Below are 57,671 nucleotides of genomic sequence, written 5' to 3' on the forward strand. Positions count from 1 at the left end.
AAGAAAGAGATTATGACTGCGATGCGGTCTTTGCAGCAGATGCCGTATAGGTTCCCATTTTTTGAAGAAATGTATATTATGCCCAACAAATACCATAAAATGTTCATTGAAAAATGGTATCTAATCCTTTATCAAATCAAAGATGATACTGTCTTTGTAGAATATATTTTGGACTGCCGCGAAGACTACAGGTGGTTCATTCGTTGACAACAAAAGGGATGAAATAGTAAGAGAAAGATGGATAACAATGCAAACTTATTTATGGATAGAAGATCGCAAGGGGAAGGCAGGAATTTGTTCGAACTGGTAAGCCGCAGGGTTGGGGAGCAGACCGAGCTGAGCATACAACCCTATCTGTGAATAGCGGATTTTTCCCGATAATCCTTGAGGTTCACGGCATAATTATGGTACAATGTCCTTACCCGGCGACTGGCAAGGCAAAGCCGCAGACAGAGCCGAGGTACGACAGGTGCCTAGTGCCTCTTAGCGATGGCGACGCCAGAGCTTAGAGCATATGGTACAATAAACACATCAATCTATCGAAAGGATTACCAACATATTAATGGACAAAGATAAGATTAAAGAAGGTGTACGACTGATTCTGGAAGGAATCGGCGAAGATATAAACAGAGAAGGGCTTCTCGAAACTCCGGAACGGATTGCCAAGATGTATGAGGAGCTGGCTGCCGGTTATGAGGACAGCGCAGCGGAGCATCTGTCCAAACGGTTTCATGTAGAGGACAGCGATATGATCATAGAAAAGGATATTACCTTTTATTCTTTCTGTGAGCATCATATGCTTCCGTTTTATGGACATGCTGCGGTGGCATATATTCCGAACGGAGAAGTTGTGGGATTATCGAAGATTGCCAGAACCGTGGAGGTTTTTGCCAAGCGTTTTCAGCTGCAGGAGAGACTGGCTGCACAGGTGGCCGACGCATTTATGGAAGAACTCAATCCAAAAGGCGTCATGGTGCTCATCGAGGCAGAACACATGTGCATGACTATGCGCGGCATCAAAAAGCCGGGAGCAAAGACAGTTACTGTTGTGACACGAGGCGCTTTTGAAGAGGACCAGAAGCTGCAGAACCGCTTCTTTCAGATGTTAGGACAAAGAGCATGATGGAAAGAGTGAATCGTATCATCCGTCATCCCCTTTGGAAAGGTGCACTGCAGCAGATCGAAGCGTTAGAAAAGGACAGGGACTTCTGCCGGCATGATCTCGATCATTTTCTTCACGTTGCCCGTATAGCGTATATCGAGAATCTGGAGCAGTCTCTCGACTTATCAAAAGAAACCATCTACGCAGCTGCCCTTCTCCACGATATCGGCAGAGGCCTGCAATATGAGAAGGGACTTCCTCACGAGGACGCCAGCGCTGCTTTGGCACAGGGGATTCTGACGGACTGCGGCTTTTGCGAGGGTGAAAAGAAAGTTATTGTTGATGCAATCGCTGCCCATAGAAATGCTGATGTGGCAAGGGGGTATGACCTTGCAGGCATTCTATACAAGGCGGACAAAGCTTCGCGTAACTGCTTTGTCTGCAAAGCAGAGACGGAGTGCAATTGGAGCAGAGAAAAGAAAAATACATATATAAAGGATTGAAAATGAAAATAGGCAACAAGAATTTTGATATAAAAAACAATTGTTATATTATGGGAATCCTCAACGTAACGCCGGATTCTTTTTCTGATGGCGGCAAGTGGGACGACCTGGATCGTGCTAAGAAACATGTAGAAGAGATGATCAGAGATGGTGCGGACATTATCGACGTTGGCGGTGAATCGACGAGACCTGGCCACGTGAAGATATCTGTCCAGGAAGAAATCGAAAGAGTCGTGCCATATATTCAGATGATTAAGGAAAACTTTGATATACCGGTGTCCATCGACAGCTACAAAAGCGATGTTGTGGAAGCTGCCCTCAAGGCTGGTGCTGATTTCGTCAACGATATCTGGGGGCTCAAATACGACAGCCGCGTCGGGGAACTGATTGCTGAATATGATGTGCCTTGCTGTCTGATGCATAATCGCGCCAACACCGATTATGACGATTTCATGGAGGAGATGCTGAGCGACATGAAAAAGTCCATCCGCATCGCAAAATTCGCTGGCATCAGAGACGAACAGATTATTCTCGACCCAGGTGTCGGTTTTGGTAAAACACAGGAACATAACCTGACTGTCATCCATCGTCTTGCGGAACTCTGCGCTCTCGGTTATCCCGTACTGCTGGCGACTTCCAGAAAGTCAGTCATCGGAACGACGTTGAATCTGCCGACGGATCAAAGGGTAGAAGGCACCCTGGCTACTACGGTTCTGGGCGTAATCAATGGCGCTGCCTTCGTCCGTGTTCATGACATCAAGGAAAACTATCGCGCTATCAAAATGACGGAGGCAATTTTACATGAAAAAATATGATGAAATTCGCATAGAAAACCTGCAAATCTTTGCTAATCATGGTGTGTTTCCAGAAGAGACAAAACTGGGACAGAAGTTTTTGGTTTCTATCATCATGTATGTGGATACGAAAAAGGCCGGACAGAAGGATGATTTGAATTTATCCATAGATTATGGCAGTGTCAGCCACTTCATCACCCGTTTTTTGCAAGAACATACTTATAAACTTATCGAGGCAGCGGCGGAACATTTGGCAGAGGAATTGCTGCTTACCTTCCCCCTCCTAAAAGGCGTTTCTGTGGAACTGAAAAAACCCTGGGCGCCGGTGGGACTGCCGCTGGATACCGTATCAGTGAAGATCGAGAGATTTTGGCATCAGGCATATGTTGCCCTGGGTTCTAATATTGGGGATAAAAAGGCATTTCTGGATATGGCGGTAGAAGAACTGAACAAAATGGAGGATTGTAAGGTAGAGCGGGTGTCCGACTATATTACTACAGCGCCTTATGGCGGCGTGGAGCAGGACGACTTTCTCAACGGCTGTGTACAAATTTCCACGTTGTTAACCCCGGAGGAATTGCTCTCTGCACTCCATGGAATTGAAGGAACCGCTCATCGTAAGAGGGAGGTGCACTGGGGTCCGAGAACCTTGGATTTGGATATTTTGCTATACGATGATTTGATTTATGAGAGCGAGAACCTGATGATTCCGCATGTCGAAATGCATCTGCGGGATTTTGTACTTGAACCGTTATCACAGATAGCGCCATGGGTCAGACATCCGGGGTTGGGCAAGACCGTCAAAGAATTATTAGACGACCTAAAATGAGCGTATTGCCTGAAGAAAAAATTAAAAAAGCGAATATGAGATGACAGCAGTCCGTACAATCTTACCTCTTTGTACGGACTTTTTTGTAAAAAATCTTATCCATAGATACGGGCTGGCGGCATTGACAGAAGGGGAATTATACGATATATTGGTAAATGCAAACAAATGATATGTGGAAATATTTGTATATAAGAGGAAACGTAAGGTCTTAATCATTATGGAGAAAAAAACATCAAATCAGACTGTATCTAAATTGATACAACTCATATCCTGTATTTCTGAAAGCCGCACGCCGATGCGCCTGCAAGATATTTCTGAAAGGATTGGCGTACCCACTGCTACAGCTTTTCGTTATCTGAATGCTTTGATGCAGGAAGGGCTGGTATTTCAGGATGCGGCCACTAACCGCTATGCGATGACTTGGCGCATCTGCGAATATGGAAAGCTAGTGAGAAACCACATGACCATAAGAACCCTTTCCGGAAACTTAGTCAGTGAATTGTCGGTGAAACTTTCCCTCGGTGTCTGTCTTGTTATAGAAAGAAACATGGAATGTGTATATTTAGACTGCGTATACGACCCTGACAGTATCAGCGATGGGGTCCCGCTGCAGCGCATTGGATTACAAGCACCGATTCATGCAGTTTCCTCAGGCAAAATGTTTTTGACGGAGTATACAGAAAACGACATTGATTTATTGATCAGCAAAAAAGGCTTGGCTCAACTGACAGAAAAAACTATCACTACGAAAGAAGGCCTTTTGGAAGAAATGCGCCGTACGCGAGAAAACAATTATGCCTTAGAGGATCAAGAATGTGAACCGGGGCTGCGTTGTGTTGCCGTGCCAATTTATGACTATCATAAAAAAATCGCGGCTGCGTTAAGCTGTTTTGGAAAAGTAGAGACGATGTCTTTTGAGCACATTCAGAAGGTGATTCTGCCGGATTTGAGAGCGGTAGCAAAAGAAATCTCTTTTAGGATGGGCTATGAAGATCCACACTGATAAAATATCATAAAGGACAGCATATCTGCGCTGATGTTGAATCGATACAATTCAACATCGGCGTTTTTTAATGCATAAAAATGAAAAAGCATTTCAAATAATATTGACAATTTTCAGAAAACGATTTAAAATGAAATTAGATTTCAAAATATAGTTTTACTGAAAGGAATGCGAAAATGAATGTCGAAAGAAAGAAATATTGCGTGAATGGTGAATGGCGTCAATCAAAGTCTAAAAAATACATGCCTATCACTGATTCAAGCACTGGAGAAGTCATTGCGGAGGTGCCCAGCTGTACTGCAGAAGAAGTCGAATCTGCAATTGCGGCTGCACAGGAAGCGTTTCCAGCATGGTCGAAATTATCTCTCAGTCAGAGAACACAGCTGATGTTTAAATGGAGAACGATTCTGCTTGATCATTTAGAAGAGTTGACCCTCTTGTGTGCAAAGGAGCTGGGGAAAAACCTGGCAGAAGCACGAGGTGACATCTTGAAGGCAATTGAGCCAACGGAACACGCATGTTCGCTGCCCACCTTGATGCAGGGGGACGCATCACTTCAGGTGACAAGCGGCTTTGATACGGCCACTTACCGCATGCCGCTGGGGGTTGTGGCAGGTATTGTGCCCTTCAATTTTCCAGCAATGATTCCGTGGGGCTGGATGGTGCCTTTAGCCATTGCCACTGGCAATACTGTTGTGTTAAAAGCATCCAGTGTAACTCCTCTTACAGCAATGCGTATTTTGGAACTTTTTTATGAAGAAGGGGGATTCCCAAAGGGCGTTGTCAATCTTGTAACCTGCAGCAGAAAGGAGGCTGATATTTTTCTAAGTGACGCTAGGGTAAAAGCAATTACCTTTGTTGGAACGACAGGAGTCGGTAAACAGATCTATTCTACGGCAGCTGCCCATGGAAAACGTGTACAGGCGCAGTGTGAGGCGAAAAATCATGCGTTGGTATTAGAAGATGCGGATCTGAATAGCACGGTGAATGCAATTATCAATTCTACATATGGCTGCGCAGGCATGAGATGCATGGCCCTTCCCGTTGTCGTTGTTCAAGAAAGTATAGCGGATGAATTTGTTGCCTTATTAAAAGATAAAGCGATGAAGATGCAGGTTGGCTGTGCATATGATCCTAAGACTAATTTAGGACCGGTCGTATCCGCAGAGCATAAAGCCAAGATTTGTGATTGGATTCAGAGGGGAATTGAAGAAGGTGCTGAATTAGTGCTGGACGGCCGTAACATTGTCGTTCCAAAGTTTGAAAGCGGTTTTTTTGTCGGACCGACAATTCTCGACCATGTAAAACCTGGTATGTGCGTCGGTGAGAGAGAAATCTTCGGACCTGTGACACTCATCAAGAGAGTGAAGGATTTCGAAGAAGGCATCACTTTGATGAATGCAAATCCATTTGCCAATGGCTCTGTAATCTTCACACAAAATGGATATTATGCGAGGGAGTTTGAGATTCGGACTGACGGCGGCATGGTGGGTATCAATGTTGGCATTCCCGTTCCGTCCGCCTATTTCCCATTCTCAGGAAATAAGGATTCTTTCTTTGGTGATTTGCATGTGCTGGGGAAGGACGGCGTCCGCTTCTATACCAGAGCTAAAACAGTAACGAAGCATTGGTATGAGGAGTCTGTGAGAAAAGAGGAAAAAGAACTTGATACCTGGGAAGGAACCGTTGAACGAATTTAGCAGTCGGTTTCCTGCGATATTTTCATTGATAAATTGAAATTATGAAAGGAGCACAAAATGGAAAAGAAAAAGAAAAAATTTGCGGTGCCAAATGTATTCATCATACTCTTTGGGATTATATTAGTCTGCAGTATATTATCCTATATCGTTCCTGCGGGAACTTACGAGATGATGGACTTGGACGGAAGATCAGTCGTAGATCCGGATTCTTATCACAACATCGACCAAACGCCTGTATCTGCTATGCAGATGCTGACTTCCATCACGAGAGGCCTGCAAGAGAGCGCACAAATTGTATTTTTCCTCTTCATCGTTGGCGGTGCCATGGCTGTGATTCAGTCAACTGGAGCGCTGGAGGCTGGTATTGGAAAATTAGCAAAATCCCTCAATGGAAAAGATTTGATCATCATCCCGATCGTCCTCTTCCTATTTGGCATTGGCGGTGCCATTTTTGGCATGTGTGAGGAAGCTGTGCCGCTGGTTCCGCTTTTTGTCGCATTATGTCTTGCCATGGGATATGACTCTATTGTCGGTATGGCCATCGTTATGGTCGGCGGCGCCATCGGCTGGGCAGGCGAGTTTATGAATCCGTTCTGTCTACAAGTTGCGCAAGGCATCGCGGAGCTGCCGCCTCTGTCCGGTATGGGACTAAGGATTGCACTGTTTGCGGCATTATTAATCGTAACCTCTCTGTGGATTATGCGATATGCCAGAAAAGTAAAAAAAGATCCGCAACTGTCGCCCATGTATGAACTTGATAAACATAGAGAGGATTCTTTGGACTTGGATAACTTGCCGAAGTTCGGCGGCCGCGAAAAGGCAATTTTGGTCGTGTTTCTATTGATGATTGTATTACTGGTTTACGGTGTGATTGAACTGGGATGGTATATGGATGAAATCAGCGCATTATTCCTTGGCGCTTCTATCATCTGTGCAATCATTGGCAGAATGCGTTTCAACCGCTTTGCTGAAGTGCTGGGAAAAGGCATGACCGATCTTGCTACAGGCGCTCTGATTGTTGGATTTTCTAAGGCGATTGTCGTAGTATTAACAGACGGAAACATTCTGCACGTGATTTTACATGGAGCGGCATCAGTCTTAGGTGTTTTACCACCGATTTTTTCTGCAATCGGCATGTTTATCTTCCAAAATTTGCTGAACTTAATTGTCGTATCCGGTTCTGGACAAGCTGCACTGACAATGCCTTTGATGGCGCCCTTAGCCGATTTGGTAGATGTGACAAGACAAACGTCGATTATGGCTTTATCTATTGGAAATGGACTGTCCAACGTACTGACACCGGTTTCTGGATTTTTGATGGCTGGCCTCGCCTTGGCCAAGATTCCTTGGGAGAAATGGGCGAAGTGGGTTTTACCTCTCATAGGCATTCAATTTGCAGTGGGCCTCATCTTCATCATTATCGCACAAGTCACCGAGTACGGACCATTCTAAACAGATGGATAAATTTGCATTTGTGAGACAAAAGAAAGAAGATTGCTAAAGAGCAGAAAGGGGGCTATTATGGTAGAAGAAAAAGATTTACTAAATAGCCTCTGCTCAATACGGCGAAAGGAGATCAGCCCGTGACAGACTTTTTTAGACCAAATAACTTACACGAAGCATTGGAAATTCTCAAAGAATATGGGGAAAGAGCTGCTATCGTCAACGGCGGCAGCGATATTGTCATCAGCATCAGTCAAAAGAAGATTGCGCCAGACATCATCGTTTATATAGGTAACCTGCCGGAATTACGATATATCCGTGAAGAAAAGGGCGTTATTTCTCTGGGCGGAAATGTGACTTATCGAGAAATGTCACATGACCCAATTTGCCAAAAAGCTGCAGGTTTGATGAAAGCGATTGCCAATTTAGGAAGTCCGGGGGTTCGTGCTGTAGCTACACCGGCAGGAAACATCGGGACGGCAGCACCGGCAGCAGACTGTGCTACAATGTTAATGGCCTTAGGTGCAGACGTTGTACTTGCCAACAGTAAAAGAGAACGAACAGTGTCTTTAGAAGACTTTTACGCGGGAAGAAACTGCACGGTAAAACAAGCTGATGAGATCATTCGTGAGATTCGTTTCTCTGCAATCAGACAGAGAGAGGGTACTGGATATTGCAAAGCTGCCCGCCGTAAAGCACAGGATATAGGGAAGGTACTTGCAGGTGTTCGTGTCCATTTAGAGAAAAACATTGTTAGAGAAGCAGCAATCTCTTTGGGTGCGCTTAATGCTGAAATTGTGCGTGCAGTCAGTTTAGAAGAGGCGATAAGAGGGATGAAAAAAGAAACGGCATACCAATATCTGAAAGAAAACTTCCCGGCAGAGGCAGGCCTGCGAGAATCTTACTTTAAAGAATATAAGGAATCTGTAACGAAATCTATCATTGCACAGGCATTTTCTTGCGCACTTGCAGATGCTGAGAAAGGGAGGTTTTGACATGATGCGGGTATCCTTTGTTTTAAATGGAAAATCTGTGTGCTGCGAGGCAGAAGGAGATGAACTTCTGCTCGACACCATACGCAGCCGCTTTCAGCTTACAGGTACGAAAAGAGGTTGTGGTACGGGAGACTGCGGTGCATGTACTGTTTTAGTAGATGACGTAGCAGTACGTTCCTGCACGATGCTTACCGGTATGATAGAAGGTAAAAATGTGATGACAATAGAGGGCTTAGGCACGACGGAGCATTTGCACCCAGTCCAACAGGCCTTTATAGATGTCAATGCTGTGCAATGCGGTTTCTGCATTCCGGGAATGGTATTAGCTGCATATGCACTGCTGAAGGAAAATGAAAACCCGACAGAAGAGGAAATCAGAATAGCCATTTCTGGAAACTTATGTCGATGTACGGGATATCAAAAAATTGTTGAGGCGATTCAGCTTGCTGCCAAGCGGATGCAGGAACAGGACGCATAGTTTAGAAAGAAGAGGATACGAACATGGTTCCATACATCTCGTTTTTGTATAGTGGGAGAAGAATATGATGAAAAAAGATAGCAGCCTTATCGGGCAACGAATGGTCAAACCAGATACTGCCGCCAAAGTGACTGGAGAGGCAAAGTTTACAGCTGACATTGCAGTTCACCGCACAGATTTGCTATATGCGAAGGCTTTATTCCCACCTTTTGGACATGGGAGAATCGTGTCTATAGACACGTCCGAAGCTGAGGCCGTGGAGGGGGTTGAGGCTGTTATGACTGCCAAGGATCTGCCGCCAGGAAGCAGCAACGGGTACGGGCTGGATGAGCATGACAAACCAGTTTTAGCCGCAAAGAAGGTGGTCTATGAAGGTGATGCCGTAGCGATTTTGGCCGCTCGGGACTTAAAGACGGCAGAAGAAGCAGTCTCACTGATCAAAGTGGAATATGAGCCGTTGCCTGCATATGACGATCCAAGAGAAGTATTTAAGAGGGAAGCGGGACTGATTCATGAAAAGCATCCGTACTCCGGCAACAGTAATATCTCCTATAGCGCAGAGATAGATCATGGCGATATTGAAAAGGTTTTTGCAAAAGCAGATGTGATTCTCGACAACTATTTTGAAACGCCCATGGTTGATCACGCCTATCTTGAGCCTGATGTCTGTATCGCAGAACCTGACCCAGTCCAAGGGGGAATTACCATATATAGCCCGCAACATAACGTTCAAGGAGCGAAAAAAGCCCTCTGCGGTGTCTTAGGTCTGCCGCAGAGTAAGATTCGCATAATCAGCACCATTGTCGGCGGCGCATTTGGCGGAAAGGAGGACTCCACTTTTGACGTTTCTGCCATTGCAGGTGTGCTGGCTCTGAAAACGGGAAAGCCTGTCTTTTACGAAGAGACGAGAGAAGAAGTGTTCCGCACTACAGGAAAGAGGCACGCAACATTTCTCCATCACAGACTTGCAGCCGATAAGACGGGGAGAATACTCGGCATAGACGTTTTTAATATTATAGATAAAGGCGCCTATCAGTCTGTAGATGCGATTCCAGATCGAACCTTACTATACGCAGGAGGTCCGTACAAGATCTCTTCATCTCGTGTTTCTGCCCACTCTGTTTACACCAACCACCCCTATGGCTGTGCATTCAGAGGTCTGGGCGCACCGCAGGCACATTTTGCCATAGAATGCCAGATGGATATGCTGGCGCATGAGCTGTCCATGGACCCCATTGAGCTGCGCCTCAAGAATATCGTACGTGATGGGGACGCAATCCACACAGGGCAAGTCATGTTAGGTGAAAGAGGCGTCGGTTTGGAAGAATGTCTATTGAAAGTAAGAGATGCACTGAAGTGGGATGATAAACGTGGCAGGCAAGACGGCACAAAGAAACTGGGCAAAGGTGTGGCTTGTTTCATGTATGGAATTGGAACAGGCAGTTCTCCTGATGGGGCACATTGTATCGTACAGGTGCAGCGGGATGGGTCTGTCAATATCGGCGTATCCTCTAACGAACTTGGACAAGGCCTGCTTGTTGCCATGAAACAGATTGCGGCAGAAGCACTGGGTGTTACTGCTGATAAAGTTTATGTGGATTATTCTGATACATCATCTTCCTTAGAAGCAGGGGCAACAGTATCGTCTCGTACGACGACATTAATGGGAAATGCGGTAATCGCAGGATGTAAAACGCTGAAAGAACGCTTCAGCAAGCATGCTGCCGATGAAATCTTCAAGGTCGGGACGGCATCGGTCGACATAGACGGAAATATGGTTTATGTAAAGGGGAGACCGGAATTATCAGTGCCATTGGGAACGGTCGTAACGAGTGCGTATAAGGCACAAGTTCCGCTGTCTGCAATCGGCTCCTGGTTTCCGCCGAGAGTATATCCTCGCTCTGATAATACCCACGATCAGATGCACGCCTTTACCTTTGGGGCCTGCGGCGTAGAACTTGCGGTGGATACAGAAAGCGGAGAGCTGACGATTCTGCGCTGTGTACTTGCCTGTGATGTCGGTAAAGCGATCAATCCGAGTACAGTAGAGGGGCAGATGGAAGGCGGTATGGCACAAGGCATTGGCTGGGGCATCATGGAAGAACATTTCATGGAAAACGGCAGGATGAAAAATCATACCTATCACGACTTTTTAATTCCAACTGCCTTAGATTTGCCGAACTTAGAAACCATCATCGTGGAACATCCTAATGCACTGGGACCTTATGGGGCAAAGGGAATCGGCGAACCGCCAATCGTAGGTATCGCGCCGGCAATTAGGAATGCTTTCTTTGACGCTACGGGAGTCTTCATCAACAGCATTCCACTTACGCCAGTGCGCGTGATGGCAGCGCTGAAGAAACCTCTTGAAGGGAAAGAAAGGAAGGAAGAGAGAAGTGAAGGAGAGCTTTGTTAAGCAAATCGCCGCGTTGTTTATGATCTCTGTTTTGCTGCTGGGTGTATCTGCATGCAGTAATCCAGGTGGAGAGGGGACAGACGCAAAGAATAAGGAATGGGAAAGTATCACGGTGACAGACCAGGCAGGTCGTGATGTGACCATTTCTCGATGTCCGCAAAGAATCGCAAGTGGGTACTATGTCTCAACTTCTCTGCTGCTCGCTTTAGGCTGTCAGGACCGCCTTGCAGGTATTGAAGCAAAAGCAAAGGACCGAAATATCTACGCACTAGCGGCACCAGAAATCATTGATCTGCCTAACATGGGATCTGCGAAGGATTTTAATTTAGAGGCCTGTATCGCCTTAAAACCGGATTTGGTAATTCTGCCGAAAAAATTACAGGAGCCTGCGCAGACCCTTGAAGAATTAGGCATTCCGGTATTGCTCGTCAATCCGGAAAGCGATGTGCTTCTGCAAGAGGCAATCAGTCTGATTGCCAGTGCAGTTGGAGAAGAAGCAAAGGGCAGAGCCTTGTTGGACTATTACGATGAGGCAGAGGAAAAACTGACTGCCGGCACAAAAAAGACAGATCTACCATCGGTTTATCTGGCCGGCAATAGTGACATGCTGCGTACTTGTCCCGGCGGTATGTATCAAAACACTTTGATCAGAAGTGCAGGCGGAAAAAACGTCGCTGAAGCAATCAAAGGCGATAGCTGGGTAGGGATTTCTTATGAGCAGCTCTTAGCATGGAATCCGGATTATATCATCATCGCAGCCGAAGCCAGCTACACAGCAGAGGACTTGCAGTCGGTACCAGAACTAGCCAGTTTAAAGGCTGTGACTGAGGATCATGTTTTGACGATGCCTTCAGATTTTGAAGCCTGGGATTCTCCTGTACCGTCGGGGATTCTTGGAAAGCTGTGGATTTTTGCTGCATTACATCCAGAGAATTACAGCCTGGAGACACTTCGGGAAGATGTGGCAGACTTCTATGATCGGTTTTATGGATTTACAGCAGATAAGGAGATTCTTACAGTGTCATGAATAGAAAAAGAGTAAATAAACTGATCTGTGTTTTTTGCGTACTACTGTTTTTTCTCACAGGTCTTTCGCTGCTTGTCGGAAAATATCCTATATCAATGCAAGAAATCGTAAAGATTTTCACTGGGCAAGAGGTTGACAAGGCAACCTACGATGTGTTTATGACCCTGCGGCTGCCGCGCACTTTCATGGCGGTTCTCACCGGTGTAGGGCTGAGTCTGGCAGGCTATATCTATCAGCTCTTATTTAAAAATATTCTGGCTTCCCCGGACATCATCGGTGTGGCAAGCGGTGCGAATGCCGGCGCTGCCTTGGGGATTGTCATCATGGGTGCAGGTTCCGTACTAGTGCCCATTTATGCGTTTTTCGGCGGCATCCTGGCGGTTCTGCTCGTAATGCTGTTTGCAAATAATAGCCATAGAAATTCACTGGCATCTATTGTTCTGTCAGGCATTGTCATCAGCGCCATGGCGGAAGCTGCAATTATGATTCTGAAGTTGTTTGCAGATCCAAACAGCGAATTGGCGCCGCTGGAATATTGGGCCATGGGCGGACTTTCGGCTATCACAGCCTCAAAGGTGCTTTGGGTGCTTCCTTTCTTTTTACCGGGTATGCTGGTCTTGTTTCTGGTACGATACCAAATTACCATCTTGGGCCTGTCTAATGAGGAAGCTTCTGCATTAGGCGTCAGAGTAAAGGTGATTCGCAGTGTTGTGCTGGCAGCAACAACGGTGATTGTTTCGGCGATTGTTTCGGTAACGGGTTTAGTTACCTTTATCGGTTTAGTTGCACCTCATGGGGCAAGAATGCTTACGCAAAAGAGCAATTTGCAGACTGCGGCCTTATCCTGTATCTTAGGGGGAATCTTGATGATTTTAGCAGATTGTGCCTCGCGAGGTTTTTTTGATATAGAAATACCAATCAGTATTTTAACATCCTTTATTGGCGCACCATTTTTGGTCATACTGATGATAAAAAGGAGGGGCTGGCGATTTTATTAGAAGTTGATAAACTGGAATTTGCTTATGGGAAGAAAAACGTCCTAGATGGTATGGATCTGGAAGTGAAAGAAGGGGAAATCTGCGCTCTGCTAGGTGAAAATGGATCAGGAAAGTCAACCTTACTGCGGATTATCTGCGGAATAGAGAACGCAGCAGAAGGACGCATTTTGCTCTCGGGGAAAAATATACAGAACCTTTCTGCAAAAGAACGAGCCAGATTCACAGCATATCTGCCACAGCGATTCGGCGTGTATTTTGATACCGGCGTATTAGATATCGTTCTCATGGGAGCAAATCCCAATTTAAAGTTTGGACAGACGCCGACAAGGGCACATATCCGGCGTGCCCATGAGGCCTTAAACTACTTGCACATATCGCATTTGGCGCAAGCAAACTACATGTATCTGAGCGAGGGAGAGAAGCAGATGGTGATGATTGCCAGATGTATTGTGCAAGGTGCACCCTTGCTGCTCTTTGATGAGCCGGACAGCTCTTTAGATGTGAATAACCGCTATCACCTTATGAGGATTTTGTATAGACTCGCAGCGGAAGAAAAGCTGGGCGCTTTGTTGGTGCTGCACGATCCGCAGTTGGCCTTGGCCTATTGTGATAGAGTCTACTTATTAAAGGACGGAAAAATCTGCGCAAAGATTGAAAAAGGGGTATCCTCTGCGGATGCTGTAGAGAAAAGTCTTAGGCAGGTGTTTTCGGGTATAAAAGTCTATGAAAAGGAGGGAGAATTATTTCTGGGCTATGGTCGAGAATCACTTTAAATAGATGTGGGCGGCAAATCTTCTTTTGTATCCACGTCTTTTAATTCCTGTGAGTTGGTGACGGCCAGATAGGAAATCGCCTCGGGATATTTTTTTACAAGATATTTACCGCCATGATGAGGCGGCAGCGTACGTAACTCTGCGAAAAAGCGCCGCGGAAAGATCACCGGATTTCCGCTTTCTCCCTGACATATAGGAATATGTATTTTTTCAGGTTTATTATAAAATTGCCCGGCTAATCTTCGGATGGTTGCTGTAGTGAGCCAAGGTTGATCGGAGGTGAAGAACATACAGCCGTCTTCAGAATCACTTGCCATATCAATACCAAGTGCAATCGTCTTTGCAATATCACCGGTGTTATCATCGTTGTACGCTGAGAGATAACCATATTTCTCACTCAAAGCTAGAATTTCTTCATAGATGGAGACAACGATGACTTTTTTGAATAAATCTGTCGGCATGACGGCGAACAGGTGTTCGATCATAGCGATGCCGTCAATTGGGTAGAACAGTTTATTTTCTCCGAAACGTTGACTGTGCCCAGATGCTAAAATGACGGCAGATAATTCTTTCTTACAAGCCATTGCAATTTCCTCCCCTCTTCTTTACAGTATACAATAAAAAGGAATAATATAAAACGGAATTCACTTCATTTACCTTACTGTTTTTCTATTGTAGAGAACAAGATGGAACTCTAATGATAAAAATGATATCTATCGTATGACAGAGATTGTTCTGATTTGGGAGGTATCAAATCAGAATGAATAAAGTGGAGCATGGCAACATCATTGCATTCCATCCGGTCTCAAAACGATGTATGATAGAGACTTTTTAGTAAAAATATCCGATTCAGCACCAGTATCAGAATCTCAGATTCTTCATGCAAATGTGCAATAATGACTTGCAAAAAATAGTTTTTTTGGTAAAATAACATAATAGGCTAATATTTAGACGTTGAAGAAGAGGAGTAGGCGAGAAAACCCTTTACAGAGAATAAGGTTCATAGGCTGAGAGACCTTAGAGAAACAGTATCCGTCGAAGGTTGCTTTGGAGTCTTACGATGTAAATGAGAGCCGCAAGGTTTATGCTTTGCGGAACAAAGGTGGTACCGCGGAATTTTTCGTCCTTTGTAGGAGCAATCCTACAGAGGACTTTTTTATTTAATAATGGGAGGATTACGATGAGCAAAAAAGACAATCGCTTTGAAATCAGAGAGACGTATACAAATGGACTGGCAAAGTCCTTTGAAGTCATTGTGGACAAAGAGACTGGTGTGAACTATCTGATGGTCAATACTGGTTATGGTGCCGGATTGACGCCGCTGCTTGATCGGCAGGGCAAGCCAGTGATCAGCAGCAGAGATATCTGTGCCTTTAAAGACGAGTAAGATGTTCTAAGAAAGAAGGCGTAACGATGAGACAAATTCAAAAAGTACAGATCATGACTTTGACCATACTGGTAATCACCTTGCTGATCGTGGGATTTCATATGCTCATAGTCCCTCTTTCGGACTGGATCGTGCGGATAACCGGTATCGTCATGCTGGTCAGTGCTGCAGTGTGCGCTTACAGTACAGTCAGAGTATCTCAAATAAAGAAAAAATAGTAAATAGTAATAGAAAGGAAGTAACATGGAGAAAAATTTAGCAAAGACTTATAACCCAAAGGATTTTGAAGACAGAATATATCAGATGTGGGAGGAAAACGGTGCCTTTCAGGCAGAGGTAAACCCTGACAAGAAGCCGTTCACCATCGTGATGCCGCCGCCAAACATTACAGGTCAGCTGCACATGGGGCATGCGCTGGATCAGACACTGCAGGATGTTCTGACCAGATGGAAGAGAATGCAGGGCTACAGCGCACTGTGGCTGCCAGGGTCAGACCATGCCAGCATCGCCACAGAGGTCAAGGTGGTTGAGAAAATCAGAGAAGAAGAGGGCAAGGAAAAAGAAGACCTGGGCAGAGAGGAGTTCCTGAACCGCGCCTGGGCTTGGAAAGAAGAGTACGGCGGCAGAATCACCAGACAGTGCCGCAAACTGGGAGATTCCTGCGACTGGAGCAGAGAGCGCTTTACCATGGACGAAGGCTGCAACAAAGCCGTAAAGCATTTCTTTGTACAATTATATAACAAGGGCTTGATCTACAGAGGAAACCGTTTGATCAACTGGTGCCCGCAGTGCGGTACATCCTTGTCTGACGCAGAGGTAGAACACGAGGACAAGAACGGCCTCTACTGGTACTTCCGTTATCCAGCAGCAGAAGAAGGTGGTCAGGACATGATCGTCGCTACTTCAAGACCGGAAACCATGTTCGGGGACGTGGCTATCGCCGTTCACCCCGACGATGAGAGATATAAAGGCATGGTCGGTAAGAAAGTCATCCTGCCGCTGGTAGGAAAAGAAATCCCGATCATTGCGGACCCATATCCAGATCCGGAGAAGGGTACTGGTGCCGTGAAAATCACACCAGCTCACGACCCGAACGACTTCGAAGTAGGACAGCGTGCCGGACTAGAATCACCATCCTGTATCAATCTGGATGCAACCATGAACGACTTAGCAGGTAAGTATGCAGGTATGGATCGTTACGAGTGCAGAAAACAGTGGGTCAAGGACTTAGACGAGGCTGGCTACCTGGTTAAGACGGAAGAAAAGGTCATCCCGGTAGGCGAGTGTTACAGATGTCATACCGTCATCGAACCGATGCTTTCCGATCAGTGGTTCGTCAAAATGGAAGATCTGGCAAAGCCGGCTATCGAAGCGGCAAAATCAGGTCAGCTGCAGCACATTCCGGAGAGATTTGAAAAAACCTATCTGCACTGGTTAGAGGAAATCAGAGACTGGTGCATTTCCCGTCAGCTTTGGTGGGGGCACAGAATCCCGGCCTGGTACTGTCAGGAGTGCGGCGAGCTGATCGTCAGCGAAGAAGATCCGAGCAAATGCCCTAGTTGCGGTTCTGCCAACTTGAGGCAGGATGAAGACGTATTGGATACTTGGTTCTCCTCAGCACTGTGGCCGTTCTCAACTTTAGGCTGGCCTGATAAGACCAAAGACTTGGAATACTTCTATCCGACCGACGTATTGGTAACGGGTTACGACATCATCTTCTTCTGGGTTGTCCGCATGGTATTCTCTGGCTGCGAGGCCATGGATATGCCGCCGTTCCATCACGTCTACGTTCACGGTCTGGTGAGAGATGCAGAAGGCCGCAAGATGAGCAAATCTCTGGGCAATGGCATCGATCCTTTGGAAGTCATCGACCAGTTCGGCGCCGATGCTTTGCGTTTTATGCTGACGACTGGCATCACGCCTGGTAACGACATGAGATTTAAAGAAGATAAGCTGGAATCCTCCAGAAACTTCGCCAACAAGCTGTGGAACGCATCCCGGTTTGTAATCATGAACCTGCAGGATGAGGACGGCAATTTCAGAGAACTGGCAAAATGCTGCGGTGACTGTTGCGGCATGGCTTGCGGCGACACCACTAATTTCAGCAACATCATGCTGCGCGATGAAGACAAGTGGATGATCAGCAGAGTCAATGACGCGGTAGAATACGTTACCAATGCCCTGGAAAAATACGATCTGGCTTTGGCAGGCCAGAGAGTTTATGAACTGATCTGGAACGAATACTGCGATTGGTATATTGAACTGGTGAAGAAGAGACTTTGGGGTGACGATGAAGAGGATAAGAAAGTCGTAAGGTTCGTTCTCGTCATGGTTCTGAAGAACATGCTTGAGATGCTGCACCCGTTCATGCCGTTTATCACCGAAGAGATTTGGTCCTTCCTTCCTCATTCAGAATGCGAGAGAGAAGACAATCCAAACTGTTACCTGATCAAAGCAAAGTGGCCGCAGGTTTCTGAAGAGAGACGCTTTGCAGCGGAAGAATACAGACTGGAAACTGCTATGGAAGCGATCCGCGCTATCAGAAATATCAGGGCGGAGGCAGAGGCCGTGCCGAGCAAAAAGCTGACAGCAGTTATCTATGCGGAAGGTGAAAAGCTTGCGACCATTCAAAGTGGTGAGAGATATATCAAGGACCTGGCAAACATCACCGACATTAAGTTCGTAACCGACAAAGGAGAAGTTCCTGAAGAGGTCATGTCAGCAGTCATCGAAGGTATTGAAATCTTTATTCCGCTGGATGATCTGGTTGACTTTAACGCCGAGTTTGACCGATTGACCAAAGAAAAGAAGAAGCTGGAAGGCGAAGTAAAGAGAGTTGCCGGCAAGCTTTCCAATCAGGGATTCCTCGCCAAAGCGCCGGAAAAGGTGGTCAATGAGGAAAAAGAAAAGCAGGCGAAGTACGAGGATATGCTGGCGAAAGTAGAAGCCAGACTGGAAATGGTAGCAAAGAAAGTGAACAAATAATATGGATGCAATAAACAAGATACACGAATTCTTGCGATTCGGCAGTGTCCTGGGACTGGAACGAATGAACATTCTCTTGAAAAAACTGGGAAATCCTCAGGACGACCTAAAAGTGATTCATGTGGCCGGTACCAACGGCAAAGGTTCCATCTGCAGATATGTTTACGAAGTATTACAGGCGGCCGGTTATCAAACCGGCCTCTATACTTCCCCTTATATCGAGGTATTCAATGAAAGGATCGAGTTCGATGGAGCCTATATTTCCGACGAGGATCTGAATCGCTGCAGCGAAATTGTTCTCGCCAGGGCTGAAGAAATGGTAAAAGAAGGAGATGAGTCGCCGACAGAGTTTGAAGTGGTGACGGCAATCGCCTTTCTTTATTTTAAAGAGCAGAAAGCCGATTATGTAGTGTTAGAAGTGGGCCTTGGCGGAAGAGGGGATTCTACCAATGTGGTAAAACACCCGCTGGCTTCCATCATCGCTTCAATTTCCTTGGACCACACTGATCGGCTGGGAGAAACCATTCCTGAAATCGCTTTCGAAAAAGCGGGCATTATTAAAGCGGGATGTCCGGTGATTTCTACAACAGACAGAGAGGATGCAAAAGAAGTCTTTATCAAAAGGGCAGATGAACTGAATGCGCCTTTCTTTGATGTGCAGCAGCTGGCATATAAGATTACAGACCAGACTTTAGAGGGTTATTGTTTTGAAACAGAAATCCTGGGGAAGAAATATGATATAGAAATTTCCATGTTAGGCAGGCATCAAGTGCAAAATGCTTTGGCGGCGTTATACGCCATTGCGCTTCTTGCTGAGCAGGGCAGCATCACTGTCTCTACGGAGGCGCTCAAGAAGGGGTTTAAGAAGGCAAAGCAGATTGGACGTTTTGAAATATTGAGGCGAAATCCTTCTGTCATTATCGATGGTGCGCATAACCCGGATGGATCAAAAGCGCTGCGAGAAGCGGTCAGCAGCCATTTTGAGGGGAAAAAGATTCTAATGACCATTGGAATTTTGCAGGATAAAGATGTGGACGAGGTACTGCATAACTTCCTCGCTGTCACGAAAGATTTTGTCGTCACGGAGCCGGACAATCCGAGAAAACTGCCGGCTGCTGATCTCGCAAAAATGATTACCGCAAAGGGCGGGAATTGTATTATAATAGAATCACCAAAAGCCGCGGCGGAATATGTGAAAAAGCGATATGAGGAATATGACCTGCTTCTCTTTGCAGGGTCACTATATTTAATTGGAGAGATGAGGGGGTACCTACATGAGTAAGAACGTCAAGAAAGTGATTTTGTTCTACAATCCGAGCTCGGGAAGTGGCATGTTCAAGAATAACCTGGATAATATTATCGGTCGATATCAAAATGAAGGATACCAAGTCGTGCCCATCAGGGCGGCTCACGGCCATGCCATTTTTGATTACCTGGCGGATCTGGATAAGGAGACTTACAGAGAGGAATACCGGCAGATTATCGCGGCTGGCGGAGATGGCACCATCAATATCTGTGTCAACGCTATGATTCGAAACGAAATTTATCTTCCACTGGCCATTATGCCAGCTGGCACTGCCAACGACTTTGCCTTTTATTTCAACATTCCTAACGAGATAGACAGAATGCTGGACATCGCTTTGGGGAACAATTATACTTATGCAGACGTGGGCAAGGTCAACGACCGATTCTTTATCAACGTGGCTGCCATCGGACAGGTGGTAGACGTCAGCCAGAAGACCGACCCGACACTGAAGAATACAATCGGCGTTTTGGCATATTATCTGAAGGGACTTTCTGAAGTACCGAATCTGAAGCCGATCAAAGTGACGCTGACGACGCCGGAAAGAGTCTACAAAGAGAAGATGTACTTCATGGTGGTCATGAATGGAAAATCGGCAGGCGGCTTCAAGAAGATTTCACCGGATTCAGAAATCAACGACGGATTGCTGGACGTCATGCTGTTTAGAAATATGACTTTATTGGAGATGCCGGGCGTGTTTATGAAGATTCTGCAGGGCAACCATCCGTCCAGCAAGAAGGTCCTCCATTTTCAGACCGACAAGCTGAAGATCGAGGCTGACAGCGATCTGCCGACGGATATCGACGGCGAACACGGTGAGAAGTTTCCGTTGGAGTTTCACGTATTACATAACAGATTGAAAATCTGTACTTTAGAAGATAATATGGGGGAAGAGATATAAAATGATGCGTTTAATCATGAAAGAGACAGATGAGTACGAGAGACTGGTCAAGTTTTTCGTCGAAAATGAGTTGGAGTTTGACGGCGATGAAGAGGTGGACACCGACATCGTAAAGTGCTACAAGGTGACCCACGGTGACGAAGACTTTTTGGTCGGCGGTGTGGTTCTTGCCAAGCGGGAAGGACGCTATATCATCGATGGTATCGCAGTGGACAAAATGTACCGCAAGAGCAAGGTGGGCGAGATCATGCTGAAGAAGGTGGTCGAACAAGTAAAGGAGCTGGGCGGCAAAGAACTGTATCTGGTGGCGAGAGCGCCGGGGTTCTTCAAGAAGAACGGTTTTGTGGCTGTAGATCCTGACACTGCACCAAACTTCTTTGAGTGTAAGTATTGCCCGCAGTATCAGGTGAGCTGTCATCCTGAGGTGATGAAGCTGGAGATCGCATAATGGACTTTGATAGAATTTTGCAGGGAATTCTCGATATCGGTGAGGAGATGGTGGTCTGCGGCGCCGAGGTGAACCGCGTAGAGGACAGCATCTACCGCATGTGTGAAAGTTACGGTGCTGATCGAATCAACGTCTTCATCATCACCTCCAATATTCAGGTAACCATGGAAGCGCCTGACGGCAGGATTCTCACCCATATACGGCGTATCGTCCGCTATGACGCGAACTTTGACCGGCTGGATTATCTCAACGATCTCAGCCGTTATATCTGTGCGAATCAGCCAGAGCCCGATGCCATGCAGCAGAAGTTTGACGAGGTCATGAATCGGCCAAAGCAGCATCTGGCACTGAAGTTTATCGGCGCAATTCTGGTTTCCGGCGGATTTACGGTCTTCTTCGGCGGCGGCTGGCTGGATTGCATCGCAGCTGCCATTGTGGGAGTTGTCATCGTTTTGATGGAATTGTTTCTGGCATCGCGGGAAAAAAATCAGATTGTATATAACTTCGCAGTTTCTGTGACTGCCGGTATTGCTACCCTGCTCTTGGTACAGCTGGGCGTGGGTGTCAACTCTGATAAAATCATGATCGGCGGTATCATGCTGCTGATTCCGGGCATCGCTATGACCAACGCCATCCGGGATATGCTGATTGGAGACATCGCCTCTGGCTTACTGCGGCTGGTCAACTCCATCCTGGTGGCGGCGGCCATCGCCTGTGGTTTTGCCTTTACAATTATTGCTTTGGGAGGTGTGCTATGATTACGCAACTTGCGGCAGCCTTTCTTGGCTCTCTGGGTTTTGCCCTGATTCTCAAGATCAAAGGCAGGCAGGTGCTGTACGCCGGCATTGGCGGCCTGGTCACCTGGTTTATCTACCTGATGACCTTTGCGCAGCTGCAGAGTGACTTTATCTGCAACCTGATTGCGGCGGTCTATGTGGCGGTCTATGCAGAACTGATGGCCAGGGTCAACAAAGCGCCGGCGACCATCTTTCTGACGGCGGCGGCAGTTCCGCTGATTCCCGGCGGCAGATTGTACTACACCATGTTCGGCCTGGTCAGCGAAGACGACGCCATGTTCGTAGAAAACGGCACAGCGGCTATCATCATCGCTTTGGCGATCTCCCTGGGATTCGTCTTTGTAGCGGTGGTGAACAAATATGTGAACCGGTTTCTGTACGGAAGAAGACAGAAGCGGCTTTCAGCTGAAACAGAAGAGAATAGGAATTAAATTTTGAGACAAATCGGTTGCCGTGGGCGCCGGTTTGTTTTTTTGAATTCTCATGACGGCTGCGTTAACGCATATGGTATAATAGTTCCACAATCTTACGATTTCATCGTGATGTAGGAACTATTGAATCATGACGTTCAATTCTATTTTTAATGACATCGTCATGGTATAATATAAGCAAGTTAATAGGACTCGACGTTTATAATGGGCAGATGTAGCTTTATCAGATCTTACAAAACTGTAAATATAATTTAAGTCTAAGCCATGACAGCGCCCCCTTTCTCAGCGATACCACCATAGTATCAGAGAGAAAGGGGCGTTTTCTGTATAAGATAAATTGTATTTTTTTGAATACAGTGGTATAATTATATTATACGAGGAGGTTTCGCCATGAGAATCACCGGTATCACAAATCAAGACAGATTGGAAGCCACAGAGGGAAGACGCTCAAAGCCTAGCTTTCTGCAAATGACCTCGATGCTTGCGGGATTCGGCTATTTCTTATTTTGCAAATACGCAGATAGAATACTTGCAGAGGTTCACACAAGGAACATCGTCTTTGGCGTGTTTACCGCCGTCATGGTGATCTTGGTCATTGTGTTGGGGCTCTATACGCGAAAAAGACGAGATGCGGAGTATTCATGGGGTTTATGGGTGCTGGTCATCGTATTCTGCGGTGTAGGCTGTATAGACTATTTTCCAGTCTATTTAGACTGAGATGAAATGAGGTGTAAATATGAAAAAGATTACGAAATCCGCTGTGTTGAAATACATTCTGATGTATTTCGCGTTTATCATATGTATATGTGCATATTCGTATTATAAATATGGGAGTTTTACGGCTGTAAATTATGATTCATGGCTCATTGCAAGCGCCGTTTTTGTTGTGGCAATTACTGCTAATGAATACAGAAAAAAGAAGGATGATGCTCATGAAAACTAAACCGATCCTTTGGAGTGCCGCAGTGGCAACCCTGGTTTCATTCGGCTGCAATTTAAATTTAATGATTGCGCCAAACCCGATCAGACCATGGAATATGATTGTTTCAGCTGCAGCATTCCTGCTGTGCTGTATCAGCTTAGCAATGTTACAGAAAGATTCTCAAAAACCAAAGAGGACCTTTGTTCTCCTGCTGGCGGTTTTGGCAGTTCTACTGATATCGACTTTTTTAGTATATTTCACCAAAGGAAATCGCCCCGAACTTGTCTATGGGTTCATTCCAGTCGCTTTTTTGGCGACGTGTCCTTTTGTAGGGATTGGCGGAATCGTATCCCTTACAGGTATTCCTGAAGGAATCCTGCCGATATCGCCATATATCATCTTCCTGCTGATCACCGTTGCCTCGTTTTACCGACTGAAAAGCCGCAAGAAGAGCGAAACGAATCTTACAAAACTGTAAGCACCCTGTAAGTCAAAGCTATGGCAGCACCCCGTTTCCGGAGATACAATAGTAGTATCAAAAGGAAAGGGGTGTTTTTGATGAGAAGATTGTTCAAAGGTTTTGCCATTACCGTTTTAGTTACCGTGTTGATCGGCGCTATTGTCAGTGCGCCGACGGTGTATAAGGGATATCAGCTTTATCGGTCAGTGGTCAAAGAAACTGCCATCGCGGAGAAGGTTGCAGAAATCAAACGGAGCGTCAACTATGTGGAACTCGACGACATTTCGGATTATTTCAAGGATGAAATTATCAAATCCGAAGACAAGCGCTTTTGGTTCCACTTCGGCATCGACCCCCTTGCTATCATACGGGCGATCAAAAATGACATATTGGCAGGCAGCTTTGTGGAGGGCGGCAGCACTATCACTCAGCAACTGGCAAAAAACATGTACTTTGACTTCGACAAGAACTTTGAGAGGAAGGTGGCCGAAGTCTTTGTTGCATTTCATCTTGAAAAAGACTACAGCAAAGACGAAATTCTGGAGATGTACCTGAACTGCATCTATTTTGGTGAAAACTGTTACGGCATCAAAGAGGCTGCGAACCATTATTACGGGGCAGTGCCGGAAACGATATCAAAATCACAAGCGGACAGCCTGGTCATCACGATAAAGTGCCCAAACCTGTATAATCCCAACGAAAGGAATGCCGCTTAATGAATGTCAGCAAAATGTCATACGACGCATTCCAAGCCAGCCATAGGCTGGGGAATGCCAGCATAAATTCTGCCTAGCAAATCACTTCATTCTTTGAGCAGAATGTCATACTTTCCCTATCTCAGAATAGAATGTAGTAATGCGAGTTTCTGGGAGGGAAAATATGATAAATTTAGAAGACAGCAATACCAGTACAAATGTAGCCCATGTTTGCGGGGAAATAATAGATGGTCTTAAATTCAGCCATAGAACATACGGAGAAGTTTTTTATACTTTTGAAATAGGTGTTTTGCGCAATAGTGGCTATGAGGATCAGATCATCGTCATGGCTTCGGAACGGATTTTGAGCACCATGAACATAGAACTGGGTCAGTATGTAAGCATTGAAGGGCAAATCAGAACCTATAACGAAGATATAGAAGGGCACAACAAGCTCAATATCGTCATCTTTGCCAGGGATATTACAGAGGCAGATCCAGAAGAGGAGGCGGTAAATGAAATCTATCTGGAAGGTTTTTTGTGCAAAAAACCGCTGCAGAGGACTTCACCGTTGGGCAGAAAGATTTGCGATCTGATGTTGGCTGTGAACCGCATGTACAATAAATCAGACTACATACCTTGTATCGCTTGGGGACGAAATGCGATTTATTCCAGCACTCTTGATGTCGGAGATAGAATCGCCATTCACGGCAGGCTGCAGAGCAGACAATACAAGAAAAAATGTGATGATGGAGACGTTTTGATCAAAACCGCTTATGAAGTTTCCATATTAGCGCTTGAAACCTTTACAGCGGATATGGTATAATAGTTCCATTCATCTGACGGCGTTGCCGCAAAGATAGGAACTGTAAAGGAAGTGGATAAATGTTTAACAAAGATGCTACAGATAACAGCACATACAATGTGGAAAATTACCAGTTTATCAAAAAGGCTTCTCCAATCGTGGGAGAATTGATTGAAAAAGAATATAACAGACAAAAAGACAATATTGAATTGATCGCTTCAGAAAACTATTGCTCAGAGGCGGTGTTGGCAGCTTGCGGAAGCTGTCTGTCTTGGAAATATGCCGAAGGCTATCCTTATGTAAGGACATCAGGAAATACTAGCAGATATTATGGCGGAACAAAGTATGTCGATGAATTAGAAGAATACTGCTGCACTAAATGGAGAGAAGTATTTGATACAGACTATCATGTCAATGTACAGCCTCACAGCGGTTCTCAGGCAAACTTTGCAGCCTACAAAGCGATTTTAAAACCAGGAGATACAATTTTATCACTGAGCTTGGATAATGGCGGACATCTGACCCACGGGTCAGCCGTAAACTTCAGCGGCAAACTCTATGACATGGTATTCTACGATGTAGACGAAAGAGGCTTCATCGACATGGAAGATGTCAGAAAGAAAGCCCATGAGTGCAAACCGCAGCTGATTCTTACTGGGGCATCCGCTTACTCCAGAATTATAGATTTCAAAGCTTTTGCTGAGATTGCAGAAGAAGTAGGCGCTTATTTCATGGTAGACATGGCTCATATTGCCGGTTTAGTAGCAGGGGGTGAACATCCATCCCCATTCGGATATGCAGATATTGTAACGACGACGACGCACAAGACACTGAGAGGTCCGAGAGGCGGACTGATCTTTGGAAAACCTGAACTGGCAAAGAAGATCGACAGCGCCGTATTCCCTTATGCTCAAGGCGGCCCTTTAGAACATATCATCGCCGGAAAGGCTATTTGTGCAGAAGAAGCACTGAGACCGGAATACAAGGAATACGCCCACCAGGTCGTTGTCAACTGCAAGGCGTTCTGCGATGAGTTTCTCAAATTGGGATACAAAGTTGTGACGGGAGGAACAGATAATCACGTGTTCCTTCTCGATTTATCAGAATTTCCGTTCAGCGGTAAAGATTTGCAGGACAAGCTGGATGATGCAGGAATCACATTGAACAAGAACTGTGTTCCTAACGAAACCCGCTCTCCAAAAGAGACCAGCGGTGTCAGAATTGGAACCGCACCGATGACCACCAGAGGTTATAAAGAGGACGATTTTAGAGAAGTTGCGCATAAAGTCGATGCAGTCATAAAGGAAATGCTGAAATAAAGTGAAATAGACTTGAAAGAGCTGTCTCTCGTGAGACAGCTCTTTTGAATAAAGTGTAAAAGGGGAGCTGCTGTATGGTATCCAAAAAAATGTGCTGTCGTTTACTTACTTTTATTTTGATCTCCATTCTTCTAGTTTGTCTGACAAGCCCTGGTTTTGCTGAGCAAGATAAGTCTGTCAATAGAAAAGTTAAGGCAGGCTTTTTTCATTATGAGGGTTATCATGAAGTGAAAAATGGTCAGAAAAGCGGATACGGATATGAATATCTGCAAGAAATGAAAAAATATTCCAACTGGGTCTACGATTATACAGGGTATGACAAGAGTTGGGCAGAAATGCTGGAAATGTTGAAAAATGGTGAAATAGATCTTTTGACTTCGGCGGTAAAAACAGAGGAGCGGGAGAAATTTTTTGATTATTCAAAGGAACCCATCGGCACAACAGCCACTATTTTTACAATCAAAGCGGATGATAAAGAACATACATTAGGAGATTACGACTCTTTTAATGGTATCCGCGTCGGTGTTATGAAAGGCGAATCAAAGCGAATCCAGGGATTTGAAAAGTATGCAAAAGAGAAAGGCTTTTCCTGTCATCTGGTAACATATGACGATGCAGATCAATTAGAGCAGGCTTTTAGAAAAGGTGAGGAGATAGAGGGGATGCTGGCCTCAAATTTGAGATCGTTAAAAGATGAATGGGTAGTCGATGAGTTTGATCCAGAGCCTTTTTATGTCATTGTCAAGAAAGGCAACGAGGAGCTGCTAAAACAGGTGGATTACGCCATTGAACAGCTTAACGTCTCTAATCCCAACCTACAGAATGTTTTAATGGATCGATACTATCTTCCAGACGGTGCAGGCGGCATTGCCTTTACTACAGAAGAACGGTCCTATATAGAACGACTGAAACAGAGCAAGAAACCATTGAAAGTCCTGATTAATAGTGACAGAAAGCCGGTTTCTTATGTAGAAGATGGCCAGATGAAAGGGATTATACCTGAAATCGCGGATCAGCTCTTTGCAAATGCAGGAATTCAATATGAGTTTGTCATTCCTGATTCACGTGAAGAATGGTACCGCATGATCGCAGAAGGGGAGGCTGATACCTGTTTTGATTTCCGCATGGACTATAACAAAGCGGAACGAGATGGATATAAGTTGTCCAGCGCTTATTTAGAGGTGAATATTTCCAGGCTTACGGGCAAGTCTTTTGACGGACAGGTAGACACGGTTGCTGTTTTAAAGAATTCGGATCTCATGGATCAATTTGGTGAACCATTAACGAAAGATGCCAAGGTCCTTTACTGCGATGACAGTGAAGCTTGCGCCGATGCAATTTTAAAAGGAAAGGCTGAAGCAGCGTATCTTTATTCCTATTCAGCAGAGCTGTACGCCAATAAGGATATCAGCAACAGGCTGAATTCTACACTGATTCCCGGCTATTCTACATCCTACGCCATAGGCGTAAAGGAAGACAACGACCCTCTATTATTATCCATATTGAATAAAGCATTGACCTCTGTATCAGAAGAGGAGAAGAATCATATTATTACAGGTTATACCGATCCAACTGTCTATCGAACCACATTAGCGGATGTACTGAAACAATACAAATTCCCAATTGCAGCTTTCACATTTCTTTTATTGGCTTGCATAGGACTGCTGGTATACAGCCTCTTATCAAGACAAAAGCATTTGAGCAACATGCAGCAGAAGAATCTTCAGCTGGCAGAGGCAGTTCACCAAGCTGAACATGCGAATTTGGCCAAGAGTCAGTTTCTCTCACAGATGAGTCATGAGATCAGAACACCTATGAACGCTATCGTTGGATTGACGACCATTGCTAAAAATTATATCAGTTCGCCAGAGAAGATGTATGACTCTCTGACAAAAATTGAATCTTCCTCTAAAATTTTGCTGAATATTATCAACGATGTTTTGGATATGTCCGCCATTGAAAGCAAAAAAATAAAGTTGTCGAGGGCATCCTTCGATTTGAAAGAATTACTTTCCTCCATTTCAAACGTTTATTATGGCCAATGCAGAGACAAAGGAATTGCCTTTGAAATGGTGATTGTCAATATGGAACATGAACGATTTATCGGTGACAGCCTGAGATTAAATCAAGTATTGCTCAATTTGATTTCGAATGCCTTTAAATTCACGGAGTCAGGCGGCAAGATTAAAGTGACCGTAGCAGAATCCGCACAGAACGATAACAAGTCTGCAATGCTGACCATCACCGTTTCCGATACAGGAATTGGTATGAGTCAAGATATGATGAACAGAATATTCAAGCCCTTTGAGCAGGAAAGCCCTCTGACTGCACAGGAACATGGCGGCAGCGGCTTGGGATTGTCGATTACAAAGAATCTGCTGGATTTGATGAGCGGGGCGATTTCTGTTGATTCCCACAAAAATCAAGGCACAAAATTCACTGTAAACATTCCTCTTTCCATTGACATTGACCAAAATAGCGAGCCTAAAATGAAATTTGAAAAGATAAAGGCTTTCGTAATTGATGATGATGTTCAAACTTTAGAATACACAGGCATCGTTTTAGACAGAATGGGAGTAGAATATGATACAGCAGATAGCGGCGAAAAGGCTTTGGCTATGATGAAGCAGGCCTATCAATGGGGCAGAGGTTATGATATCTGTTTTATTGATTGGAAAATGCCCATCACTAATGGACTAGAAGTCACCAGGCAAATCAGAAGTCAATTTGACAAGGATGCGGTTATTATTATTGCGTCCGCTTACGATTTATCAGAGATAGAAGCAGAAGCAAAAGCTGCAGGGGCGAATATCGTCGTAGCAAAACCGCTTTTTCAGTCTACAGTGTATGACCTTTTAACCAATATGACTGGTAAACAAAAACTGGACTATGATGAAAAATCTGGAACCTATGACTTTGGAGGACGCTGTGTCATTTTGGCCGAAGATAATGAACTGAATGCAGAAATTGCCACGGAACTGCTTTCTATGGTGAATATGAAAGCAGTACGCGCGCACAATGGAAAAGAAGCGGTGGAACTCTTTGAGAGCGCTGCTGCTGGAACCTTTGCGGCAATTCTGATGGATATTCAGATGCCAGTCATGAACGGATATGCGGCCGCAGAGGCGATTCGAAAATCGAATCATCCACAGGCAGAGGACATACAAATATATGCCATGACTGCCAATGCGTTCAGTGAAGACGTTGCAAAGGCGTATTCAGCAGGTATGAATGGGCATATTGCAAAACCAATAGAGACGAAGGTTTTATACCGTTCTTTGCAACAAGTTGTCGAAAAAGAGAATCGTCTATGATAATTGCATATGCTGGGGAATTATGTTAAAATAACTGTGTATAAGCACGATTAATATGGCAAAATATAACCCAAACAAGTTTTGGGACAACTTTACGATACGACGAAATCCATTGGAGGATCTGATATGAAAATTTTAATAGATGGTATGGGTGGCGATAACGCTCCTGACGAAATTGTTGCAGGCGCTATCGCAGCAGCAAAAGAAATCAAAGATGATATCATGATAATCGGAAAAGAGGATATCATAACAAAGAGTCTCGAAAAACACGGCTATCATGGCAGTCAGATTGCTGTCATCGGTGCAGAAGAAGTCATTACCAATGACGAAGCGCCCGTAAAGGCTGTAAGAACGAAAAAAGAATCGTCCATTGTCAAAGGTCTGAACATGGTCAAAAAAGGCGAAGCAGACGTATTTTTATCGGCAGGCAGCACCGGTGCACTGCTGGCAGGCGGACTCTTTATCCTGGGAAGAATCCAGGGCATCGACAGACCGACGCTTGCTACGGTTTATCCTGTCATCGGAAAAGAACCTTCTCTGCTTGTAGACACAGGAGCCAATGCCGAATGCAAACCAAATAATCTGTTTGAATTTGCTACGATGGGCAGTATATATATGGAGAAAGTGATCGGCCGGAAGAATCCGACGGTAGGACTTGTCAACAATGGAACGGAAGAAGGAAAAGGTACGACCCTTACCAAAGCCGCCTACGAGTTGATTGAAAAGAGCGACCTGAATTTCATTGGCAGTGTCGAGGCGAGAGAACTTCCCAATGGAGCCTGCGACGTCATCGTAACAGATGGATTCACAGGGAATGCCATTATCAAGTTGACGGAAGGTATGGGATTGATGGTACTCAGGGAAATGAAGAGAAGATTTCTCTCCAATACCAAATCAAAGCTGGGTGCCATGCTTTTAAAGGACCAGCTTTCTGGGATCAAAAAAGAATTTAACTATGCAGAGTACGGTGGCGCGCCGCTTTTAGGCGTCAAAGGGGCTATGCTCAAGATGCACGGATCTTCCGATGCACTGGCGGTTAAACAGACGATTATCAAAGCCATTCCGTATGTGGAAGGAAATGTCGTTGATACCATACAAAATTCAGTTTTAGAAATTGAGGAGATTTTGATTAGTGAATAACGGTGAATTTGAAAAAGTAATAGACTACACTTTCAAAAATAAAGCTTTGCTGGACAAGGCTCTTACTCACAGTTCATTTTGCAGAGAACATGCAGTGGAAACGAGAGACAATAACGAAAGATTGGAATTCTTAGGTGATGCTTTTTTTGATGCAATCATCAGTGTTGAGTTATATAAGCGTTTGGAGAAGGTTGACGAGGGAAAATTGACAAAGACAAGGGCGCTGATTGTCTGCGAAAAATCTTTGGCTACCGTTGCCCAAAAACTCGGAATTGGAGAATATCTGAACATGGGAAAAGGTGAAGAGCATTCTGGCGGAAGACACAGAGAATCCATCATGGCTGACGCGGTAGAAGCTGTCATTGGCGCTATATACCTTGACGGCGGGTACGACGAAGCCGCCCGCTTTGTTTCAAGAGAATTTGAATCCACGGTGGTTGACGCACTGGCCGGGAAATTATTTACTGATTACAAGACCCAGGTGCAGGAAGCCCTGCAGAAGAGAGGGCAGAAGACTTCTATCTCCTATCATTTGGATAGGGAAGAAGGCCCGGACCACGATAAGACGTTCTATGTACATCTGGTGTGCAATGGCAAGACTTTGGGAAATGGCAGCGGAAAAAGCAAAAAAGAGGCCGAACAAAACGCTGCGAGAGCAACCCTAGAGGGAGGAATCAAATAGAATGTATTTTAAGAGACTGGAGATGCACGGCTTCAAATCCTTTGCAGAGCCTGTAGTCATAGAGTTCCACGAAGGTGTCACTTGCATTGTCGGACCCAATGGCAGCGGAAAGAGCAACATCAGTGATGCCATCCGCTGGGTGCTTGGGGAACAGAGCCCGAAGGCGCTTCGCGGCGGCAAAATGGAAGAAGTTATCTTTGCAGGTACTGCCAACAGAAAATCCCGCGGCATGGCCGAAGTGACGCTGGTCATCGATAATTCGACGGGAATTCTTGATATCGACTACAACGAAGTGGCCATTACGAGGAGAATGTACCGGTCAGGCGAAAGTGAATACCTGATCAATAACAACCAGTGCAGACTTCGGGACATCAGAGAACTGATTATGGATACTGGTATTGGGGTAGATGGGTACTCCTTAATCGGACAGGGAAAAATTTCAGATATCGTAAGTAACAAGCCGGAGAGCAGAAGAGAAATCTTTGAAGAAGCTGCCGGCGTTGTCATGTATAAAAGTAAAAAGGCGGAAGCCGAGAGAAAGCTGGATTCCACCAACAATAACTTGGAGAGAGTCAGAGATATTATCGCTGAAATCGAAGGGCGAATCGATGGACTGCGGGAGGACAGCACCAAGGCAAAGGAATACTTAGAACTGAAGGACCGTTACAGAGAATTAGAAATCAACATAACTCTGAAGAATATAGAAAACATCAACCAGAGAAACGAAGCATTTCGGAATGACATTTCTCAGCTGGAAAAGGAGATTGCTTCAATAACAGCCTCCAAGAGAACCGTCGATGAAGAAGTAAGCGCTGCCAGAGAAAAAAATGAGAGCCTGGAGCGCCTTGGAAACGAAGCTAGGGACAAGCTTCTGGAAATCGTAGAAAAAATCAATACCCTGACCAATCAGAATCAGCTTAATGAAGAGAGACTTTCCAGTATAGAAAAAGACAGTGGCAGGCTGCAGGCTGAGGCAGAAACACTGACGGACAAGCTGAAAAAAGAAACAGCAAACAGAGATGAGCTGAAAAAGACAAAAAGTGAAATTCTTGCAAAACACGCTGCGGCATCGGCAGAACTGCAAGATAAGATCCATCATCACAGCGAAATTACAAAAGAAGCTTCCGAGACTGCGGAAGCCATTGATAGCAGCAAAGAGAAGCTCTTTGAACTACATAACAAAATATCCGCTAAGAACAGCGAAGTCAAAAGTTATGAGAGCATCAAAGAGACTCTGACAAAAAGAAAAGCGCAGCTTTCGGAAGATTCGTCTAATGCAGAAAAGAACAGTGCTGACAATGAAAAGATGCTGCAGAGCAACGAAGAGGAACAGAAACAACTGCAGCTTGCGCTGCAGGATTTGGTGAAGCGGCTGTCGGTCCTGAACCAGGAGCAGGAGGCGCTGACCGAACAGCAGCGGAACCTGCGGCTTACTTTAGAGGATTTAAAACTGCAGGGCGGACAGAAAACCTCTAGAAAGAAAACCATCGAAGAGATGGAGAATAACTATGAAGGATATAACTATGCTGTTAAATACATAATGAAATCGGATATTTCAGGTATTGAAGGTGTAGTAGCTGAGTTGATGGAGGTTCCCAGCGGCTTTGAAATAGCTATCGAGACCGCTTTGGGCGGGCAGATGCAGAACATCATCTGTGACACCGATCAAAATGCCAAACGCGCCGTCAATGCCTTGAAAGAGAATCGGGCAGGCCGATTGACATTTCTGCCAGTATCCTCTGTAAAAGGCAGTTCCGCAAAGGTAGACAGCCGAATTTCCGGGGATAAGGGCTATAGAGGGCTGGCGGTAGACTGCGTCAGCTTTGATTCTCGTTTTCACAGCATTTTCACCTATTTATTAGGCAGAGTTGCAGTGGTAGACAATATGGATACGGCTATCAGGCTGTCCAAAATAGCAGGAGCCGGTATTCGCTTTGTGACATTAGATGGAGAAATCATCAACGCCAGCGGTGCCATTACTGGCGGAAAATTCAAAAATAAGACCGCAAATCTCCTGGAGAGAAAGAGTGAAATCGCCAAGTTGGAGGAAGAAATTGAAAGACTTCGCGAGGAAGTGACTGCTGCTTCCAGCCAGTCAAAGAAAGCGACAGTCAGGTTAGACGAAATCAGAGAGGTAAAGCTTGATCTGGAAGCAGAGAAACGTGAGAAAGAAATCGCGCTTGCAGCTTTGGACAGTACGATTTCTGCCCTGAGGGATACCCTGTATGATATTCAGTTCAGCAGCAAAAAATATGATCGGGAACTGGCATCCATCGACAAGGAGATGGCCGATGCAGATAATATGATCGCATCTTTTAAAATGGAAATCGCCGATGCAGAAAACGCAATCGTAACGACCAATGCTGCCCTGGACTCGGACATGAATAACTACGAGACCATGAGGGACACTGTCGAGCGTGCCAGCGAGGAGATTACCAAAACGAGAATTGCCGTAAACGACTGGGAGAGCAAAAAGGCCAATGTCGAAAACCTCCTTTCGCGGATAGAAGAGACGGCAGAAGACTACCAGTTCCAGATAGAAGAGAAAAAGAGACAGCTGACCAGACTGGATGAAGAAAAAAATCAGATTCTCTTTGGCAGCGACGACAGCGAAAAAGATGTGCAACTGCTGATGGAGGAAAAGAAATCTACAGAAAGTTACATCGAGGAAGTTGCAAGCGAAAGAGGCAGCTTAAATGAGCGAATAAGCGTCATAACAAAAGAGCAAGAGGCGGCAGGTGCAAATCTGAACGCTTATCAGGATCAGAAATATCAGTTAGAGATCAAACTTGCCAAGAATGAGACGCAACTGGATACCCACAAGGAACGATTGTGGGAGGATTTTGAGATTTCTTATGCACAGGCGCTGGATTTGAAAAAAGAAGATTTTGTCATGTCGACATCGATAAAGGAAAGCCGTGACATCAGAAATAGAATCAGAGAGCTGGGTGAAGTCAATGTGGGCGCCATCAAAGAGTATGAGTCTGTCAGCGAGAGATACAAGTTCCTGACAGAACAGAGAGATGATATTCTGACGGCTACGGAAGAGCTTAAGACCATCATTAAGGATATGGATACCACCATCAAAACCAAGTTCAAAGAGAATTTTGATCAAATTGTAGAGAATTTTGAGGTGATTTTCCACGAGTTATTCGGCGGTGGCCATGCAGAACTTCGCATGGAAGACGAGAATAACCCTCTGGAGTCAGGCATCGATATTATCGCGCAGCCGCCAGGTAAAAAACTACAGAACATCAATTTGATGAGCGGAGGTGAGAAGACCATGACGGCCATCGCTTTGATGTTCGCCGTATTGAAGACAAAGCCGACGCCGTTCTGTATATTAGATGAGGTGGAGGCGGCGCTGGACGATGCCAATATCGATAGATTCGCAAATTATTTGCGAAAGTTCGACGGCATTCAATTTGCGCTGGTTACCCATCAAAAAGCGACGATGGAACACGCTGACGTCCTTTATGGCGTAACCATGGCGGAAAGAGGTGTTTCAAAAGTGCTCAGCCTGCGGCTTGGAGACGATTTTGATCTATAGAAATCAGTAAGAAAGGAATACAAATGGCACTATTTAAAGAAAAAAAGGGATTTTTTGGAAAGCTGTCCGAAAGAATCGGAGATGCCATCATGGGCAGACCGGAAATAGACGAAGATTTGATGGACGAACTGGAAGAGATTTTGATTACCTCAGATATCGGCATGGACACGACCATGAAAATTATGGAGAATTTGAGGGCTTATATCAAAGATAACTACATTACCAATCCAGCCAATGTGAAAGAAGCATTGGCGAAAGTGATCGCGAAACTGATGGACAAGGGCGAACGAAATCAGCTTTGCCAGGATGTTCCTCTTGTCATTTTAATGATCGGCATTAACGGGGGCGGTAAGACGACTTCCATTGCCAAAATCGGCCATAAGCTCCGACAGGAAGGCAAGACGGTACTTCTTGCAGCGGCGGATACCTTCCGTGCGGCAGCAGGGGAACAGCTGGAAATCTGGGGCCAGCGCATCGGTGTCAACACCATCAAACACCAGGAAGGCGCTGATCCGTCAGCCGTCATCTTTGATGCCATTCAGTCTGCAAAAGCAAGAGATATGGACGTCCTCATCTGTGATACTGCCGGCAGACTGCAGACGAAAAAAAATCTCATGAATGAGCTGGAGAAGATGAACAAGGTGATTTCTAGAGAATTTCCGGAGGCTGCCAGAGAAACGCTGCTGGTTCTCGATGCGACTACTGGCAAAAATGCGGTTTCACAGGCGCAGGAATTCAACGAAGTGGCAGAAATCACTGGCGTGGTGCTGACGAAGCTGGATGGTACCGCGAAAGGCGGCATTGCTATCACCATAGCTGACGAGTTTGATATGCCGATTAAATATATCGGTGTAGGAGAAAAAATGGACGATTTGAAAGAATTTGATCCGTTAGAATTTGCAGGAGGTATTTTTGAGTGAGTAAACCAATCGTAGCCGTAGTCGGCAGACCAAATGTGGGAAAATCCACTTTCTTTAACAAGGTGGTCGGCAGAAGGGTTTCTATTGTCGAAGATACCCCAGGCGTTACAAGAGACAGAATTTATGCCGAGGCAGAGTGGAATGGAATTCACTTTGCGCTGATTGATACAGGCGGCATTGAGCCAGACAGCGAGGATGTGATTCTCTCACAGATGAGAGAGCAGGCGCAGATCGCGATGGACATGGCTGACGTCATCTTATTCATGGTAGATGGAAAAGACGGCATGACCCACGCCGATCAGGAAGTGGGCAATATGCTTCGCAGGACGGGGAAAAAGGTGATTCTGCTGGTTAACAAAGTGGACAATCCCGGCAATCTTCCTGTCGATTTCTATGATTTTTATGAACTGGGCATCGGAGAGCCCATTGCCATTTCGGCTGCAAATATGCTGAACTTCGGCGATGTTCTCGACGAAATCGTGGAGAGTTTTCCTGATGGTGCAGGGGATGATGATGAAGATTCCATCAAAGTCGCCGTCATCGGCAAACCGAATGTGGGGAAATCGTCGTTGATTAATACACTGCTTGGAGAGAACAGAGTGATCGTATCGCCAATTGCAGGGACGACCCGCGATTCCATCGACTCACCTTTTGAATGGGGAGGAGATGAATATATCCTGATTGACACTGCTGGAATCAGAAGAAAGAGCAAAGTCAATGAAGATATCGAACGATACAGCGTCATCAGAGCGATTGCTGCCATCGAACGGTGTGACGTCTGCCTCTTGATGATTGACGCAGAAGAAGGCATTACAGATCAGGACAAGAAGATTGCCGGTGTTGCCCACGAAGCGGGCAAAGGCATCGTTGTCGTCGTGAACAAGTGGGATTTGATTGCAAAAGAAACCAACACTATGAGGGATTTCAAGCGGGTGATTGAAGCTGAATTGCAGTTCATGTCCTATGCCCCATCGGTGTTTATTTCTGTCAAAGACAAACAGAGAGTCTTTGATGTGATCAAAATGACAAAATATGTAGCGGAGAAACGCGCTATGAGAGTACCGACAGGACAGCTGAACAGTTTGATTACTGATGCGACCATGATGAAACAGCCGCCGTCGGATAAGGGCAGACGTTTAAAAATATATTACGTTGCACAGATCGGAGTAAAACCGCCATTGTTTTCTTTCCAGATCAATAAACGAGATTTGATGCACTTTTCGTATGCCAGATATCTGGAAAATAAGATCAGAGAAGGGTTTGGCTTCGAGGGGACTTCGATTAAATTTGTATTTAGAGAAAAAGGAGAGAAAGTACAGTAATGGAAACATTTCAGTTCGTGTTAGCTATTATTATCGCCTATTTCCTTGGAAATATTTCCCCGTCGATCCTCCTCGGCAGGGCTAAGGGAGTTGACATTAAGAAAGAGGGCAGTGGAAATGCAGGCACCACCAATGCGCTGCGCGTTCTCGGCAAGAAGGCTGCTGTCATCACCTTGATTGTCGATATCGGCAAAGGGTTTGTCGCTGTTCAGATTGGTTACTGGCTCTCGGGCTCACAGGCAGCCATGTTCTGTGCCCTGGCTGCATTTATCGGTCATATCTGGCCGCTGCTCTTTAAGTTTAAAGGCGGAAAAGGTGTAGCCGTGGCCTTTGGAACGGTTCTGGCAATTAATTGGCAGCTGGCCTTATTGGCGCTGGGGATTGTCGCTTTGACAGTACTGATTACGAGAATGGTCTCTATGGGATCGGTAATGGCGGCTGTTAGTTTTCCGCTAATCAGCTATTTTCTAGAAAGAGATTTTTTCTGGTTTGGTATTGTCATGGCTCTGATTATGCTGTATGCTCATAGGAGCAACATCAAACGTATCATCAAGGGCGAAGAAAATAAATTGAGTTTTAAAAAATAGAAAGGCAAAAACTATGAAAACAATAGGAGTTATCGGCGCAGGCAGCTGGGGAACAGCCCTCGCGATTACATTAAGTAACAAAGGTCACAATGTCAAAATCTGTGACGTCAACGCAGAGCATCTTGCAGAGATGCGCGCAAATCGCGAAAATGTCAGATATCTGCCAGGCATAAAATTTTGCGACCGTCTACATATCGTAGATGATGAACAGGAAGCATTAGAAGGTGCAGATGTGGCGCTTTTTTCTGCACCGGCGCAGCACTTCAGAAGTGCTTTTGAGGGCGCGCTGCCTTATCTTACAGACGATATGGTGGTAGTCAATGTGGCAAAGGGTATTGAGCAGGGTACTTTGATGCGCCTGTCAGAAATCGCCTATGCACTCAAACCGGATGTGAAATATGTAGTTCTTTCTGGCCCGTCTCATGCGGAAGAGGTGGGCAAAGCTCTGCCGACGACAGTTGCTGTGGCTTCCAAGGACATGGAACTGGCGGAATACGTGCAGGATGTCTTCATGACAGATCGATTCAGAGTCTACACCAACGATGACGTTTGCGGCGTAGAACTGGGCGGAGCGCTGAAAAACATCATCGCCTTGGGCGCAGGCATTTCTGACGGTATTGGATTTGGTGACAATGCCAAAGCGGCTTTGATGACCCGCGGCATCACAGAGATGTGCAGACTGGGCGTCAAACTGGGAGCTGATATCGCAACTTTCTCTGGACTGACAGGCATTGGAGACTTGATCGTAACCTGCACCAGTATGCATTCCAGAAACAGGCGCTGCGGCATCATGATCGGCGAAGGCATCAAACCGAGTGAAGCAGTGGAGAAGGTGGGCATGGTCGTGGAAGGTATGTTCACAGCTGAAGCCGCCTATGAACTGGCTAAGCGGGTCGGCGTGGAAATGCCGATCACCGAGTGCATCTACGAGTGCATCAACGAGCGGATTTCTGCAAAGGATGCTGTAGATATGCTGATGGGAAGAGATAAGAAGAACGAGAAACATATTGGCTAATGGTTCTGGTCACGAAGAAATGAAAGGACAGCTTTTATGCCTTGGAGGACCTGACTTGATTTTACAAGGTGGAACGGTTGGCACTCTAAGCCCCCAAGAAGGCAAGGGATTACGCAGACTGATTGGTAGAATTTAATTTAATGGTTCGGTGGATTTTATGAGACTGCTTCGAAAGAGGCAGTTTTTTTATGTACCGCCTAGCTGCCTTGCATGAATCATAATAGAAAAAATGTGAAAGTATCATTTCCACGTTTTCTCTACAATTTGACCTAAAGGTATCCCGTGCCACTGTGTAAAAAGGTTTATTCAGGCAAAGGCCATCAGCCCAAGGATATGTGTTACATAGCCATCATGAGAGGAGACGTGCTGTCGAGGCGGCATCGCAGGCCGAAAAAGCAGAACGCCAAAATCATATTGACGAATAGAAAAATTTCGTCTATAATGATTCTACGACTTTACGACGTTGTCGCAAGGTAAGAATCATTGAATCATGACGGTCGATTAAATATTCAGCGGAATCGTCATGGTATACGTATTCCAGATAACACGATTGCTTTTCGCACCCCCGGGTGCGGATGAATACAGCATTCCGATTTCACTCCGTTAGGGCCATTTTATGGAGGGGTGGAACGGAGTGCTTTTGTTTTTGAAAGGAGAATATGATGAACAATACGTTTACAGCGCAGGAAGTTTACGATGCATATGAAAGAATCAAGGAGTATATATACAAGACGCCTCTTGAGGAATCCCTCTATCTGGGGACGGATGAACAGAAATACTTTTTCAAACTGGAATCCACCCAGACGGTCAAAAGCTTTAAAATTCGCGGGGCGCTGAACAAGATGTCAACCTTGACAGAGGAGGAAAGGCAGCGGGGCGTCGCCACAATCTCTTCTGGAAATCACGGGGCATCAGTCAGTTACGCAGCCAAACTTTTGGGTATAAAGAATGCAAAAGTCATCGTACCGGAAACAACACCCCAGGCAAAGGTTGACAAGATAAAGTATTATGGTGCCGACGTTATGCTCATGGGCAGCGGCTATGACGAGGCTCATGCTATGGGAATGTCTTATATCGAAGAAAACGGTATGACCTATATCGACGCTTACTATGACGATCCGAAGATTTACGGAGGACAGGGCACCATCGCTGTTGAAATTCTCGATCAAAATCCGGATATCGATACCATCGTCGTACCAATTGGCGGAGGTGGATTGATTACGGGTATTGCAGTAGCAGCGAAGGCGATTAAGCCGGACATCAGGATTATCGGTGTCCAGACCGAGGCCTGCCCTGCCATGATTCGTGCCTACGAAGATAACGTATTTTATGAGGAATATCCGACTACAGGAGATACGATCTGTGATGCCCTGGTCGGCGGTGTGGGCAAGCTGTCTTATGATATCTTAAAAGACTATGCGGATGACTTGATTGAAGTAAAAGAAGCGACCATCAGAAAAGCAGTAAAACATATGATTAAAGAAGAAAAGTTCATCGTGGAGGGTGCCAGTGCTACTACAGTCGCTGCAGTGATGGATGACAGGGAGCGCATCGGCGGCAAAAACATCGCCCTGGTTATGAGCGGCGGCAATATAGACGGAGATTTGATGGTCAGGCTGTTAAATGAATAATGGAGGCTTGAAATGAACAGCGAATTAGAGAAGAAAATCACAGATACAATAGAAAATAATTTATCCGAGCTTTATGAAATCAGGAACTATCTTTATGAAAATCCAGAAGTGGGTGGGGAGGAAGAAAAAGCTTACACCCTTTTGACGAATACTTTAAAAGAACATGGCTTCGCAGTGACGGAAAATTTTCATGGAATTGATCATTGCTTTAGAGCCGTAGCGGACAGTGGAAAACCGGGTCCAGTCATCGGCCTGACCGCAGAATTTGATGCGCTGCCCGGTATGGGTCACGGCTGCGGCCATAACATCATCGCCACAGCACCCATGGGTGCGGCCTTTGCTCTGCAAGCAATACTACAAGAAACTGGCGGGAAGGTAGTTCTCTTTGGTACGCCGGGAGAAGAATGTATCTGCAGCAAAGTACCTCTGGCGGAGGAAGGTGCGTTCGATGAGGTGGACGTGGTTATGACCGTCCATCCAAATCCAGTGAATCAAGCCAGTGGAAAGACTACAGCTATCGATTCCTGGCAGATTGACTTTTACGGCAAATCCTCCCATGCCGGTGCCCGTCCAGAAGAAGGCATCAATGCTTTGGATGCAGCTGTTCACTTTTACTCGTTGATTGGCTTTGAAAAGCAATATTTAAAAGACACCAATATTTACGGCGTCTTTGCCGACGGCGGTGAAAAATGCAGTGTGATTCCAGATCACGCTGCAGTAAAATATTTAGTAAGAGCAAAAGATATGGAGACGATCGAGCAGATTCGCGGCATGTTTGAACGATGTGCGGAAGGGGCAGCGAAAGCGGTAGGTGCGACCTATAAGATTTGGAGAAATGAACCAGCGAACAAAGATATGGTGACCAATGAGACTCTTTCTGCAGTATTTAATCAATATTACGAAGGCCTGGGCGGCGGAGAAATGCCCCATATCGACAGCACTGGATCAACGGATATGGGCGATGTCAGTTATGTCGTTCCATCTATTCATCCGTGGATTGGTCTCGATTGTCCATCCTATCAGCTGCATTCAAAAGAGTTTGCAGACGCAACTATGACAGCAGCGGGAGACCGGGCTGTTAAACTGGGGGCGGAAGCTTTGGCGCTGACCGGCGCGGAGGTATTGACATCACCCAAATTGCTTGATAAGATAAAAACGGAATTTAAAAAAGGAGAATAAATCAATGGAGATACGGGAGCTGAGAAAAGAGGAATACGAGGCAGCCATAGGTTTATCCTGGCAGGTCTTTCAGGAATATGAGGCTCCTGAATACTCACAACAGGGAATAGAAGCTTTCTATAAGAGCATACACGATGAGGAATATATACGCGGGCTGAGGATATATGGAGCTATTGAGAGAGGGCGTCTGCTCGGTATCCTTGCCACTCGCAGCAATGGCAATCACATTGCACTTTTTTTCGTGGATGGAAAATATCATGGCAGAGGCATCGGGAAACGTCTGTTTCACCTTGCGGTTGGCGACAATAGTTCTGGGCATTTGACGGTAAATTCATCGCCCTATGCAGTTGAAATTTATCGCCGCTTGGGTTTTGTGGAGCTGGACAGCGAGCAGATATCTGACGGTATCCGTTTTACGCCGATGAAGTGTTGCCATCTGTAGAAAGTGATTTTTTCTGAGATACTCTTGTATTCCCCATACATCCATGTTAACAAGGTCAGATTACGGACTGGATACGGAGGTGGAATTCTCTACTTTAGAAGAGTCAGTATATGCTGGCCTAAAAAATGACCTGGGATTTATTAACGACAGGAAGTTCCTGATTCTAAGTGAAGCCCAACGTTCACTTTGCTCACTCCTCCAGCCGCTGACGAGAGGACGTTCTCAAGGATTTTCTGGAAAAGAACAGTCCGGAGGTGAGGAGAATGTTATTTAATGAAATTACAAGTGAGGAGTTTGCTAAAATCAGAGCAAAGTTCTGGAGATAGACAGAACTTCACCATATTAAACATAAAACTCCAATTCATGGAGGAAATTTAATGAAAAAGATTACAGTAGTGACGATCAAGCAGATTGCGTTAAATGCGTATATGCAGCAGATTAGAGGCTTCTTTGGAGAAGAAGCCTCTATTTTAGGTTATGCAATGGAGGATGACCCGCTGGCAATTCAAGGCGACATCATACTGACGACGTCCTACTTTTTACTTCAGTCCATAAAACGAAAACTGGTCAATGACAGCGCGGAGATTGTGCACATGAGCGGCACTTTCAGCAAAGAGCAGTTCAGACAGATCAGTGATCTCCCCGCCGGTTCAAAGGTGCTTGTGGTCAATTCGACAAAGGAAATCGCCTATGACTGTATTTCTCAGTTTAAACAGAATATTGAAACACCGCTGAGTTATGTGGCCTATTCAGAAGAAGAGGACAAAAAGATTCTGCCAGGTGAATACGATTATGCAGTTACCTTTATAGAGAACTTTGAGCAGACAGATGCAGTAAAACGAGTAATCAACCTGGGTATTAGAAAGATCCATCCGTATATTTTCGAACACGTTATAGACATCTGCTATTCTGAGGATGAGGATAAGGCAAAGCGACTGGATCAGTATAAGAAAGAGATGGTACCAGTCAACTACTCCATGATAGAATTCAGCAATGTAGCAGGTGAGTGGGAGGAAATTCTCAATAATATCATCTTCCTCACTGAGTCGGGAGTTATTGTGCTGGATGACGGAGACCACATCAAAGGCATCAACGACTATATATCCGATCTCTTTCAGATCAGCAGATCTCAGTATTACGGACAGGATATTAAGAAGATCTTTGAATTCAGAGAGCTCTTTCGCTTTGTCACTAAGCTGGGGGACAATCGAGATGCGGATTTCTACTTGAAATCAGTTGAAGAGAGAGTTACCATCAGAAAGAGAATTGTCCAGTTCTATGGATATAAGTTTTTTACTGTGATTTTTATAGAAGTGGACCGTGAGGGCAGACGGCTGCCAGAACAGAAGATGAAAGCCAGGTTTACTTTTGACGATATCAGAGGTAAAAGTCCTGCTATCAGCAGAGTCATCGAAATTGCCAGACAGATCTCCTACTCAGATAATTCCGTGTTGCTTCTGGGAGAGACGGGAACGGGAAAGGAGTTATTCTCTAACTCTATTCATAACAATTCCCAGAGAGCATCAAAACCATTTATCGCGGTCAATTGCGCTGCCTTTCCGGAGAATTTGCTGGAGAGTGAGCTCTTTGGTTATGAACCGGGAACCTTTACCGGTGCGCTGAAAAACGGAAAGAAAGGCATCTTTGAACTGGCCGATGGTGGAACCGTATTCTTAGATGAAATCGGTGATGCACCGCTCAGCATTCAGGCAAAGCTGCTCCGCGTGCTTCAGGAAAAAGAAGTGCGCAAGATTGGTGGAGAAGAGAGCGTCCATGTAGATGTGCGCATCATCTCCGCGACCAATAAAGATTTGAAAAAAATGATTGAGCAGGAGAAGTTCAGAAAGGATTTGTACTACAGGCTGAACACTTTTACGGTAAATATTCCAGCTCTCAGGGAACGAATTGACGACTTAGAACTTTTGATTCAGTATTTTTTGGAGGAAGGCCACTATGGTTATAAAAAGGTATCTCCAGAAGTACTTTCTATTTTGAAGAGTTGCCCATGGGAAGGAAACTTGCGAGAACTGAAAAACTGTGTAGACTATATGGCATTTATGAGTGACGACCTCATTAAAGCTGAGTCATTGCCAGAGGAATATTTAAACTTCCAGAGTGACTTTTTCATAGAGCAGGAACCCGAAGAAGGCCTGACCTATTCTGACCAGAGAATTGTCAGCTTTCTGCTGGAGACTCTCTACTATCAACCTATAGGCAGAGAACGAATTCTGCGTACAGCGGTAGAAAAAAAGATAGAGCTGACAGAGCACCATCTGAAGAGAATACTCAAAATCATGAGCGAAAAAGACTATATCTGCATTACCAAAGGCAGGGGAGGTATTAAGCTTACGAAAAAAGGGATAGAGGTATATAAGAAAAACAGAATTTAAACGGATAAAAATACAGTTTTATCCGTTTTGTGTTGATGTAAAAGATCGATTTATCAGAAAATACTGGTTAAATTGGTCTTTTTTAGTTGGCACGGGATTTGCTTATTATATGGGTAATCAAAGCAAGACATGCGCATACAGTATTTGATTAAATTGGAGGAATCTATGGATAAGAAAAATATAAGCTCACTCATCGAAGGCAGAGCAGAAGAATTTATCGATTTGGCAGAAAAAATCTGGGAAAAGCCAGAATTGGCGCTGGAAGAAGTCTATGCAAGTTCCTTGCAAATGGATTATCTGGCCGCTAATGGGTTTAAAATCAGCAGTGTCAATGGTCTGGCCACAGCGTTTACTGCAGAATTCGGCAGCGGTAAACCTGTGATTGGACTTTTAGGTGAATACGATGCACTGCCAGGACTTTCACAAAAAGCGACAGCTCAGAGAGAAGCGATCGAAGCAGGTGGTCCAGGACATGGATGCGGCCATAACTTAATCGGTGTCGGCTGTATCGCTGCGGCCATTGCAATAAAGGAACTGATTGAAAAAGGCATTCTCAATGGAACCATTAAATATTTTGGCTGTCCAGCGGAAGAGCGGTTCGGAGGAAAGAAACTGATGCTCAGTGCAAATACCTTTGACGGCGTTGACTGCTGTTTCAGCTGGCACCCTGAAAGTGTAAACAAAATTACGAAAGAGACGTTCCGCTCCATATATGATGTGAATTTTACCTTTAAAGGTACTACATCGTATATAGCGGCGGATAGAGAACTGGGAGGCAATGCTGTATCAGCGATGGAACTGCTCAATATCGGTGTACAGTATTTGAGAGCACATTTGAATGACGATTATATTATAGAGTATTGTGTGACGAAGGGTGCGGAAACTTCTAATGTTCTTCCAGAAACTACAGAAATCTCATATGCCCTCAGAGCAGACAATACACATCAGTGCAAAACTCTGGTTGAGCGAATCGGCAAAATCGCAGAAGGCGCGGCGCTTATGAGTGGAACCACAGTGAAGCAGGAAATCACAGGAGAATACTACAGCAATTTGTACAACGAGACATTGGGAGATATCGTGTATCAAAACATGGTAGAAATTCCAAGACCTGAATACACGATGGAGGAAATTGAATTTGCTGATACCCTGGCAGAAACCATCGGGGACTTTCCGATTGAAAGAACGAAGTCCTACTATGGCATTGTGGAGACCCAGGGCAGTATGCATCGGGGCGTGGCGAAACAAGATCGAATCAGTTACAAACCAGCCTCTGATGTAGGCAATGTGAGCTGGCAGATACCGACGGCTATGTTTTTTGCCGCAACAAATCCAATCGGTATGCCTATGCATACTTGGCAAGCTACATCGACCAGCGGAAGCAGCCTGGGACATAAGGGAATGCTTTATGCCAGCAAAGTAATGGCTGCTTCTATATGCGAACTGATGGAACATCCTGAAAAAGTTGAAGATGCAAAAAAAGAATTTAACGATTATTTTGCAAATAGAAAGTAGTGGAAGATATGAATCTATTAAGAGATAAGAACTTTCATATTTTAAATCTGATCAGCATCGTCAGCATCATGAGTAACGTGCTGAACCCGGCATTCAGAGCCATCGGAGATGCTTTTCAAATTACTGCTGACCAAGTGGGCCTTTTGACCACCGTGTATTCGATACCGATGGTTATACTGTCGCCTATCGTAGGGATCATCGCTGACAGGATTGGCAGGAGAAGGATTCTGGGGCTTTCGACACTCATATTCGGACTATCTGCCATTTTGTCAGTTAACGCGGATACTTACAATATCTTGCTTCTCAGTGAACTCCTTCGAGGAATCGGGCAGCCAGGGCTAGTCATCGTAACCATTGTACTGATCGGAGATTTTTATACCGATAAAAACCGAAATCACGTCATGGGAATCAATACGGCCATCATGAATGCTGGTCTGGCAGTATTTCCTATCATTGGCGGCGTTCTGGCGGGGATGAGCTGGAAATACCCTTACTTCGTGATCTTTGCCGCAATTCCTATCGCATTGCTGGCCTTTTTCGGTCTCGATGAACCAGAAATCAAAAAAGAGCAGGGCAAGATCATGCCATACATCAAAGAAGCGCTGACCTATTACAAGAATGGCAGAGTTATCTCCATCTCAGTAGTATCCTTTGCGGTATACACGCTGTTAGCAGGCTGCTTTCTGGTATATGCAGCCTTTATCTTGGAAGATCCATCCTGGATTGGAATCATCTTTGCAGTGATGTCTGTCTTTAGCTGCATACCGTCTGTGATGGTGGAACCTTTGATTAAAAAACTGGGAGAAGAAAATCTGGTGAGGATTACCTTCGTACTCTTTGCCGTGGCATTTATTATAGGAGCAAATGTGACCAGCGTACTGACTGCAATGATGTTCAGTGCTGTGTTCGGACTGGGTATCGGCATCATCATGCCGGTTCAGATGATCATGCTGCTTCCTCTTTCGCCAGATCATGTAAGAGGCGCATTTATTTCGATACAAAATCTGATTCACCGCTTAGGGCAGGCCATGGGGCCAGTGCTTTTCGGATTTATATATGTTAAGGCTGGACTTTCAGGCGTGTTTTACGCAGCAGCGTCAGTTTCAGTGATCGTATTAGTTATATCTTTGAAATTTCTAAGGAAAGGAAAATAACATGGAAACCGCAGAAAGATTAGAACGTCCAGAAGCAAGAGAAGGTAAGCTTCTGACAGATAAAAATTTACATATTCTCAATATAATATGCTTTGTCAGCATGATGAGCAACGCACTCAGTTCCTCGTATACGCTGATTTCAGAGACCTTTAACGTTACAGCAAACCAGGTGGGTATGATGAACACCTTGTATTCCACGCCGATGATATTTCTGTCACTGGTAGTTGGAATCATTGCAGACCGATTTGGCAGAAAAAAAGTGATGGGGATTTCAACACTGCTGTTTGGAGCATCGGCCATCATTTCTCTGACAGCAACCAACTTCAATATGATTCTCCTGGGAGAATTTCTAAGAGGCTGTGGACAGCCGGGAATCGTTATCATCTCTCTGGTACTGGTAGGTGACCTTTACGAATCTCAGAAGAGAAGAACGGACGTCATGGGAATCAATACAGCGGTACTGAACATCGGCCTGGCGATCTTTCCTCTGGTTGGAGGCTGGCTGGCAGGTTATGGATGGAAGTATCCGTACTTGATCATTCTGGTAGCAATCCCGGCAGCATTGGTCGTCTTCTTCGGCATGGACGAACCGAAAATTCAGAAGCAGCAGGAAAAGCTTCTCCCTTATTTGAAGGATGCATTGAAATGCTTTAAGCAGCCGAGAGCCGTTGTCCTTCCTTTGATTAACTTCTGTGTTTATGCCATGCTAAGCGGATGTTTCCTTGTATACATGCCTTTCATGGTCATCGCAGTGCTGGATAAAGTCTATATGATCGGAATTGTCATGTCCGTCATGGCTGTAACCAGCTGTATCCTGTCAGCGCTCCTGGGGCCTCTTTCGAGAAAGTTCTCTGCGGAGTGGATGGAGATCGCGGCCTTGGTTATCTTCATCGCAGCATTTATCATCGGAGCAAAGACGACTACTATCAATGGCGCCCTGCTTTGCAGTGCTATTTTCGGTATGGGCATCGGACTCAATATGCCGGCGATCATGGCTATGATTCTGCCTCTTGCAGATACGGAAGTGAGAGGCGCCTTTATCTCCGTGACCAACCTGATCAAAAGAGCAGGGCAGGCCGTGGGCCCAATCATCTTCGGATGGATCTTTGTACAGTGGAATTTAACGGGTGTATTCTACGGTGCTGCAATCCTCTCCGCAGTCACTTTGGTATTGGCATTCATCTTCTTTAGAAATAACAAAACGCAAATGTAAGGGGTAAAGGACAATGAAAGAGAATTTAACGACGTTTTTAGATGAACATACCCAGAGCTATGCGGATATTGCAAAGGATATCTGGGAGCGGCCGCAGACTGCACTTAACGAGGAATATGCGGCAAAGCGACAGAGTGAATTTCTGGAAAGCAGAGGCTTTCGGATCAACGCAGTCAAAGATGTACCTACGGCCTTCGTTGCGGAGTATGGCAGTGGAGATCCAGTCATCGGTATTCTGGGCGAATACGATGCCTTGCCTGATATGAGCCAAAAAGTTTGTACAGAGAGAACGCCTATAGAAGCTGGCGGACCAGGTCATGCTTGCGGACATAATCTTATAGGGACCGCAGGTGTAGCAGCGGTAGATGCTGTCAAGGAATTATATGATAAAGAGGGTTTCAAGGGAACGATACGCTATTACGGGTGCCCTGCTGAGGAGCGGTACAGCGGCAAAATACTTATGCAGAAAGAGAAGGTCTTCGATGACCTTGATATTGCAATCATCTGGCATCCCCAGGATATTACGGGGATTTCAAGAAAGCAGTATTACAGCGGTCTGACCATGATGAAGGTGGAGTTCTCAGGGGAGACGGGTCACTCTGTTGCTGCGAAGAACTATGGAGGAAGTGCGCTCCAGGCAGCAAATCTGATGGTTGGCGGCATCAATGCCATGAGAGAGTACATCTGGGATTACCACCGGCTTCACTATTACATGAGCGACACGGGACAGACAGCCAACCTTCTGTCGAAAAGCACCTCCGTTTACTGTGAGACCAGAGCTACTGACGTAGATGTTCTGCTCAAGATCAAAGAACGACTGACGGAAATTGCCGAGGGCTGTGCCAAAATCGCGGGCACGGATTTTACCATAGAGATGGAAGATGAGCTATACAGTGACAAAGAAAATTCGGTTATCGTCGAGGTTTTAAAACATAACTTACAGCTTCTGCCGCGGCCCGAATATACAGACGGCGAAAAGGAGTTTGCAGCAAAGCTGGCAGAGACTCTGCCAGAAGGAGCAGAGAAAAAAGTAGCCTCCTTCTACAATATCGATAAGGAGCAGATAGAAAATCATCTGCATATGGGCGTGGTGGAGAAGGATGATTTGATCTATCTTCCAGCAGACGATGCAGGCAATGTGAGTCAACAGGTGCCTTTTGGAACCTTTTTGATTTCTCTTCCGCCTGTGGGCATGCCAATGCACTGCTGGCAGATGACGGCTCTCGCTGGCAGCAGTATTGGTACCAAGTGTATGATGCGTGCAGCGAAAGTCATGGCTGGCGTGGTGTATGATTTCCTGACAGATGAAAAACTAGTTCAGGAAGCTGTGGAAGAATTCAATATATAAATTAAACACATTGAATAAGACTGAATATCAGAGGATTCGTTAATCCTTGATATATCAGTCTTATCCATTGTTGACTATTATTTGATTAGAATCATATTTTTACTCCACAGCCGTGTCTGGCCGTCTCGTCAAAAGACTTGTCGTAGAGGATGTATTCGTAGAATCCGTAACCGCCAGACAGGTTGTAGCAACGGTATCCCAGCTCTGATAAAATCCTGCAGGCGACGTAGCTGCGCAGACCGCTGTAGCAGTTGACGTAAACTGGCTTTTCTTTTTCAAGCAGATGGAGATTCTCTCTCAGAGAATCCAGCGGAATGTTCAACGCATTTTCAAGGGGACTCTCCTCAAACTCTTCCGTTGTTCTCACATCGAGACAGGTAACTGTTTCGTCCTTGGTGAGGTCAGGAATATCCTGCCAATGGTATTGACTGACTCTGCCCTCCAAGATGTTTTCGATGACGAATCCTACCATATTCACAGGGTCTTTGGCTGAGGAAAATGGAGGGGCATAGGCCAGTTCCAATTCAGCCAGATCGTAGCCAGTCATCTTGCCGCGAATAGCTGTTGCCAGTACGTCAATTCTCTTGTCTACACCATCAAAGCCGACAATCTGTGCACCTAATATTCTACCATTTTCAGGATCATAGAGCGTTTTGATAGTCATATCCCCAGCGCCAGGATAGTAGGTGGCGTGAGATGGTGAAAAGTTGATGACTTTATCGTACTTGATTCCAGCGGCCTTAGCGGTCTTCTCATTGAGGCCCGTCGATGCACAGGTCATATCAAAGAGTTTGATAATGGAAGAACCCTGGCTTCCTTTGTATGTGCTCTGGCGGCCACAGATATTGTCTGCAGCAATGCGCCCCTGTTTATTGGCAGGACCTGCGAGGGGAATAACGGTTTTCACACCGCTGACGAAATGGGTCACTTCTATTGCATCACCGACAGCGTAGATATCCTGATCTGAGGTCTGCAGATGTTCGTTGACTGCAATTGCGTCTTTTGCACCCAAAGTAAGACCTGCATCCTTGGCGAGATGGTTATCTGGGGTTACGCCGATGGCCAGAAGGACCATATCCGTTATCAAACTTGAGCCGTCTTTGAGAAGTATTTTAATACCATTTTCCGTTTCTTCGTATCCAGCAATTGGACTGTTCAGGCGCAGATCCAAACCTTTGCTGCGCAGATAGGCATGCAGCTGGCAGGCCATATCGTAGTCCAGCGGCGGCATGACCTGACCGCTTCTCTGCAGCAGTGTGGTCTGTATATTTTCATGAAGCAGATTTTCCGCCATTTCCAGACCGATAAAGCCGCCGCCTACAACGACAGCAGATGCAGGCTTTTGCTGCTCTATGTACTGGCGGATGCGGAAGGTGTCTTCCACAGTGCGCAGGGTGAAAATTCTGTCTGAATCGATGCCCGGAAGGGCGGGCTTGATGGCCTTCGCGCCTGGTGAAAGAATCAATTTGTCGTAGCTTTCTATATATGTCTTTCCCGACTGCAGATCTTTTACAGACAGCGTTTTTTTCTTTGAATCGATGGACAAAACCTCACTGTTTACTCTGACATCGATGTTAAATCTGTCTTTAAAATCCTCGGGCGTTTTCAGGGTCAGTTTTTTCTTGTTCTTGATAACGCCTCCGATATAGTAGGGCAGGCCGCAGTTGGCATAGGACACATAGCCTGTTTTTTCGAAGATGATGATCTCCGCTTCTTCATTGAGTCTGCGCAGTCTGGCTGCTGCAGTTGCACCGCCTGCCACGCCGCCGATGATTAAAACTTTCATTCTGTTACCTTTACCTTTCTAATTCTCCACTGTAATTTGAAATACCACCGATGTTTGCAGCCTCAAAACCCTGTTGCTTGAGATAAGAACAGGCCCTGCCACTTCTGGCTCCGCTGAGGCAGTAGACGAACAGAGGCTTGCCCTTATCCAGTTTGGCGCTTTGCAGGCTGTCGAGAGGGATATTGACAGCGCCCGGCACATGACCGGCTTTGTATTCTTCCTTTGTCCTTACGTCCAGCAGGATGGCTCCTGTTGTTTCTTTGGCTTGCTGTACACCTTCGTTGAACTTGTTTCCTCTATTAAAAATGTTAAAAATAGACATGATTTCAATCTCCTTTGTTCGATTTGATAATATTATCATACCCTGAAAATTTGTTTTTTACAGTGACTTGGTTACAAAATCGGAATTCACGGAAAAAAGTTACCCTCTATTTGCTCCAAAAAGCCGAAAAGCACCTAACAATCAAAGGTCTGCAAAGGGAGTGGGCACTGCACCAAAGGCTGTAACCGTTGAAACTTCGTCACGATTTTTTCACACAGACTCATTGTGGACGTATTTGTTAGGGGTTATTGAGAAAAAAAGAGTAATTGACGGGTAAAATGACTGCGATTGCCAGGGCGCATCGGCGCAGTGCCATAATACCGCCTCGAAATTTTTGTTTACCCCTGTAACTTACCGTCATTTTATGATATACTACATTTTTAGTTGAGAAAATAGAGGAGATTTACATATGTCAATAAAACTAATCTTAGCCATCATCACTATTACGGCAGCTCTCATATTTTATACCATCGGTGTTTTTTCCGAGAGACGCAGCGGTACCCTTCAGAAGAAACATGTGGTTTTGTTTTGGTGTGGTCTGATCTTTGATACGACGGGGACATCGATCATGTCCAGCATGGCGAAGGGAACCGGCCTGCTCAGCGCCCATGGACTTACCGGTGCACTGGCCATCGTCTTGATGCTGTTCCACGCACTGTGGGCGACAGTGGTATACCGCAAACAGAATGAACAAAAACTGCGCAGTTTCCACAAGTTCAGCATCGTAGTATGGCTGATCTGGCTGGTACCGTACATTCTGGGCATGTTTATCGGAATGAGAGGATAATGAATAAGCAAGGAGAAGATTCAATGAGCAAAACATTTCATATAACAACTTTTGGCTGCCAGATGAACGAGCACGATTCAGAGGTTATGGCGGGCATGCTGCTGGAGAAAGGGTTTGAGCCTGTAAAGGAGCGGCGAGATGCGGATGTTGCTATTATCAATACCTGTAGTGTGAGAGAAAATGCGGATAAGCGTTTCTTTGGAACCTTGGGACAGCTGAAGCGCAGGAAAAAGGAGAATCCAGATTTTATCGTCTGCGTCTGCGGGTGTATGATGCAGCAGCAGCACGTTATCGACACCATCAAAGCAAAATATCCTTGGGTGGATATCATATTCGGTACCCACAATATTCACCAGTTTCCAGAACTGGTCGATAACGCTTTGAACGAGAAAAAAAAGCAGGTTGAGATTTGGACTGACGGCGGTGAAATCGTAGAAGGCCTGCCCGCTAAGCGTCTTTTTGACTGTAAAGCGCTTGTCAATATCATGTTCGGCTGCAATAATTTCTGTACTTATTGCATCGTGCCTTATACCAGAGGGCGGGAACGAAGCAGACGTCCAGAAGAAATTATCAAAGAGGTCAGAAGCCTGGTATCTGATGGAGTGAAAGAAATCATGCTGCTGGGACAGAATGTCAATTCTTACCGTGGCGATGAAAAAACTGATTTTGCGGATTTGCTCTATCGCCTCAATGAGATAGACGGGCTTGAGCGCATCCGCTTTATGACTTCTCATCCTAAGGATTTATCGGACAAGCTGATTCAAGCTTTTGTGGACTGCGATAAACTCTGTAAGAATATTCACCTGCCGGTACAGTCTGGCAGCAGTCGTATTCTAAAGAGAATGAACAGGAAATATACAAAAGACGCGTATCTGGAACTGGTGGCAAAGCTGAAAGCAGCTGTGCCTGGTATTACCATGTCTACAGATATCATCGTGGGGTTTCCGGGCGAGACTGAGGAGGATTTTGAGGAGACCCTGGATTTGGTTCGAAAGGTGAGATACGATTCTGCTTTTACCTTCCTGTACTCCATTAGAAAGGGAACTCCAGCAGAAAAATATGAGGAGCAGGTGGCAGAAGACGTAAAGCATGAGCGGTTTAATCGGCTGGTAGACCTGATCAATTCCATCAGCGCAGAGAAAAATGCCCAGTATACTGGAAGGATTGAAAGAGTCCTCGTGGAGGGAGCGAGCAAAACCAACAGCAAGACCCTCTCGGGCAGGACCGACGGATTCAAATTAGTCAATTTTGAAGGGACAAAGGACATGATCGGTAATTTGATCGACGTAGAAATTACGGAAGGGAAGACCTTCAGCCTGGAAGGCAGACTTAGAAAGTGATGGCAGCGGATATGAAAAATCTGAAACATATTGTAGAAAACTATAGACCGACCTGCGAACAGGAAACATGCGATCGGAAAATCATGTTGCAATTCTTAACTGCAAATGCGGATTGTCTGACTCGCGACAACCAGATCGCCCATTTTACTGCATCATCGTGGATTGTCAATAGGAGGAGAGATAAAGTTTTGATGGCATACCACAATATTTACGACAGTTGGGCCTGGACTGGAGGCCATGCTGACGGAGAAGCGGATCTGCTGCAGGTGGCTATCAGAGAGGCTTGCGAGGAGACGGGCATCACATCAGTACGGCCAGTCAAAGAAAGACCATGTTCTTTAGAAATCATTACCGTGGACGGGCATATCAAACGAGGAAGTTACGTTGCTTCGCACCTGCACATGAACTTGACCTATCTTTTGGAAGCGGACGAGGGCCAAGACCTCTTTGTGAAAGCCGATGAAAACAGCGGTGTCAGATGGATACCTTGTGATGAACTCGACAAATTCGTCAGTGAGCCGTGGATGATGACGTGGGTGTACGAGAAACTGCTGAAACTGCTTTGAAAAAAGCAGTTTTTTTCCTTGAATACTATCAATTGATAGTCTATCAGGAGACGAGATTGATTTTGAATTAACAAAAACAATGAAAATCCTCAAGAAGCCGATGAAAGTTTCTCCCCAATCTGTTGACACGGTCAATTTAATATAATATAATTTTATCTGTTGAAGTGAAATTGAATAGAAATATTGGTTGACAGAACAAGTCGTAATATGGAATCAGGTGAAAAACCTGAACAGTCCTGCTGCCGTAATGATTGAGTTTCATGCGAGGCGAAAGCCAGCCACTGAGGGGTCCCCTTGGGAAGGTGCATGTGAGACGCCTGAGATCAAAGTCGGAAGACATCCCAATATTTGGCCATAAAAGTCACAGGATATGAGTTTTAGGTTAATATTGGAGAATTTATTTTAGAAGATATTAAGAACCCGAGTCCTGGAGATTCGGGTTCTTGTTTTTGGTAAGGAAGTATATGGAAAAATTTACGGTTAAGAATGGAAAAAGACTGAGATTTGGATATACCACGGGAAGCTGTGCGACGGCCGCTTCAGCGGCGGCGCTGGAAATGCTGCTATTTGGCAGCAAAGTGGCACGAGCAGACATTACGTTGCCTTCGGGAGAAAAAGCATCCTTTGAGATTGGAGATATAGCTGCCGAACCTGACCAGGTCAGCTGTTCGGTCACCAAAGACGGCGGCGACGATCCTGATGCGACCCATGGGGCTAAGATCTTTGCCAAGGTTCGTCTCACAGAGGGGGATATCTGTGTCAAAGGCGGCGAAGGCGTGGGTCTGGTTACGGCTAAGGGGCTGCAATGTGCAGTCGGAGAGCCAGCTATCAATCCGGTGCCAAGAAGGATGATGATCGAAAATGCCCGGCGCATTTTGCAGCGTTACGGCACAGACTGCGGCGCAGAGATTACCATTTCTGTGCCGGAAGGAAAGGATATCGCGGAGAAAACTTATAATCCCCGCCTGGGAATCGTAGGGGGAATTTCCATTCTCGGGACGACTGGAATCGTAGACCCTATGAGTGAGAAAGCGCTCGTGGACACCATCAAAGCAGTTATTGACAAACAATATGAGGAGGACCCCGAAAACATTCTCATCTCCCCTGGCAATTACGGCAGGGACTTTTGCCGGGATTATCTGGGTCTGGACATCGAAAGGGCGGTGCCTGTGTCTAATTACATTGGTGAAGCTTTGGATTACATCAAATACAAGGGTTTCAAGAAAATACTCTTTGTTGGGCACACCGGAAAACTGATCAAAATTGCCGCGGGCGTCATGAATACCCATTCCGCTTATGCTGACTGCAGAATGGAGGTGATCGGCGTTCACAGCGCTATCTGCGGTGCTGATGCGAAGACCGTAGAACAGATTATGAAGTGCGTCACCACAGACGAAGCCTTCGATTTGATCAAAGACAAGTCCTATTATGCGGAAGTGAAGAATAGAATTTTAGAGAAGGTGCTCTACCATCTGCGCTTCCGGCTCAAAGGACAGGCAGAGATTGAGACAATCATGTTTACAACAGATAGAAGTCATATCATCAAAAGCCCTGGGGCTGATATGATGACGGAAAGGTACATATAAATGAAAGGTAAATTTTTTGCAGTAGGTGTAGGACCGGGAGACCCGGAATTGATTACCTTGAAGGCAATCAACACGATGAAGAACAGCGACGTCATCGCAGTGCCGAAAAGCGGCGCTTCAGAGAATATCGCTCTGAAAATTGCAGGGGCATATATAGAAGGCAAAACCCTTTTAGAGTGTGATATGCCTATGATCAAGGACAAGGAACGGCTGGATCAATACCACGACCAATCGGCAGAAGAAATCGGAGCCTTGCTGTTAGAAGGCAAGACCGTTTCCTTCCTGACATTGGGCGATCCTGCCATTTACAGTACCGTGATGTACGTACACAGAAGACTGACAAATCAGGGATTTGATACAGCCATCATTCCAGGCATTCCCTCCTTTTGCGGTGCGGCAGCCAGCTTGAATACTTCTCTCTGTGAAAGAGATGAAATGCTGCATATCGTGCCTGCGACTTATAAAGGCCATCAGGCGGAAGAACTTGAAGGAACTAGAGTTTTGATGAAATCTGGTAAGAAAATCATGGCACTGAGAGATGACCTGATCAGGCAGAACGCCATGATGGTGGAATGCGCCACCATGGAAAATGAAAGAGTTTACAAAGATTTGAGCGAGCTGAAAGAACAGTCCAGCTATTTTTCTTTAATCGTTATTCCCTCAGAAGATAGACAGAAGGAGAAATAAACAATGATATATTTTATCGGAGCAGGTCCTGGTGCAGCAGATTTAATTACTGTGAGGGGAGCAGAACTACTTAAAAAAGCTGACGTTATCATCTACGCGGGCTCACTGGTGAATCCGGCACTGCTGGATTATGCCAAAGAAGGCTGTCAGATTTTCAATAGTGCAAAGATGACATTAGAAGAGGTCATCGAAGTGATGAAGAAAAATAAAGAAAAAGATGTTGTCAGACTTCACACAGGCGACCCTTGTATTTACGGAGCTATCAGAGAACAGATGGATATTTTGGACAGAGAATCTCTGGAGTACGTATCCGTGCCGGGGGTCAGTTCCTTTATAGGTGCAGCGGCCGCCCTGAACGCAGAATATACACTGCCAAACGTAAGCCAGACAGTGATTTTGACCAGAATGGCAGGAAGAACACCGGTTCCCGAAAAAGAGGAAATTTCAAAATTGGCTTCTCACGGCGCTACGATGGTTGTATTTCTTACATCCACCATGCTGGCAGAGTTGTCTGCGCGATTGATCGAAGGCGGTTATGCGCCGGATTCTCCGGCAGCGATTGTGTACAAGGCGACTTGGCCGGACGAAAAGGTCGTGAGAACGACGGTTGAAAACATCGCAAAAGCCGCAGAAGAGAATGGCATCAACAAAATGGCGTTGATTTTGGTCGGAGGATTCCTGGGC

The 57,671-nt window shown here is 45.5% G+C and carries 52 protein-coding genes and 1 riboswitch (2 of these 53 cut by a window edge); of the genes, 49 read left to right on the plus strand and 3 right to left on the minus strand.

Annotated features, from left to right (window positions below):
• From ACMQ5W_RS15655 to ACMQ5W_RS15720, 14 genes are all read left to right on the plus strand, one after another.
• Positions 1–207: the 3' portion of a type II toxin-antitoxin system RelE/ParE family toxin gene (locus ACMQ5W_RS15655; RefSeq protein ID WP_419025986.1), read on the plus strand. It extends 111 nt beyond the left edge of the window; the window shows 207 of its 318 coding nt (coding positions 112–318); the start codon falls outside the window, past its left edge; the stop codon is at positions 205–207.
• A gap of 355 nt (positions 208–562) precedes the next feature.
• Positions 563–1,123: a GTP cyclohydrolase I FolE gene (gene folE, locus ACMQ5W_RS15660; protein ID WP_148493848.1), complete on the plus strand. Its 561-nt coding sequence runs from the start codon at positions 563–565 to the stop codon at positions 1,121–1,123.
• Entirely contained in the window at positions 1,120–1,605 is a 486-nt protein-coding gene (locus tag ACMQ5W_RS15665) for an HD domain-containing protein (RefSeq protein WP_419025987.1), read from the plus strand. The genes folE and ACMQ5W_RS15665 overlap by 4 nt, the downstream gene beginning before the upstream one ends.
• Positions 1,606–1,607: 2 nt before the next feature.
• Complete coding sequence (gene folP, locus ACMQ5W_RS15670; RefSeq protein WP_419025988.1) at positions 1,608–2,420, plus strand: dihydropteroate synthase; 813 nt, start codon at positions 1,608–1,610, stop codon at positions 2,418–2,420.
• Positions 2,407–3,228 (plus strand): 2-amino-4-hydroxy-6-hydroxymethyldihydropteridine diphosphokinase, encoded by an 822-nt coding sequence (folK, locus tag ACMQ5W_RS15675; RefSeq protein WP_419025989.1) that lies wholly within the window; start codon positions 2,407–2,409, stop codon positions 3,226–3,228. The genes folP and folK overlap by 14 nt, the downstream gene beginning before the upstream one ends.
• A gap of 217 nt (positions 3,229–3,445) precedes the next feature.
• Complete coding sequence (locus ACMQ5W_RS15680) at positions 3,446–4,231, plus strand: IclR family transcriptional regulator (RefSeq protein ID WP_148493845.1); 786 nt, start codon at positions 3,446–3,448, stop codon at positions 4,229–4,231.
• 176 nt (positions 4,232–4,407) lie between these two features.
• Entirely contained in the window at positions 4,408–5,931 is a 1,524-nt protein-coding gene (locus ACMQ5W_RS15685) for a CoA-acylating methylmalonate-semialdehyde dehydrogenase (protein WP_148493844.1), read from the plus strand.
• A 57-nt stretch (positions 5,932–5,988) separates the two neighbouring features.
• On the plus strand, positions 5,989–7,383 hold the full coding sequence (locus tag ACMQ5W_RS15690; RefSeq protein ID WP_148493843.1) for a YfcC family protein: 1,395 nt from the start codon (positions 5,989–5,991) through the stop codon (positions 7,381–7,383).
• Between the two features lie 131 nt (positions 7,384–7,514).
• Positions 7,515–8,369 carry an FAD binding domain-containing protein gene (locus tag ACMQ5W_RS15695; protein ID WP_419025990.1) on the plus strand — a complete coding sequence of 285 codons (855 nt, stop codon included), beginning with the start codon at positions 7,515–7,517 and terminating at the stop codon, positions 8,367–8,369.
• 1 nt (position 8,370) lies between these two features.
• Positions 8,371–8,847 (plus strand): (2Fe-2S)-binding protein, encoded by a 477-nt coding sequence (locus tag ACMQ5W_RS15700; protein WP_419025991.1) that lies wholly within the window; start codon positions 8,371–8,373, stop codon positions 8,845–8,847.
• 64 nt (positions 8,848–8,911) lie between these two features.
• Positions 8,912–11,263 carry a xanthine dehydrogenase family protein molybdopterin-binding subunit gene (locus ACMQ5W_RS15705; RefSeq protein ID WP_419025992.1) on the plus strand — a complete coding sequence of 784 codons (2,352 nt, stop codon included), beginning with the start codon at positions 8,912–8,914 and terminating at the stop codon, positions 11,261–11,263.
• Positions 11,244–12,290, plus strand: coding sequence for an ABC transporter substrate-binding protein (locus ACMQ5W_RS15710; protein WP_419025993.1), 1,047 nt, complete (start codon positions 11,244–11,246; stop codon positions 12,288–12,290). The genes ACMQ5W_RS15705 and ACMQ5W_RS15710 overlap by 20 nt, the downstream gene beginning before the upstream one ends.
• Complete coding sequence (locus ACMQ5W_RS15715; RefSeq protein ID WP_419025994.1) at positions 12,287–13,288, plus strand: FecCD family ABC transporter permease; 1,002 nt, start codon at positions 12,287–12,289, stop codon at positions 13,286–13,288. The genes ACMQ5W_RS15710 and ACMQ5W_RS15715 overlap by 4 nt, the downstream gene beginning before the upstream one ends.
• A 50-nt stretch (positions 13,289–13,338) precedes the next feature.
• The gene (locus ACMQ5W_RS15720; protein ID WP_419025995.1) at positions 13,339–14,061 is read left to right on the plus strand and encodes an ABC transporter ATP-binding protein; all 723 of its coding nucleotides are present in this window, start codon (positions 13,339–13,341) and stop codon (positions 14,059–14,061) included.
• Here the strand turns inward: ACMQ5W_RS15720 and ACMQ5W_RS15725 are convergent.
• A complete protein-coding gene (locus tag ACMQ5W_RS15725) occupies positions 14,058–14,645 on the minus strand; it encodes a nucleotidyltransferase family protein (RefSeq protein ID WP_419025996.1) in 588 nt (195 codons plus the stop codon). The genes ACMQ5W_RS15720 and ACMQ5W_RS15725 overlap by 4 nt on opposite strands.
• 596 nt (positions 14,646–15,241) lie before the next feature.
• Between ACMQ5W_RS15725 and ACMQ5W_RS15730 the strand changes: the two genes are divergently transcribed.
• The 29 genes from ACMQ5W_RS15730 (at position 15,242) to ACMQ5W_RS15870 (ending at position 49,913) form a co-directional block, all read left to right on the plus strand.
• Complete coding sequence (locus ACMQ5W_RS15730) at positions 15,242–15,448, plus strand: DUF6440 family protein (protein WP_148493836.1); 207 nt, start codon at positions 15,242–15,244, stop codon at positions 15,446–15,448.
• Positions 15,449–15,474: 26 nt separating this feature from the next.
• Complete coding sequence (locus tag ACMQ5W_RS15735; RefSeq protein WP_419025997.1) at positions 15,475–15,666, plus strand: hypothetical protein; 192 nt, start codon at positions 15,475–15,477, stop codon at positions 15,664–15,666.
• 25 nt (positions 15,667–15,691) lie between these two features.
• Positions 15,692–18,433, plus strand: a complete 2,742-nt coding sequence (locus ACMQ5W_RS15740) for a valine--tRNA ligase (RefSeq protein ID WP_419025998.1) — start codon at positions 15,692–15,694, stop codon at positions 18,431–18,433.
• 1 nt (position 18,434) lies between these two features.
• On the plus strand, positions 18,435–19,715 hold the full coding sequence (locus tag ACMQ5W_RS15745) for a bifunctional folylpolyglutamate synthase/dihydrofolate synthase (protein ID WP_419025999.1): 1,281 nt from the start codon (positions 18,435–18,437) through the stop codon (positions 19,713–19,715).
• Positions 19,708–20,637, plus strand: a complete 930-nt coding sequence (locus ACMQ5W_RS15750; protein WP_419026000.1) for a YegS/Rv2252/BmrU family lipid kinase — start codon at positions 19,708–19,710, stop codon at positions 20,635–20,637. The genes ACMQ5W_RS15745 and ACMQ5W_RS15750 overlap by 8 nt, the downstream gene beginning before the upstream one ends.
• Before the next feature lies 1 nt (position 20,638).
• A complete protein-coding gene (locus tag ACMQ5W_RS15755; protein WP_148493832.1) occupies positions 20,639–21,085 on the plus strand; it encodes a GNAT family N-acetyltransferase in 447 nt (148 codons plus the stop codon).
• Positions 21,085–21,843, plus strand: a complete 759-nt coding sequence (locus tag ACMQ5W_RS15760) for a threonine/serine exporter family protein (protein WP_419026001.1) — start codon at positions 21,085–21,087, stop codon at positions 21,841–21,843. Before ACMQ5W_RS15755 ends, ACMQ5W_RS15760 begins: the two co-directional genes overlap by 1 nt.
• On the plus strand, positions 21,840–22,313 hold the full coding sequence (locus ACMQ5W_RS15765) for a threonine/serine exporter family protein (protein ID WP_419026002.1): 474 nt from the start codon (positions 21,840–21,842) through the stop codon (positions 22,311–22,313). Before ACMQ5W_RS15760 ends, ACMQ5W_RS15765 begins: the two co-directional genes overlap by 4 nt.
• Positions 22,314–22,703: 390 nt before the next feature.
• Complete coding sequence (locus ACMQ5W_RS15770; protein ID WP_419026003.1) at positions 22,704–23,030, plus strand: hypothetical protein; 327 nt, start codon at positions 22,704–22,706, stop codon at positions 23,028–23,030.
• 215 nt (positions 23,031–23,245) lie between these two features.
• A complete protein-coding gene (locus tag ACMQ5W_RS15775; RefSeq protein WP_419026004.1) occupies positions 23,246–23,713 on the plus strand; it encodes a hypothetical protein in 468 nt (155 codons plus the stop codon).
• An 80-nt stretch (positions 23,714–23,793) separates the two neighbouring features.
• Entirely contained in the window at positions 23,794–24,411 is a 618-nt protein-coding gene (locus ACMQ5W_RS15780) for a biosynthetic peptidoglycan transglycosylase (protein ID WP_148493817.1), read from the plus strand.
• 163 nt (positions 24,412–24,574) lie between these two features.
• Positions 24,575–25,216 (plus strand): single-stranded DNA-binding protein, encoded by a 642-nt coding sequence (locus tag ACMQ5W_RS15785; protein ID WP_148493816.1) that lies wholly within the window; start codon positions 24,575–24,577, stop codon positions 25,214–25,216.
• Positions 25,217–25,275: 59 nt separating this feature from the next.
• The gene (glyA, locus tag ACMQ5W_RS15790) at positions 25,276–26,514 is read left to right on the plus strand and encodes a serine hydroxymethyltransferase (protein WP_419026005.1); all 1,239 of its coding nucleotides are present in this window, start codon (positions 25,276–25,278) and stop codon (positions 26,512–26,514) included.
• A gap of 74 nt (positions 26,515–26,588) precedes the next feature.
• On the plus strand, positions 26,589–29,828 hold the full coding sequence (locus ACMQ5W_RS15795) for a response regulator (RefSeq protein WP_419026006.1): 3,240 nt from the start codon (positions 26,589–26,591) through the stop codon (positions 29,826–29,828).
• Between the two features lie 126 nt (positions 29,829–29,954).
• Positions 29,955–30,968 (plus strand): phosphate acyltransferase PlsX, encoded by a 1,014-nt coding sequence (gene plsX / locus ACMQ5W_RS15800; protein WP_148493811.1) that lies wholly within the window; start codon positions 29,955–29,957, stop codon positions 30,966–30,968.
• Positions 30,961–31,650, plus strand: a complete 690-nt coding sequence (gene rnc, locus ACMQ5W_RS15805) for a ribonuclease III (protein ID WP_148493809.1) — start codon at positions 30,961–30,963, stop codon at positions 31,648–31,650. Before plsX ends, rnc begins: the two co-directional genes overlap by 8 nt.
• A gap of 1 nt (position 31,651) precedes the next feature.
• Positions 31,652–35,200 carry a chromosome segregation protein SMC gene (smc, locus tag ACMQ5W_RS15810; RefSeq protein WP_419026007.1) on the plus strand — a complete coding sequence of 1,183 codons (3,549 nt, stop codon included), beginning with the start codon at positions 31,652–31,654 and terminating at the stop codon, positions 35,198–35,200.
• 23 nt (positions 35,201–35,223) lie between these two features.
• Positions 35,224–36,120 (plus strand): signal recognition particle-docking protein FtsY, encoded by an 897-nt coding sequence (gene ftsY, locus ACMQ5W_RS15815; protein ID WP_419026008.1) that lies wholly within the window; start codon positions 35,224–35,226, stop codon positions 36,118–36,120.
• Positions 36,117–37,442 (plus strand): ribosome biogenesis GTPase Der, encoded by a 1,326-nt coding sequence (gene der, locus ACMQ5W_RS15820; RefSeq protein ID WP_419026009.1) that lies wholly within the window; start codon positions 36,117–36,119, stop codon positions 37,440–37,442. Before ftsY ends, der begins: the two co-directional genes overlap by 4 nt.
• Positions 37,442–38,029 carry a glycerol-3-phosphate 1-O-acyltransferase PlsY gene (plsY, locus tag ACMQ5W_RS15825; RefSeq protein ID WP_419026010.1) on the plus strand — a complete coding sequence of 196 codons (588 nt, stop codon included), beginning with the start codon at positions 37,442–37,444 and terminating at the stop codon, positions 38,027–38,029. Before der ends, plsY begins: the two co-directional genes overlap by 1 nt.
• Positions 38,030–38,042: 13 nt before the next feature.
• Positions 38,043–39,044, plus strand: coding sequence for an NAD(P)H-dependent glycerol-3-phosphate dehydrogenase (locus ACMQ5W_RS15830; protein WP_419026011.1), 1,002 nt, complete (start codon positions 38,043–38,045; stop codon positions 39,042–39,044).
• A 659-nt stretch (positions 39,045–39,703) separates the two neighbouring features.
• A complete protein-coding gene (locus ACMQ5W_RS15835; RefSeq protein ID WP_419026012.1) occupies positions 39,704–40,675 on the plus strand; it encodes a threonine ammonia-lyase in 972 nt (323 codons plus the stop codon).
• A gap of 12 nt (positions 40,676–40,687) precedes the next feature.
• The gene (locus ACMQ5W_RS15840; protein ID WP_419026013.1) at positions 40,688–41,854 is read left to right on the plus strand and encodes an amidohydrolase; all 1,167 of its coding nucleotides are present in this window, start codon (positions 40,688–40,690) and stop codon (positions 41,852–41,854) included.
• 4 nt (positions 41,855–41,858) lie between these two features.
• A complete protein-coding gene (locus ACMQ5W_RS15845) occupies positions 41,859–42,296 on the plus strand; it encodes a GNAT family N-acetyltransferase (protein WP_419026014.1) in 438 nt (145 codons plus the stop codon).
• A gap of 377 nt (positions 42,297–42,673) precedes the next feature.
• Entirely contained in the window at positions 42,674–44,686 is a 2,013-nt protein-coding gene (locus tag ACMQ5W_RS15850; protein WP_419026015.1) for a sigma-54 interaction domain-containing protein, read from the plus strand.
• A 165-nt stretch (positions 44,687–44,851) separates the two neighbouring features.
• A complete protein-coding gene (locus tag ACMQ5W_RS15855) occupies positions 44,852–46,198 on the plus strand; it encodes an amidohydrolase (protein ID WP_419026016.1) in 1,347 nt (448 codons plus the stop codon).
• Between the two features lie 8 nt (positions 46,199–46,206).
• Positions 46,207–47,352, plus strand: a complete 1,146-nt coding sequence (locus ACMQ5W_RS15860; RefSeq protein WP_419026017.1) for an MFS transporter — start codon at positions 46,207–46,209, stop codon at positions 47,350–47,352.
• A gap of 1 nt (position 47,353) precedes the next feature.
• Complete coding sequence (locus ACMQ5W_RS15865; protein ID WP_419026018.1) at positions 47,354–48,565, plus strand: MFS transporter; 1,212 nt, start codon at positions 47,354–47,356, stop codon at positions 48,563–48,565.
• A 13-nt stretch (positions 48,566–48,578) separates the two neighbouring features.
• Positions 48,579–49,913 (plus strand): amidohydrolase, encoded by a 1,335-nt coding sequence (locus ACMQ5W_RS15870; RefSeq protein ID WP_419026019.1) that lies wholly within the window; start codon positions 48,579–48,581, stop codon positions 49,911–49,913.
• 91 nt (positions 49,914–50,004) lie between these two features.
• Here ACMQ5W_RS15870 and ACMQ5W_RS15875 read toward each other — a convergent pair whose 3' ends face one another.
• Both ACMQ5W_RS15875 and ACMQ5W_RS15880 read right to left on the minus strand, forming a co-directional pair.
• Positions 50,005–51,699 carry a CoA-disulfide reductase gene (locus tag ACMQ5W_RS15875; protein WP_419026020.1) on the minus strand — a complete coding sequence of 565 codons (1,695 nt, stop codon included), beginning with the start codon at positions 51,697–51,699 and terminating at the stop codon, positions 50,005–50,007.
• 10 nt (positions 51,700–51,709) lie between these two features.
• On the minus strand, positions 51,710–52,021 hold the full coding sequence (locus ACMQ5W_RS15880; RefSeq protein ID WP_419026021.1) for a rhodanese-like domain-containing protein: 312 nt from the start codon (positions 52,019–52,021) through the stop codon (positions 51,710–51,712).
• Positions 52,022–52,430: 409 nt separating this feature from the next.
• Here ACMQ5W_RS15880 and ACMQ5W_RS15885 point away from each other — a divergent pair, with 409 nt between their 5' ends.
• The 6 genes from ACMQ5W_RS15885 to cobM all read left to right on the plus strand — a co-directional run.
• Positions 52,431–52,808, plus strand: a complete 378-nt coding sequence (locus ACMQ5W_RS15885; protein ID WP_419026022.1) for an HsmA family protein — start codon at positions 52,431–52,433, stop codon at positions 52,806–52,808.
• A gap of 23 nt (positions 52,809–52,831) precedes the next feature.
• Complete coding sequence (gene miaB / locus ACMQ5W_RS15890; RefSeq protein WP_419026023.1) at positions 52,832–54,148, plus strand: tRNA (N6-isopentenyl adenosine(37)-C2)-methylthiotransferase MiaB; 1,317 nt, start codon at positions 52,832–52,834, stop codon at positions 54,146–54,148.
• Between the two features lie 11 nt (positions 54,149–54,159).
• Positions 54,160–54,714: an NUDIX hydrolase gene (locus ACMQ5W_RS15895; protein ID WP_419026024.1), complete on the plus strand. Its 555-nt coding sequence runs from the start codon at positions 54,160–54,162 to the stop codon at positions 54,712–54,714.
• Between the two features lie 167 nt (positions 54,715–54,881).
• Positions 54,882–55,075: riboswitch (cobalamin riboswitch) on the plus strand.
• Between the two features lie 103 nt (positions 55,076–55,178).
• Entirely contained in the window at positions 55,179–56,300 is a 1,122-nt protein-coding gene (cbiD, locus tag ACMQ5W_RS15900) for a cobalt-precorrin-5B (C(1))-methyltransferase CbiD (protein WP_419026025.1), read from the plus strand.
• Entirely contained in the window at positions 56,301–56,987 is a 687-nt protein-coding gene (gene cobI / locus ACMQ5W_RS15905; protein WP_148493785.1) for a precorrin-2 C(20)-methyltransferase, read from the plus strand.
• A 3-nt stretch (positions 56,988–56,990) separates the two neighbouring features.
• On the plus strand, positions 56,991–57,671 hold the 5' portion of the coding sequence (cobM, locus tag ACMQ5W_RS15910; protein ID WP_419026026.1) for a precorrin-4 C(11)-methyltransferase. 69 nt of this gene lie beyond the right edge of the window; 681 of the gene's 750 nt are visible here — the first part of the coding sequence; its start codon is at positions 56,991–56,993; the stop codon falls past the right edge of the window.

Origin of the sequence: Emergencia sp. (genome assembly GCF_048465375.1) — a bacterium.
Taxonomy (GTDB): Bacteria; Bacillota; Clostridia; order Peptostreptococcales; family Anaerovoracaceae; genus Senimuribacter.

Coding starts and splice junctions, on each gene's coding strand:
- ACMQ5W_RS15770 (WP_419026003.1), top strand. CDS start 22,704: ATGAGAATCACCGGTATCACAAATCAAGACAGATTGGAAGCCACAGAG.
- ACMQ5W_RS15875 (WP_419026020.1), bottom strand. CDS start 51,699: ATGAAAGTTTTAATCATCGGCGGCGTGGCAGGCGGTGCAACTGCAGCA.
- ACMQ5W_RS15865 (WP_419026018.1), top strand. CDS start 47,354: ATGGAAACCGCAGAAAGATTAGAACGTCCAGAAGCAAGAGAAGGTAAG.
- cobI (WP_148493785.1), top strand. CDS start 56,301: ATGAAAGGTAAATTTTTTGCAGTAGGTGTAGGACCGGGAGACCCGGAA.
- ACMQ5W_RS15835 (WP_419026012.1), top strand. CDS start 39,704: ATGATGAACAATACGTTTACAGCGCAGGAAGTTTACGATGCATATGAA.
- folK (WP_419025989.1), top strand. CDS start 2,407: ATGAAAAAATATGATGAAATTCGCATAGAAAACCTGCAAATCTTTGCT.
- miaB (WP_419026023.1), top strand. CDS start 52,832: ATGAGCAAAACATTTCATATAACAACTTTTGGCTGCCAGATGAACGAG.
- ACMQ5W_RS15760 (WP_419026001.1), top strand. CDS start 21,085: ATGGACTTTGATAGAATTTTGCAGGGAATTCTCGATATCGGTGAGGAG.
- ACMQ5W_RS15860 (WP_419026017.1), top strand. CDS start 46,207: ATGAATCTATTAAGAGATAAGAACTTTCATATTTTAAATCTGATCAGC.
- ACMQ5W_RS15705 (WP_419025992.1), top strand. CDS start 8,912: ATGATGAAAAAAGATAGCAGCCTTATCGGGCAACGAATGGTCAAACCA.
- ACMQ5W_RS15730 (WP_148493836.1), top strand. CDS start 15,242: ATGAGCAAAAAAGACAATCGCTTTGAAATCAGAGAGACGTATACAAAT.
- ACMQ5W_RS15780 (WP_148493817.1), top strand. CDS start 23,794: ATGAGAAGATTGTTCAAAGGTTTTGCCATTACCGTTTTAGTTACCGTG.
- plsX (WP_148493811.1), top strand. CDS start 29,955: ATGAAAATTTTAATAGATGGTATGGGTGGCGATAACGCTCCTGACGAA.
- smc (WP_419026007.1), top strand. CDS start 31,652: ATGTATTTTAAGAGACTGGAGATGCACGGCTTCAAATCCTTTGCAGAG.
- glyA (WP_419026005.1), top strand. CDS start 25,276: ATGTTTAACAAAGATGCTACAGATAACAGCACATACAATGTGGAAAAT.
- folE (WP_148493848.1), top strand. CDS start 563: ATGGACAAAGATAAGATTAAAGAAGGTGTACGACTGATTCTGGAAGGA.
- ftsY (WP_419026008.1), top strand. CDS start 35,224: ATGGCACTATTTAAAGAAAAAAAGGGATTTTTTGGAAAGCTGTCCGAA.
- ACMQ5W_RS15715 (WP_419025994.1), top strand. CDS start 12,287: ATGAATAGAAAAAGAGTAAATAAACTGATCTGTGTTTTTTGCGTACTA.
- ACMQ5W_RS15750 (WP_419026000.1), top strand. CDS start 19,708: ATGAGTAAGAACGTCAAGAAAGTGATTTTGTTCTACAATCCGAGCTCG.
- ACMQ5W_RS15775 (WP_419026004.1), top strand. CDS start 23,246: ATGAAAACTAAACCGATCCTTTGGAGTGCCGCAGTGGCAACCCTGGTT.
- ACMQ5W_RS15880 (WP_419026021.1), bottom strand. CDS start 52,021: ATGTCTATTTTTAACATTTTTAATAGAGGAAACAAGTTCAACGAAGGT.
- ACMQ5W_RS15700 (WP_419025991.1), top strand. CDS start 8,371: ATGATGCGGGTATCCTTTGTTTTAAATGGAAAATCTGTGTGCTGCGAG.
- ACMQ5W_RS15740 (WP_419025998.1), top strand. CDS start 15,692: ATGGAGAAAAATTTAGCAAAGACTTATAACCCAAAGGATTTTGAAGAC.
- ACMQ5W_RS15680 (WP_148493845.1), top strand. CDS start 3,446: ATGGAGAAAAAAACATCAAATCAGACTGTATCTAAATTGATACAACTC.
- ACMQ5W_RS15855 (WP_419026016.1), top strand. CDS start 44,852: ATGGATAAGAAAAATATAAGCTCACTCATCGAAGGCAGAGCAGAAGAA.
- ACMQ5W_RS15725 (WP_419025996.1), bottom strand. CDS start 14,645: ATGGCTTGTAAGAAAGAATTATCTGCCGTCATTTTAGCATCTGGGCAC.
- ACMQ5W_RS15735 (WP_419025997.1), top strand. CDS start 15,475: ATGAGACAAATTCAAAAAGTACAGATCATGACTTTGACCATACTGGTA.
- ACMQ5W_RS15870 (WP_419026019.1), top strand. CDS start 48,579: ATGAAAGAGAATTTAACGACGTTTTTAGATGAACATACCCAGAGCTAT.
- ACMQ5W_RS15845 (WP_419026014.1), top strand. CDS start 41,859: ATGGAGATACGGGAGCTGAGAAAAGAGGAATACGAGGCAGCCATAGGT.
- ACMQ5W_RS15850 (WP_419026015.1), top strand. CDS start 42,674: ATGAAAAAGATTACAGTAGTGACGATCAAGCAGATTGCGTTAAATGCG.
- ACMQ5W_RS15765 (WP_419026002.1), top strand. CDS start 21,840: ATGATTACGCAACTTGCGGCAGCCTTTCTTGGCTCTCTGGGTTTTGCC.
- folP (WP_419025988.1), top strand. CDS start 1,608: ATGAAAATAGGCAACAAGAATTTTGATATAAAAAACAATTGTTATATT.
- ACMQ5W_RS15745 (WP_419025999.1), top strand. CDS start 18,435: ATGGATGCAATAAACAAGATACACGAATTCTTGCGATTCGGCAGTGTC.
- plsY (WP_419026010.1), top strand. CDS start 37,442: ATGGAAACATTTCAGTTCGTGTTAGCTATTATTATCGCCTATTTCCTT.
- ACMQ5W_RS15885 (WP_419026022.1), top strand. CDS start 52,431: ATGTCAATAAAACTAATCTTAGCCATCATCACTATTACGGCAGCTCTC.
- ACMQ5W_RS15795 (WP_419026006.1), top strand. CDS start 26,589: ATGGTATCCAAAAAAATGTGCTGTCGTTTACTTACTTTTATTTTGATC.
- cbiD (WP_419026025.1), top strand. CDS start 55,179: ATGGAAAAATTTACGGTTAAGAATGGAAAAAGACTGAGATTTGGATAT.
- ACMQ5W_RS15690 (WP_148493843.1), top strand. CDS start 5,989: ATGGAAAAGAAAAAGAAAAAATTTGCGGTGCCAAATGTATTCATCATA.
- ACMQ5W_RS15755 (WP_148493832.1), top strand. CDS start 20,639: ATGATGCGTTTAATCATGAAAGAGACAGATGAGTACGAGAGACTGGTC.
- ACMQ5W_RS15665 (WP_419025987.1), top strand. CDS start 1,120: ATGATGGAAAGAGTGAATCGTATCATCCGTCATCCCCTTTGGAAAGGT.
- ACMQ5W_RS15685 (WP_148493844.1), top strand. CDS start 4,408: ATGAATGTCGAAAGAAAGAAATATTGCGTGAATGGTGAATGGCGTCAA.
- ACMQ5W_RS15720 (WP_419025995.1), top strand. CDS start 13,339: ATGGATCTGGAAGTGAAAGAAGGGGAAATCTGCGCTCTGCTAGGTGAA.
- ACMQ5W_RS15840 (WP_419026013.1), top strand. CDS start 40,688: ATGAACAGCGAATTAGAGAAGAAAATCACAGATACAATAGAAAATAAT.
- ACMQ5W_RS15830 (WP_419026011.1), top strand. CDS start 38,043: ATGAAAACAATAGGAGTTATCGGCGCAGGCAGCTGGGGAACAGCCCTC.
- ACMQ5W_RS15895 (WP_419026024.1), top strand. CDS start 54,160: ATGAAAAATCTGAAACATATTGTAGAAAACTATAGACCGACCTGCGAA.
- ACMQ5W_RS15785 (WP_148493816.1), top strand. CDS start 24,575: ATGATAAATTTAGAAGACAGCAATACCAGTACAAATGTAGCCCATGTT.